The organism is Streptococcus cameli, assembly GCF_053207365.1.
In genome coordinates this window covers 57,672-115,342 of record NZ_JBRUIM010000004.1, presented here as the reverse complement: position 1 = coordinate 115,342, position 57,671 = coordinate 57,672, and the positions used below count along the sequence as shown (strand labels likewise).

Annotated in this window: 60 protein-coding genes (2 of these 60 cut by a window edge); 7 read left to right on the top strand and 53 right to left on the bottom strand. The window is 40.5% G+C overall.

The window, feature by feature from the left end; translation table 11 throughout:
- The 13 genes from ileS to typA form a co-directional block, all read right to left on the bottom strand.
- Positions 1–2,436, bottom strand: the 5' portion of a protein-coding gene (gene ileS / locus ACVR1I_RS08435; RefSeq protein WP_447443580.1) for an isoleucine--tRNA ligase. It extends 366 nt beyond the left edge of the window; the window shows 2,436 of its 2,802 coding nt (coding positions 1–2,436); the start codon lies at positions 2,434–2,436; the stop codon falls past the left edge of the window.
- Positions 2,437–2,723: 287 nt separating this feature from the next.
- Positions 2,724–3,437 carry a DivIVA domain-containing protein gene (locus tag ACVR1I_RS08430; RefSeq protein WP_447443579.1) on the bottom strand — a complete coding sequence of 238 codons (714 nt, stop codon included), beginning with the start codon at positions 3,435–3,437 and terminating at the stop codon, positions 2,724–2,726.
- Positions 3,438–3,445: 8 nt separating this feature from the next.
- Positions 3,446–4,237, bottom strand: coding sequence for a YlmH family RNA-binding protein (locus ACVR1I_RS08425; protein WP_447443578.1), 792 nt, complete (start codon positions 4,235–4,237; stop codon positions 3,446–3,448).
- Between the two features lie 8 nt (positions 4,238–4,245).
- On the bottom strand, positions 4,246–4,506 hold the full coding sequence (locus ACVR1I_RS08420) for a YggT family protein (protein ID WP_447443577.1): 261 nt from the start codon (positions 4,504–4,506) through the stop codon (positions 4,246–4,248).
- Position 4,507: 1 nt separating this feature from the next.
- The gene (locus ACVR1I_RS08415; RefSeq protein WP_447443576.1) at positions 4,508–5,092 is read right to left on the bottom strand and encodes a cell division protein SepF; all 585 of its coding nucleotides are present in this window, start codon (positions 5,090–5,092) and stop codon (positions 4,508–4,510) included.
- A gap of 10 nt (positions 5,093–5,102) precedes the next feature.
- Positions 5,103–5,774: a YggS family pyridoxal phosphate-dependent enzyme gene (locus ACVR1I_RS08410; protein WP_447443575.1), complete on the bottom strand. Its 672-nt coding sequence runs from the start codon at positions 5,772–5,774 to the stop codon at positions 5,103–5,105.
- A gap of 1 nt (position 5,775) precedes the next feature.
- On the bottom strand, positions 5,776–6,999 hold the full coding sequence (ftsZ, locus tag ACVR1I_RS08405) for a cell division protein FtsZ (RefSeq protein WP_447443574.1): 1,224 nt from the start codon (positions 6,997–6,999) through the stop codon (positions 5,776–5,778).
- A gap of 23 nt (positions 7,000–7,022) precedes the next feature.
- A complete protein-coding gene (ftsA, locus tag ACVR1I_RS08400; protein ID WP_447443573.1) occupies positions 7,023–8,408 on the bottom strand; it encodes a cell division protein FtsA in 1,386 nt (461 codons plus the stop codon).
- Positions 8,409–8,539: 131 nt separating this feature from the next.
- Positions 8,540–9,595, bottom strand: coding sequence for a cell division protein FtsQ/DivIB (locus tag ACVR1I_RS08395; protein WP_447443572.1), 1,056 nt, complete (start codon positions 9,593–9,595; stop codon positions 8,540–8,542).
- A gap of 1 nt (position 9,596) precedes the next feature.
- Entirely contained in the window at positions 9,597–10,664 is a 1,068-nt protein-coding gene (locus tag ACVR1I_RS08390) for a UDP-N-acetylglucosamine--N-acetylmuramyl-(pentapeptide) pyrophosphoryl-undecaprenol N-acetylglucosamine transferase (RefSeq protein ID WP_447443571.1), read from the bottom strand.
- Positions 10,661–12,019, bottom strand: a complete 1,359-nt coding sequence (murD, locus tag ACVR1I_RS08385) for a UDP-N-acetylmuramoyl-L-alanine--D-glutamate ligase (protein ID WP_447443570.1) — start codon at positions 12,017–12,019, stop codon at positions 10,661–10,663. Before murD ends, ACVR1I_RS08390 begins: the two co-directional genes overlap by 4 nt.
- Before the next feature lie 130 nt (positions 12,020–12,149).
- Positions 12,150–12,407, bottom strand: a complete 258-nt coding sequence (locus tag ACVR1I_RS08380; protein WP_447443569.1) for a DUF3165 family protein — start codon at positions 12,405–12,407, stop codon at positions 12,150–12,152.
- A 31-nt stretch (positions 12,408–12,438) separates the two neighbouring features.
- The gene (gene typA, locus ACVR1I_RS08375; protein ID WP_447443568.1) at positions 12,439–14,283 is read right to left on the bottom strand and encodes a translational GTPase TypA; all 1,845 of its coding nucleotides are present in this window, start codon (positions 14,281–14,283) and stop codon (positions 12,439–12,441) included.
- Between the two features lie 249 nt (positions 14,284–14,532).
- Here typA and ACVR1I_RS08370 point away from each other — a divergent pair, with 249 nt between their 5' ends.
- Positions 14,533–15,348, top strand: a complete 816-nt coding sequence (locus ACVR1I_RS08370; protein ID WP_447443655.1) for a MurR/RpiR family transcriptional regulator — start codon at positions 14,533–14,535, stop codon at positions 15,346–15,348.
- 42 nt (positions 15,349–15,390) lie between these two features.
- On the opposite strand, the gene ACVR1I_RS08365 is transcribed toward ACVR1I_RS08370, so the two are convergent.
- The 17 genes from ACVR1I_RS08365 to ACVR1I_RS08285 all read right to left on the bottom strand — a co-directional run bounded on the left by ACVR1I_RS08365 (position 15,391) and on the right by ACVR1I_RS08285 (position 34,022).
- A complete protein-coding gene (locus ACVR1I_RS08365) occupies positions 15,391–16,359 on the bottom strand; it encodes an alpha/beta fold hydrolase (protein WP_447443567.1) in 969 nt (322 codons plus the stop codon).
- Positions 16,360–16,378: 19 nt separating this feature from the next.
- Positions 16,379–17,278: an ROK family protein gene (locus ACVR1I_RS08360; RefSeq protein WP_447443566.1), complete on the bottom strand. Its 900-nt coding sequence runs from the start codon at positions 17,276–17,278 to the stop codon at positions 16,379–16,381.
- A 77-nt stretch (positions 17,279–17,355) separates the two neighbouring features.
- On the bottom strand, positions 17,356–18,273 hold the full coding sequence (locus ACVR1I_RS08355) for a dihydrodipicolinate synthase family protein (protein ID WP_447443565.1): 918 nt from the start codon (positions 18,271–18,273) through the stop codon (positions 17,356–17,358).
- Positions 18,274–18,338: 65 nt separating this feature from the next.
- Positions 18,339–19,442, bottom strand: coding sequence for a Gfo/Idh/MocA family protein (locus ACVR1I_RS08350; RefSeq protein ID WP_447443564.1), 1,104 nt, complete (start codon positions 19,440–19,442; stop codon positions 18,339–18,341).
- A 17-nt stretch (positions 19,443–19,459) separates the two neighbouring features.
- Positions 19,460–21,553, bottom strand: coding sequence for a sialidase domain-containing protein (locus ACVR1I_RS08345; protein WP_447443563.1), 2,094 nt, complete (start codon positions 21,551–21,553; stop codon positions 19,460–19,462).
- Between the two features lie 23 nt (positions 21,554–21,576).
- Positions 21,577–22,410 (bottom strand): carbohydrate ABC transporter permease, encoded by an 834-nt coding sequence (locus tag ACVR1I_RS08340; RefSeq protein ID WP_447443562.1) that lies wholly within the window; start codon positions 22,408–22,410, stop codon positions 21,577–21,579.
- Positions 22,410–23,291 carry a carbohydrate ABC transporter permease gene (locus ACVR1I_RS08335; protein ID WP_447443561.1) on the bottom strand — a complete coding sequence of 294 codons (882 nt, stop codon included), beginning with the start codon at positions 23,289–23,291 and terminating at the stop codon, positions 22,410–22,412. Before ACVR1I_RS08335 ends, ACVR1I_RS08340 begins: the two co-directional genes overlap by 1 nt.
- Positions 23,292–23,352: 61 nt before the next feature.
- Entirely contained in the window at positions 23,353–24,705 is a 1,353-nt protein-coding gene (locus ACVR1I_RS08330) for an ABC transporter substrate-binding protein (protein WP_447443560.1), read from the bottom strand.
- Positions 24,706–24,727: 22 nt separating this feature from the next.
- On the bottom strand, positions 24,728–25,183 hold the full coding sequence (locus ACVR1I_RS08325) for a YhcH/YjgK/YiaL family protein (protein WP_447443559.1): 456 nt from the start codon (positions 25,181–25,183) through the stop codon (positions 24,728–24,730).
- A gap of 18 nt (positions 25,184–25,201) precedes the next feature.
- Positions 25,202–25,903, bottom strand: a complete 702-nt coding sequence (locus ACVR1I_RS08320) for an N-acetylmannosamine-6-phosphate 2-epimerase (protein ID WP_447443558.1) — start codon at positions 25,901–25,903, stop codon at positions 25,202–25,204.
- A gap of 184 nt (positions 25,904–26,087) precedes the next feature.
- A complete protein-coding gene (locus tag ACVR1I_RS08315; protein WP_447443557.1) occupies positions 26,088–26,741 on the bottom strand; it encodes a DUF624 domain-containing protein in 654 nt (217 codons plus the stop codon).
- A gap of 20 nt (positions 26,742–26,761) precedes the next feature.
- Positions 26,762–27,214, bottom strand: coding sequence for a NanQ anomerase/TabA/YiaL family protein (locus ACVR1I_RS08310; RefSeq protein ID WP_447443556.1), 453 nt, complete (start codon positions 27,212–27,214; stop codon positions 26,762–26,764).
- 32 nt (positions 27,215–27,246) lie between these two features.
- The gene (locus ACVR1I_RS08305; protein WP_447443555.1) at positions 27,247–28,083 is read right to left on the bottom strand and encodes a carbohydrate ABC transporter permease; all 837 of its coding nucleotides are present in this window, start codon (positions 28,081–28,083) and stop codon (positions 27,247–27,249) included.
- A gap of 10 nt (positions 28,084–28,093) precedes the next feature.
- Positions 28,094–28,981: a carbohydrate ABC transporter permease gene (locus ACVR1I_RS08300; protein ID WP_447443554.1), complete on the bottom strand. Its 888-nt coding sequence runs from the start codon at positions 28,979–28,981 to the stop codon at positions 28,094–28,096.
- 216 nt (positions 28,982–29,197) lie between these two features.
- The gene (locus ACVR1I_RS08295) at positions 29,198–30,520 is read right to left on the bottom strand and encodes an ABC transporter substrate-binding protein (RefSeq protein WP_447443553.1); all 1,323 of its coding nucleotides are present in this window, start codon (positions 30,518–30,520) and stop codon (positions 29,198–29,200) included.
- A gap of 136 nt (positions 30,521–30,656) precedes the next feature.
- Complete coding sequence (locus ACVR1I_RS08290; protein WP_447443552.1) at positions 30,657–31,361, bottom strand: N-acetylmannosamine-6-phosphate 2-epimerase; 705 nt, start codon at positions 31,359–31,361, stop codon at positions 30,657–30,659.
- Positions 31,362–31,565: 204 nt separating this feature from the next.
- Positions 31,566–34,022, bottom strand: a complete 2,457-nt coding sequence (locus ACVR1I_RS08285) for a YhgE/Pip family protein (protein ID WP_447443551.1) — start codon at positions 34,020–34,022, stop codon at positions 31,566–31,568.
- Between the two features lie 126 nt (positions 34,023–34,148).
- On the opposite strand from ACVR1I_RS08285, the gene ACVR1I_RS08280 reads away from it, so the two are divergent.
- On the top strand, positions 34,149–34,688 hold the full coding sequence (locus ACVR1I_RS08280; RefSeq protein WP_447443550.1) for a TetR-like C-terminal domain-containing protein: 540 nt from the start codon (positions 34,149–34,151) through the stop codon (positions 34,686–34,688).
- Positions 34,689–34,724: 36 nt separating this feature from the next.
- Here the strand turns inward: ACVR1I_RS08280 and asnA are convergent, their stop codons facing one another.
- The 20 genes from asnA to ACVR1I_RS08180 all read right to left on the bottom strand — a co-directional run bounded on the left by asnA (position 34,725) and on the right by ACVR1I_RS08180 (position 50,468).
- On the bottom strand, positions 34,725–35,717 hold the full coding sequence (asnA, locus tag ACVR1I_RS08275; protein ID WP_447443549.1) for an aspartate--ammonia ligase: 993 nt from the start codon (positions 35,715–35,717) through the stop codon (positions 34,725–34,727).
- Positions 35,718–35,832: 115 nt separating this feature from the next.
- Positions 35,833–37,074 (bottom strand): carbohydrate-binding domain-containing protein, encoded by a 1,242-nt coding sequence (locus tag ACVR1I_RS08270; RefSeq protein ID WP_447443548.1) that lies wholly within the window; start codon positions 37,072–37,074, stop codon positions 35,833–35,835.
- 108 nt (positions 37,075–37,182) lie between these two features.
- Positions 37,183–37,566, bottom strand: coding sequence for a rhodanese-like domain-containing protein (locus ACVR1I_RS08265; protein WP_447443547.1), 384 nt, complete (start codon positions 37,564–37,566; stop codon positions 37,183–37,185).
- Positions 37,563–37,784, bottom strand: a complete 222-nt coding sequence (locus tag ACVR1I_RS08260) for a YqgQ family protein (protein ID WP_447443546.1) — start codon at positions 37,782–37,784, stop codon at positions 37,563–37,565. The genes ACVR1I_RS08265 and ACVR1I_RS08260 overlap by 4 nt, the downstream gene beginning before the upstream one ends.
- Before the next feature lie 112 nt (positions 37,785–37,896).
- On the bottom strand, positions 37,897–38,415 hold the full coding sequence (locus ACVR1I_RS08255; protein ID WP_447443545.1) for a Dps family protein: 519 nt from the start codon (positions 38,413–38,415) through the stop codon (positions 37,897–37,899).
- Positions 38,416–38,551: 136 nt separating this feature from the next.
- On the bottom strand, positions 38,552–39,235 hold the full coding sequence (locus tag ACVR1I_RS08250; RefSeq protein ID WP_447443544.1) for a 5'-methylthioadenosine/adenosylhomocysteine nucleosidase: 684 nt from the start codon (positions 39,233–39,235) through the stop codon (positions 38,552–38,554).
- 13 nt (positions 39,236–39,248) lie between these two features.
- A complete protein-coding gene (macP, locus tag ACVR1I_RS08245) occupies positions 39,249–39,623 on the bottom strand; it encodes a cell wall synthase accessory phosphoprotein MacP (protein ID WP_447443543.1) in 375 nt (124 codons plus the stop codon).
- A gap of 9 nt (positions 39,624–39,632) precedes the next feature.
- Positions 39,633–40,181 carry an NUDIX hydrolase gene (locus ACVR1I_RS08240; protein WP_447443542.1) on the bottom strand — a complete coding sequence of 183 codons (549 nt, stop codon included), beginning with the start codon at positions 40,179–40,181 and terminating at the stop codon, positions 39,633–39,635.
- A 133-nt stretch (positions 40,182–40,314) separates the two neighbouring features.
- Positions 40,315–41,697 (bottom strand): bifunctional UDP-N-acetylglucosamine diphosphorylase/glucosamine-1-phosphate N-acetyltransferase GlmU, encoded by a 1,383-nt coding sequence (glmU, locus tag ACVR1I_RS08235; protein WP_447443541.1) that lies wholly within the window; start codon positions 41,695–41,697, stop codon positions 40,315–40,317.
- Between the two features lie 88 nt (positions 41,698–41,785).
- Positions 41,786–42,751 carry a Gfo/Idh/MocA family protein gene (locus ACVR1I_RS08230; RefSeq protein WP_447443540.1) on the bottom strand — a complete coding sequence of 322 codons (966 nt, stop codon included), beginning with the start codon at positions 42,749–42,751 and terminating at the stop codon, positions 41,786–41,788.
- A 57-nt stretch (positions 42,752–42,808) separates the two neighbouring features.
- Entirely contained in the window at positions 42,809–44,071 is a 1,263-nt protein-coding gene (locus ACVR1I_RS08225) for an HdeD family acid-resistance protein (RefSeq protein ID WP_447443539.1), read from the bottom strand.
- Positions 44,072–44,079: 8 nt separating this feature from the next.
- Positions 44,080–44,535, bottom strand: coding sequence for an ASCH domain-containing protein (locus tag ACVR1I_RS08220; RefSeq protein ID WP_447443538.1), 456 nt, complete (start codon positions 44,533–44,535; stop codon positions 44,080–44,082).
- 5 nt (positions 44,536–44,540) lie between these two features.
- The gene (locus tag ACVR1I_RS08215; RefSeq protein ID WP_447443537.1) at positions 44,541–44,696 is read right to left on the bottom strand and encodes a DUF3977 family protein; all 156 of its coding nucleotides are present in this window, start codon (positions 44,694–44,696) and stop codon (positions 44,541–44,543) included.
- Positions 44,693–45,391, bottom strand: coding sequence for a 3-oxoacyl-ACP reductase (locus ACVR1I_RS08210; protein WP_447443536.1), 699 nt, complete (start codon positions 45,389–45,391; stop codon positions 44,693–44,695). The genes ACVR1I_RS08215 and ACVR1I_RS08210 overlap by 4 nt, the downstream gene beginning before the upstream one ends.
- Positions 45,384–45,620: a DUF2829 domain-containing protein gene (locus tag ACVR1I_RS08205; protein ID WP_307120830.1), complete on the bottom strand. Its 237-nt coding sequence runs from the start codon at positions 45,618–45,620 to the stop codon at positions 45,384–45,386. Before ACVR1I_RS08205 ends, ACVR1I_RS08210 begins: the two co-directional genes overlap by 8 nt.
- Positions 45,610–45,780, bottom strand: a complete 171-nt coding sequence (locus ACVR1I_RS08200) for a hypothetical protein (RefSeq protein WP_447443535.1) — start codon at positions 45,778–45,780, stop codon at positions 45,610–45,612. The genes ACVR1I_RS08205 and ACVR1I_RS08200 overlap by 11 nt, the downstream gene beginning before the upstream one ends.
- Before the next feature lie 122 nt (positions 45,781–45,902).
- Positions 45,903–47,918 carry an ABC transporter permease gene (locus ACVR1I_RS08195; RefSeq protein ID WP_447443534.1) on the bottom strand — a complete coding sequence of 672 codons (2,016 nt, stop codon included), beginning with the start codon at positions 47,916–47,918 and terminating at the stop codon, positions 45,903–45,905.
- Position 47,919: 1 nt separating this feature from the next.
- Positions 47,920–48,675 (bottom strand): ABC transporter ATP-binding protein, encoded by a 756-nt coding sequence (locus ACVR1I_RS08190; protein ID WP_447443533.1) that lies wholly within the window; start codon positions 48,673–48,675, stop codon positions 47,920–47,922.
- Positions 48,676–48,805: 130 nt separating this feature from the next.
- The gene (locus ACVR1I_RS08185; RefSeq protein ID WP_447443532.1) at positions 48,806–49,777 is read right to left on the bottom strand and encodes a sensor histidine kinase; all 972 of its coding nucleotides are present in this window, start codon (positions 49,775–49,777) and stop codon (positions 48,806–48,808) included.
- A 1-nt stretch (position 49,778) separates the two neighbouring features.
- On the bottom strand, positions 49,779–50,468 hold the full coding sequence (locus tag ACVR1I_RS08180) for a response regulator transcription factor (protein ID WP_447443531.1): 690 nt from the start codon (positions 50,466–50,468) through the stop codon (positions 49,779–49,781).
- A 242-nt stretch (positions 50,469–50,710) separates the two neighbouring features.
- Here ACVR1I_RS08180 and ACVR1I_RS08175 point away from each other — a divergent pair, with 242 nt between their 5' ends.
- From ACVR1I_RS08175 to ACVR1I_RS08160, 4 genes are all read left to right on the top strand, one after another.
- On the top strand, positions 50,711–51,316 hold the full coding sequence (locus ACVR1I_RS08175; protein WP_447443530.1) for an NADPH-dependent FMN reductase: 606 nt from the start codon (positions 50,711–50,713) through the stop codon (positions 51,314–51,316).
- 79 nt (positions 51,317–51,395) lie between these two features.
- Positions 51,396–52,640 (top strand): NAD(P)H-dependent oxidoreductase, encoded by a 1,245-nt coding sequence (locus ACVR1I_RS08170; protein ID WP_447443529.1) that lies wholly within the window; start codon positions 51,396–51,398, stop codon positions 52,638–52,640.
- Between the two features lie 69 nt (positions 52,641–52,709).
- Positions 52,710–53,501, top strand: coding sequence for a formate/nitrite transporter family protein (locus tag ACVR1I_RS08165; protein WP_447443528.1), 792 nt, complete (start codon positions 52,710–52,712; stop codon positions 53,499–53,501).
- 86 nt (positions 53,502–53,587) lie between these two features.
- Entirely contained in the window at positions 53,588–54,841 is a 1,254-nt protein-coding gene (locus tag ACVR1I_RS08160; RefSeq protein WP_447443527.1) for a DUF2974 domain-containing protein, read from the top strand.
- Here ACVR1I_RS08160 and ACVR1I_RS08155 read toward each other — a convergent pair.
- The 3 genes from ACVR1I_RS08155 to ACVR1I_RS08145 form a co-directional block, all read right to left on the bottom strand.
- Complete coding sequence (locus ACVR1I_RS08155) at positions 54,838–55,497, bottom strand: DUF1803 domain-containing protein (RefSeq protein ID WP_447443526.1); 660 nt, start codon at positions 55,495–55,497, stop codon at positions 54,838–54,840. The genes ACVR1I_RS08160 and ACVR1I_RS08155 overlap by 4 nt on opposite strands.
- A gap of 122 nt (positions 55,498–55,619) precedes the next feature.
- The gene (locus ACVR1I_RS08150) at positions 55,620–56,069 is read right to left on the bottom strand and encodes a rhodanese-like domain-containing protein (RefSeq protein ID WP_447443525.1); all 450 of its coding nucleotides are present in this window, start codon (positions 56,067–56,069) and stop codon (positions 55,620–55,622) included.
- A 90-nt stretch (positions 56,070–56,159) separates the two neighbouring features.
- On the bottom strand, positions 56,160–57,107 hold the full coding sequence (locus ACVR1I_RS08145) for a manganese-dependent inorganic pyrophosphatase (RefSeq protein ID WP_447443524.1): 948 nt from the start codon (positions 57,105–57,107) through the stop codon (positions 56,160–56,162).
- Positions 57,108–57,260: 153 nt separating this feature from the next.
- On the opposite strand from ACVR1I_RS08145, the gene ACVR1I_RS08140 reads away from it, so the two are divergent.
- On the top strand, positions 57,261–57,671 hold the beginning of the coding sequence (locus ACVR1I_RS08140; protein ID WP_447443523.1) for a M3 family oligoendopeptidase. Its footprint extends 1,287 nt past the window's final position; only the first 411 of its 1,698 coding nucleotides appear in the window; its start codon is at positions 57,261–57,263; the stop codon falls past the right edge of the window.

Below are 57,671 nucleotides of genomic sequence, written 5' to 3'. Positions count from 1 at the left end.
CTTCTGTGCTTGGGTACGGATATCCATGAAAGCAGACCATTGTCCTAAAATCGCCTCTTGATTGGCAAATTCTTGAGCTACTGGCATCTCTGCTAATTGAACAAATTCTTCTTCTTCATGTTCCAAATAAGACCAGATTTCTTCTGCAGTATGTGGCAAGATTGGCGTCAATAATTTAGTCAATTTCACCAGCATATCGTAAAACACAGTCTGCATTTGGCGACGAGCTGGGCTATTTGCTGCTTCAATGTAAACAACATCTTTAGCAAAATCCAGATAGAAGGAAGACAAATCAACGGTTACAAAATTTACTACGGCCTTGTAGATGGCCATGAAATCAAAGGCTTCATAGGCTTTTGTAATCGTCTCTACCAATCCATTGAATTTAATCGTCATATACTTGTCAACAGCACTTAAGTTTTCGTAAGCAACTGCATCCGTAGCTGGATTGAAATCGCTCGTATTGGCAATTAAGAAACGAAGCGTGTTCCGAATCTTACGGTAGGTCTCAGAAACTTGACCTAAAATGTCCATTGATACACGTACATCGTTGTCTGTATCTACTGAGGCTACCCATAAACGAAGAATTTCTGCCCCGTATTGCTTGGCAACATCGTTTGGAGAGATAATGTTGCCTTTTGATTTAGACATCTTCTCACCCTTACCGTCCAAGACAAAACCTTGAGACAAGATTTGTTTGTAAGGAGCGTGTCCATTGACCGCCACAGAAGTAATCAAGGAGGAGTTAAACCAACCACGGTATTGGTCTGAACCTTCTAGGTAAAGATCAGCTGGATAAGAAAGATTTTCCCGCGCATTCATGACACCATTCCAAGAAGATCCCGAATCAAACCAAACATCCATGATGTCCGTTTCTTTTTTAAAGAGTCCATTTGGAGATCCTGGGTGAGTGAATCCTTCTGGTAGCAAATCCTTGGCCTTACGTTCCCACCAGATAACTGAGCCATGTTCTTCAAACAAAGCAGCAACATGATCGGTCACTTCCTTAGACATAATGGCTGTACCATCTTCTGCATAGAAAATTGGTAGTGGAACCCCCCAGACACGCTGACGGGAAATCACCCAATCTCCACGGTCACGAATCATATTGTAGAGACGCGTATGTCCCCATGCTGGATAGAATGTGGTTTTGTCAATTTCACTTAAAATATCCTCACGGAATTTTGAAACGGATGCAAACCACTGTGGGACAGCCCGCCAAATAATTGGTTTTTTAGTCCGCCAATCAAATGGGTAAGAGTGATTGATGACTTCAGATGCAAGGAGCAACTCACCTAACTTTTCCTTAACGGTTGGCAGAACCTTATCATAGAATTGACCTTCAAAGTCAGGCCCTGCTAGTTCATTCATCATACCACGGCCATCAACAGTAACATATACTTCCAGACCATATTTCATACCAACATTGTAATCATCCTCACCAAAAGATGGTGCCGTATGGACAATCCCTGTACCCGAATCTGTTGTGACATGATCTCCAAGAATGACCAATTCATCAACGCCTTCGTCCCACGGGTGTTCTGTCACGATATGTTCTAAAGCAGCCCCTTTAAAGGTTGAAACAATTTCAAATTGCTCCCAGCCAAATTTGGCAGCCAAACTATCCACCAAAGCTTCTGCCAATAGATACTTATTAGCATTGCCAGCAGGTTGCACCAACACATAATCCATATCTGGTCCAACAGTCAAACCACGTGAAGCCGTAATGGTAAATGGTGTTGTGGTCCAAACAACAATATAACTATCTGTGTCCAAAACTCCCTTGCCATCTTTTACCTTATTGGCATAATAAAGAGAGGTAGAGTCAATATCGTGGTACTCAATTTCTGCTTCAGCAAGAGCTGATTCAGATGACCAAGACCAGTAGACTGGTTTTGCCCCACGGTAGATATAGCCTTTATCCGCCATCGCTCCAAAGACACGAATTTGCGCTGCTTCAAAGTCTGGCGTTAGGGTAATGTATGGATTTTCCCAGTCAGCAGAAATCCCTAATCGTTTGAAATCATCACGCTGTTTATCAACTTGAGAAAGTGCATAATCACGACACATTTTTAAATAAGTTGCCCGGTCGATCTCTTTTCGTTTCACACCTTGTTTTGCTAAAACCTGCTCGATTGGCAAGCCGTGTGTATCCCAACCAGGTACAAATGGTGCACGAAAGCCCATCATGGATTTTGACCGAACAATAATATCTTTTGAAATTTTATTTAAGGCATGTCCTACGTGGATATTTCCATTGGCATAGGGAGGGCCGTCATGAAGATGAAAGGCTGGTTTTCCTGCATTTAATGCTTGGCGTTTTTTGTAAATTTCTGCTTCATCCCATGCTTGTTGCCATTGTGGCTCCTTGTTTGGAAGACCTGCTCGCATTGGAAAATCTGTTTTTCCTAGATTCAAGGTATCTTTTAATTTCATCATAGCTCCTTATTTGTTCTTAACTATTAATCTGCTTCAATTATGATATAGAGGATACAAAAAAACTCCCGTCAAAAAGGACGAAAGTTCGTGGTACCACCTTAATTTAGATAGGGTTGCCCCTATCCCTCAATTGTCCGTAACGTAGACAAGCCGTCTTTCCTTACTAGATTTCAGGAAAAATCAGATAAAATGATACCAACAACATGAAATATGACAGGGCTCCCACCATCTCCTGCTCGCTAAACAGCTCATTATTGTGATGTGTTTTTATCGTTTGATTGTGTTTATTCAGTTACTTCTTCCAGCGCATCAATTTCTACTTGATCAACTGTACTTTTCGCGTCTAATTCTGCTGTGTGGCGTTGTAATTCTTCCAGCTCTTCTGCTGTCAATTGACGTGTCATGTCTAAATCATCTTCCACTTCAATTGCTACATTTGAATCCAACGTTTTCTCCAAAACCTCTCGTAAAGCTTCATCTGATGTTTGCAAGTAAGAGGCTGTTGGACGAAGAATATCCTCCCATTCAGGTGAATCAATCAGTGACAATTGGCTTTCAACTGTTGATTTCAATTTTTGATGGAAAATCCGTGTCTTGTTTTTCAATTCTTCCGTCTCAACTGCTAGACGTTTTGCATTATCAGTTGCTGAACGAAGAATCGCATTTGCTTTTTCTTTAGCTTCATTTAAGACATTTTGTGCATCGTATTCAGCTTGTTTGACAATATTGGTTGCTTGGTCACTAGCAGCAATTTTTACCTTATCGGCTGTATCTTGTGCCAATAAAACAGACTGACTTAATGATTCTTTCATTTCGTCAAAATAAGCTAATCGGTCTCTCAATGATTTAATCTCAGATTCTTGCTCATGATTTTTGCGAACCAAATCTTCATAATCACGTGTTACAATATCCAAAAAATCATCGACTTCCTCGGCGTCATAACCTCTAAATTTATAACCAAATGTTTTATCTTTTAATTCTAATGATGTAAGTGCCATACTCTCTCCTAATTCTTTATGATTTCAATTTCTACTTTTAATTTCCCTTGTTTTGAGTAGCCAATTAACTCATTCATTTTTGCTCGACCAAATCCTCTCACACTAATCAATTGTGACAGCCCTACTTGGTAACCAGTTTGCTTTACTTCAGAGTAATCGACTTTTACATTGCCAGACTCAATCAGCTTTACAGCTTGTGAACGGGACAATCGGAATATGGCAGAAATGACTTTATCTAATCGACAACTGGACAATAAAAGTTGATTGGCTGTTGAACGATCTTGTTTTATTCCTTGTAAAATAGAAAAATCTTGTTCTTTCCATGTTACAGGGACACGCGCAATTTTGGTTATAGTTGATTGGATTAACGTAGTGAATTTTTGATCAACAACAATAAAAATCCTATCACCATCCATTACAATGTCACCTAGTAATTCCCGACGAATACCCAATTGGTTTAACAATGTGCCCAAAATCTGTGGATGTGTCAGACGATGAAACTTTGTTGGATAAGAAATTTCTAAAATATCAATTTCAAAATCTTCTTGTTCCAATGAATAATAATCAGGTGCAATAATGACACGATTGTATTCTGTTTTTAAAAATGCTGAGCTTGAAAAGAATTGCAAATGAAAATGATGTGCAAGTGTCTGAAGTATTTCTATCTGTCTGGGATTTAGAAATGCTGTCAATTCAAAAGCATAGGTACTATCTACTCTTTTACAAATATCCAACATTTTCTCAACGAAAATGTGCTCATCTTTTGCAAAATGCTGTAATATATGTTGTTCGTTTGTCATTTACTTGATTATATCAGATAGAGAAGCTGCCATAAAAAGCGACTGAGGAGATTCAAGGCAATCATAACCACAAATACTGTCCAATCTAACCCTGCAAATTGTAGGTTTAACTTGCGAAGGGGATCAATGACAGGTCGGACTAAGGAAATAATAAAACGACCAACAACTGTATCGTATAAACTCGGTACCCATGACAAAAAAACATAGGCTAAGAGAATATAGGAATAAATCTCCAAAGCTTTTAAAAAAATAATGATAATCAACTGCATCTTAATACCGCTTCAAGTCATAACTATCTGATTCAAACTGCAAATCAGAATGCTTATTAGCTGAACGCAATTCCTCAATATTCACCGTAACATTAACAGGGGTCAATAACCACATAGTATTTGATACTTTTTTTAGATTACCAGATAAAACCGAACGAGCCCCATCTAAATAATCCAAACACCGACGAGCTTGTGTTTCGGACATATACTGAAAATCAATCAAGACAGTTGCATTCTCCAAAAGAAGATTTACAATTTCTGGTGCCTCTTCATATTTCTTGGGAAACTTTATGTCAATTGTTGTTTTTGGCATATCGTTTACCGATGACAATTCTTGTTGTCTTGCAGTCAATTTTTCCATTCCACTAATCTGACTGTCTTCTTTCACCAAGATAGGAGCCGATCCTTGTGAACGTTTGTATTCCACTTTACCTGTATTCTCTGATGCAGGACTTGAGCTCGTAGCAACTCTCATTTTGGGCTCTTTATTCTCTAGACGATAAGCTTCTACTTGCTCATCATATTCTGAAGATGGTTCTACTTCAAAATAATTGAAAAAGTTCTTAAAACTATCTTTAAATGCCATATTCTACACCTCACTTAAAAAATGCTGTTCCGATTCGTACATAGGTTGCACCATTGGCAATGGCTTCCTCATAGTCACCGCTCATTCCCATACTCAGTTCAGTAAATGGCATATTAGGAATTTTCTTTTCAGAAAGGTTTTTTCGTATACTTTCTGTTTTTGAAAAGATCTCTTGCAACTCTATTTCACTAGCTTCAAAAGGTGCCATTGTCATTAAACCAACTAAGATTATCTTATCAAATTGCTGCATATCATTGATGACTTGTGGCAATTCCTCAAGTAAGAAGCCATGCTTTGTCTCTTCTTTAGAAATGTTTACTTGAAGAAAACATTTGATAGGCTTCTCTGCTCGTTTTTGAATTTCAGCAGCTAATTTTACTGAATCTAATGCATGAAAGTAATCAACATAGGAAATCACATCTTTTACTTTTCTTCTTTGTAGACTTCCAATTAAGTGCCATGTTACGTCTTCTTGTGCTAAAGCATGGTATTTCTCAAGGAATTTATCAACTCTATTTTCACCGATATGATGGATTCCATTTTTTATGAGGCCTTTAGCAATAGAGCTGTCAACATACTTGGTGACAGCTATAACATTTACTGAATTGGAAGGACGATGAGCATCCCGACAAGCCTCTGAAATGGCTGTCAAAACCTCATCAGTATTCTTCTTTAGATCCATATTAACGATTTCTAAAGAATGGAGGAGTGTCTAATTCATCTTCATCATCTTCTGCTGAAAATTTTTCAACATGAATATTTGAAGTTGTTTCTTTTTCAACTGGACGCAAGATATTTTCTCTACGAAGATCCCACTCTCCAAATGCAGATGCTTTTGGAGTCTCTACTGTAGTATTTGTTGAAGATACAGGAGCAGGTGCATCGTAACGTGCTGGGCGACCAGAAACTGCAACGGCTTCTGAACGATGGCGTACAGACTTGTCATTGCCATCTTGGCGAACACCCGTAGCAACAACTGTCACACGGATTTCATCCTTCATGCTATCATCAATGGAAGTTCCCAACCAGATATTTACACCTTGTCCAGCTGCTTGATGTACAATTTCAGATGCTTCTTCAGCTTCTGTCAAGGTCATATCATAACCACCAGTTACGTTTACGATGACATCATTCGCACCATCAATCGTTGTTTCAAGAAGTGGAGAATAGATTGCTTTACGAGCTGCTTCCAGAACACGGTCTTCCCCTGTTCCGATACCAATTCCCATAAGAGCATTTCCTTTGTTTTCCATAACTGATTTGACGTCTGCAAAGTCCAAGTTGATCAATCCAGGATTTGTAATCAAATCTGTAATCCCTTGAACACCTTGACGAAGAACGTTATCAGCTTCACTCAATGCTTCAATCAACGGTGTCTTTTTATCAACAATTTCAAGAAGGTTATTGTTTGAGATAATCAAGAGAGTGTCTACTTGTTCACGAAGACCTTCAATCCCTTCAACAGCAAAACCACCGCGTTTGTTTCCTTCAAATCCAAATGGACGGGTCACAACGGCAACCGTCAAAGCTCCTAAGCTTTTTGCAATGCGTGCAATGACAGGTGCTGCACCTGTACCAGATCCGCCTCCCATACCAGCTGTGATGAAGACCATATCTGCACCAGTTAAAACATTGGTAAGAGCTTCTTCACTTTCTTCAGCTGCCTTACGACCAACTTCTGGATTACCACCAGCACCAAGGCCTCGTGTCAACTTTGGGCCTAATTGAATAACGGTTTCTGCTTTTGAGCTACTAAGAGCTTGAACATCTGTATTGGCTGCAATAAATTCTACACCAGATACACCTTCTTCAATCATTCGGTTAATGGCATTTCCACCACCGCCTCCAACACCGATAACTTTAATGACAGCGCCTTGGGCAGCTGCTGCTTCAAATGAAAATGTCATATTTTTAATCACCTTTTCTTTTTTTATTCAAACATACTTCCAAATAAACCACGTAGTTTATCACCTAATCCACTCACTGGAGTTTCTTCTTCGCGAACTTCTTGAACAGGTGGATGAACTGGATAATCATCTTCTGGCTCTGTCGCTTCTGGAACAATTGGTTTTGGAACTGGAGTTGGCGACAATGGACGTTTAAAATCTGATGAAGTAGTCGGAATATCAACAGGTTTTTGTCTCAATGTTGCTTCCCCACGAACAGCGCTTTGGGCAATAATCTCAACATCGTCAAGACCGCCTACGTACTCTACAATACTAATCACAGAAGCAAAGGCTGGATTACGGATACCAATTTGATTTGGTACATATAATTTAGTATTGACACCAAAGACTTCCTCAGCTAATTCTGCCACGCCTGGTAAAATTGCACCGCCACCGACTAGAACAATACCACCTGGCAAATCAAGGGCACGAGTGCGTTCAAGGTCCTGTTTAGCTTTTGTAAAGATTTGACGCAAACGAGCGGCAATAACTTCTGATAAGTACCGTTCTGTTACTTCGACAGGGCTGTTTTCGCCAATGACTTCAACAGAGAACTTTTCTTTTTCAGTTGCCTGTTGTGGGTAAGCCACTCCATAGTTGTACTTCAAATTCTCTGCAATGCTTTGTGAAGTTGTTAAGACTTTTGAAATATCTTTTGTAACGTAGTCTCCACCTTCTTGGTAAATATTCGTATATTGCAGTTCTTGATTGCGCATTACTGCGACAGTTGTTTGACCACCACCAAGATCGATGACAATCGCTCCAAATTCACGCTCACCTTCGTTTAAAATTGAACGTGTCAAAGCTAACGGTGAAATAACAACATTCTCAACTTGTACACCAGCACGTTCAACTGTCTTATGAAGGTTATGAAGAATCGTACGAGGTCCTGTGTACAAGAGTCCACGCATTTCCAAGCGAATCCCCATCATTCCACGAGGATCTTTGATACCCTGGAAACCATCTACAACAAATTCTTCCGGCACAAAAGAAATGACTTCACGTTCTGGTGTCATGCTCTTTGTTAAGGCAGACTTCACAACGTTTTCTACATCAATATCCGTAATTTCTTGTGAGTTCGTTGTAACCGGAATCATACCTTGCGTTGGCTCGATTTGCAATAAGTTAGCTGGTAAACCAACACTGACTTTCTCGATACGAATTCCTGCTTTTTCTTCGGCTTGTGCAAGCGCTGTTTTAATCGCATTCGCTGCCACATCAATATTAATAATAATACCGTCTTTTACACCAGCACTTTTTACATTACTGACGCCAATGACGTTCATTTGTCCATCTATAAATTCCGCAACCAGTACCTTAATGGAGCTTGTCCCGATATCTAATCCCGTAAAAAAGCCATTTCTAGCCATTCTATCAGTCCTCTCTTACTTCCGACTTTAACAATTATTCTCTATTTTTCGATATTTAGAGTTTTTCACCCTTCATTATAACATAATAATTTAGAAAATGGTGATAATTACAGACTTTTTCTCTATTTTTTCTAACCATTTACCCGTGCATAGCTATATATTCCAACTTCCATATCAATAACACTGGTTGTCATTAAATCACTTGCTATTTTCTTATAGTACGGCAATTTAAACTCAACTTCATTCAGTGGTACCAAAACGAGATTCCCATTTCGCATCTCAATGCTCAACAAATCATTTGTCGCCTTACTCGGTGTCAATTGAATATCTTGAATTGAGGATAAAATACCCGGATCAATGGAGGCCAAATGCAATACCAATTCTTTAATTAGCTCTTTATCTGATAACTGAATTGTTGTATACTTTTCCGGCAAAGAGTCAGCTGAGGTTGGTGTATCTGAAACCTCTCCATTGGATAAGACCGAATAATATTCCTCACCTTGTTTGACATAACCAATTTGTGTATATTCTTCAACTGTTATGAGAAAATGATTTGGAAAACGAGCTCTTATTTTTGCCGACTTAATCCACGGGCTGCTCGATTTTATGTTTTCTTCAAATTGCTGGTGATGCAGTAGTGTTGTCAGGGCATAGTCATTTGACGAAATCAAACTTTTTTTTATGATCGTGTCTGACGAAAGTTCCTGATTGCCTTCAACACTAAATTGTTTCCACTTACCTAACGGGGTTACAAAATAAAGGGATATCAACAAAATGAGGGTTGATAAGACATACACTGGTATCGTTCGCCAAACAATCGTTTTTGGTATGGGGTCCTTTTTAGGAGATAATGTGGGTTTCTGTGGATGCGAGGAAAGTATTGTTTGTTTAAGTTTTCCCCGATCAACGATAGTTTCCAGAGCAGTCACTTTCTCTATTTCTTCATCTGAAAGTTCTACTTCTTGCTGCGTTTGTTTCGCCAGATGCGCTTCATGGCGCTTCTTCCATTGCTGTAAAAATGCACTTTCTTCCGTCACTTCATCAGTTTCAAGGTTTGATTCTTCAACTATTTGCGAGGCTTCTACTTCCACATTAGTTTCTACATCTGAGACGTCGACAAGTGCCACCTCTTGTTCTTCAGATTCGGATAAGGCTAGGCTTTCTTGGTTGATCTGTTCTTCTTCCATATTAGCCCTCCTTTTCTATATCTGATTTGAGGATAGTATAAAAACTCTCTATGGACTGCAATTCCTTCGTTTGTGCCATTTTTTTCTCAAAGGATTTCTCAGCAGAAAGCAAATCTTGTATTTTAGCAAGTAGATTGTCAACTGTCAGATCCTTTTCCTGCAACTGAAGCGCATAACCTTTTTCTTCAAAATACTGAGCATTTTCTAGCTGGTCTCCACGGCTTGCTTCTTTACCAAGTGGTACAATCAGGTGTAATTTTTTGAGAGCCAATAATTCAAAAATCGTATTGGAACCACCTCTGGTAACCACCAAATCAGCCGTTTCCATCAAGGGTTGATACAGTTCTGTCACATAATCAATCCGATACAGATTTTTACTTAGGCTATTTAGCTGACTGTCTCCTGTCAAATTGACAATGTTAAAACGTTTGGTTAATTCATCCTTGTGTTGGCTAATAAAATCATTGAAAACTTTTGCTCCTCCGGATCCTCCGACGAACAAGATGGTTTTTAATTTGGCGTCAAAATGGGATAAAATTTCTGGCATTTGAATGGGCAAGACATTGCTCTTTTGACCGACCTTTGTCACTGCTCCAACATGTTTGACTTTCGTTAAGGAATGAGCTTGCTCAAAGGTTGAATACATGGTTGTTGCAAACTTATAGGCAATCTTGTTGGCCAACCCCATGGATAGGTCTGATTCATGTATAAAAACTGGAATGCCTAGCGTTTTAGCGGCGACAACAGGAGGTACTGAAACAAACCCACCTTTTGAAAAGAGAGCTTGTGGTCTAATTCTAAATAGAATAAAGAGGGATTGGAGTACACCAAAAGCCACCTTAAACACATCTAATAGATTTTGCCACGAAAAATACCTCCGTAATTTCCCTGTCGCAATCGAGTGAAAGGTCACATCCAATCCACTATTGGTAATTTGTTCCTTTTCAATCCCCTTTTCGTCTCCGATATAATGCACTTCCCAGCCTTCTTCGAGAAAGCGAGGAATCAGTAGGAGATTCAAGGTGACATGGCCAACTGTACCACCACCGGTAAACACTATCTTCTTCATTTGTTTTCCTTTAATTCTTCAACCGTTCTTAAAAAAAGGTCGCCTCGGACTTCAAAATTGGCATACATATCCCAGCTAGCATTGGCTGGACTGAGAAGCACGACATCGCCTTCTTGAGCCAACTCAAACGCTTTTCGGGTCGCATCCGCAATATCGGCCGCATCCATCGTTGGAACGCCAGCTACCACTGCCGCTTTTTTAACACGAGGGGCAGACTGCCCTAGTAGAACCATTTGTTTTAAGCCAATAATATCTGGTACCAATTCATCAAATTCATTACCACGATCAAGGCCTCCAGCAATTAAAATAACCGTAGCATTGTCAAAACCAGATAATGCTTTTTGGGTCGCTAAAATATTGGTCGATTTGCTATCATTGTAAAAACGAACACCGGAAATGGTATCCACATACTGCAAACGGTGTTTGACACCTCCAAAGCTAGAGAGTGCTTCTTTGATGGCCTGGTTGTCCACTCCAGATAATTTTGCTACTGCAATGGTCGCAAGGGCATTTTCAATGTTGTGACTTCCTGGCACGCCAATCTCATCCGCCGCCATGATACACTCTTCTTTAAAGTACAAATCCCCATCTAAAAGATAGGCACCATCCACTTTTTCAAGAGTCGAAAATGGTATTACATTAGCCTTGGTTTTCTGAGCCAAGTCCTTTGCTAATTCTTGATTAAAATTCAGCACTAAATAGTCTGCTGATGTCATCTGGTCTTGAATATGCCATTTGGCCGCTACATATTCGTCAAATGAGCCATGGTAATCCAGATGGCTGGCAATCAAATTTGTCACAACAGCAATCTGTGGTCTAAAGGCATCAATCCCCATCAATTGAAAAGAAGACAACTCCATCACCAAAGTGTCTGACTCTGTGGCTTCCTGGGCAACGCTGGATGCTGGAAAACCGATGTTACCACATAATTTGGCAGATTCATTGCCCGTATTTAGGACTTCTGCGATCATACTGGTCGTCGTAGTTTTGCCATTTGAGCCCGTAATCCCTACAATTGGAGCTTCAGAAATCAAGTAAGCCAATTCCACCTCTGTCCAGACTGGAATCCCTTTTGTCAATGCTTTTTCAACCATTGCATTACTATACGGAATCCCTGGGTTTTTGACTAAGAGGGCAAAGTCTTCGTCCAATAACTCAAGTGGGTGACTACCGCAAATGACACGAATCCCATCTTCCAAGAGGTTTTGAGCGGTTGGATTGTCTTCAAAAGGTTTACCATCATTAACCGTCACAATGGCTCCCAGTTTATCTAAAAGACGCGCCGCTGCTTCTCCAGACTTGGCCAACCCTAATACCAATACCTTTTTATTTTTAAAATCTTGTCTATTTTTCATACTATCAAACCATACTTTCTAACCTATCTATTTTACCGTGATTTTAGCTCTTTTTCAAGCAAGAGGAAGAAAAAGTCACCAACCAGTCTGTAAAAAAAACAGCTTGAAGTCTTTTCAAGCTGTTTTTGAGTTAGTTTCTTTTCCGTTTTGTCTTTTTCGGCATAAAGTACAAGTCCCGCATTGTCCATAATCCCAGAGTAATCATTCCTAGACTAACCCAAATTTCTGGTGGCGATTGGATGACTTTCATAACTCCTAGTAGCAACACAACAACAAGAGCTACTAGCAAAAAGACTAAAGCCACTAGATTCAGTGTCCCTTTAATGGTACTTGGAGCCGCAAAAATATAATACAAAATCAACATAATGCCGATAATTAAATAAAACATTGGGCTCCTTTCTAGCAGTTAAATTATCTTCTTAGTTTTCTGCAGATTTTTTCTTTTTGTTGGCTTTTTCCCGCTCTGCCTTGTTCAAGATTTGCTTGCGCAAACGAATAGACAACGGCGTTACTTCCATGTATTCATCATCATCTAAGAATTCCAGGGACTCTTCCAAGGTCAAGATGCGTGGTGTTTTAATCACAGATGTTTGGTCTTTGGTTGCTGAACGGACGTTGGTCATTTGTTTAGCAGTCGTGATGTTTACACCAAGATCGTTTTCACGGGCATTTTCTCCGATGATCATTCCTTCGTAAACTTCGGTTCCTGGATTAACAAAGATGGTACCGCGTTCTTCAATCCGCATGATAGAGTATGTCGTTGCTTTACCTGTATCAATCGATACCAAGGCACCACGGTGACGGCCACCAATTTCCGCTGGGATATATGGCAAGTATTGGTCAAAGGTATGGTTCATGATTCCATAACCGCGGGTCATAGATAAGAACTCAGTTGAGTAACCAATCAAACCACGGGCAGGCACAAGGAAAATCAAACGGGTTTGACCATTTCCAACCATTTGCATATCCAACATATCCCCTTTGCGCTCAGAAAGAGACTGGATAATGGCACCTTGGTACTCTTCTGGTGTATCGATTTGCACACGCTCAAATGGCTCACATTTCACACCGTCGATGTCCTTGATGATTACCTCTGGACGTGATACTTGCAATTCGTAGCCTTCACGACGCATGGTTTCAATCAAGATTGACAAGTGCAACTCACCACGACCAGAAACAGTCCATTTATCTGGTGAATCGGTTGCTTCAACACGAAGCGATACGTCTGTTTGCAATTCGGCCAACAAGCGCTCTTCTACTTTACGAGAGGTAACGTGTTTTCCTTCACGACCAGCAAATGGAGAATTGTTGGCAAGGAAGGTCATTTGGAGGGTTGGCTCATCAATTCGCAAGACTGGTAGTGGCTCAACCACATCAGTCGGCGTCACTGTTTCACCAACAAAGATGTCTTCCATACCAGATACAGCAATCAAGTCCCCTGCTTTAGCTTCTTTGATTTCTTTTCTTTCCAAACCGAAGAAACCAAACAATTTAGTAACACGGAAGTTTTTTGTCGTACCGTCTAACTTAGACAAGGTTACTTGGTCACCGACTTTAACTTGTCCACGGAAGATACGGCCAATACCGATACGGCCCACAAAGTCGTTGTAGTCCAAAAGGGAAACTTGGAATTGAAGTGGCTCATCAGAATTGTCGACTGGAGCTGGAATGTGTTCAATAATGGTGTCAAAGATTGGTGACATGGTCGCTTCTTGGTCAGCTGGATTATCTGACAGAGAAGACGTTCCATTGATGGCTGAGGCATAGACAACTGGAAAGTCCAATTGCTCATCGTCTGCTCCAAGCTCAATAAAGAGTTCCAATACTTCATCAACAACTTCAGCTGGACGTGCAGATGGTTTGTCAATTTTGTTGACAACCACGATTGGAATCAAGTCTTGTTCCAAGGCTTTTTTCAACACAAAGCGAGTCTGTGGCATGGTTCCTTCGTAAGCGTCAACGACAAGTACAACACCATCGACCATTTTCATGATCCGCTCTACTTCACCACCGAAGTCCGCGTGTCCTGGTGTGTCCATGATGTTGATACGGGTACCGTTATAAGATACGGCCGTGTTTTTTGCCAAGATGGTAATCCCACGTTCTTTTTCGATATCGTTTGAGTCCATGGCACGCTCTGACAATTCTGTCCGCTCATCAAGGGTTTGGGATTGCTTGAGCAACTCATCTACTAGGGTTGTTTTTCCGTGGTCAACGTGGGCAATAATGGCAACGTTACGGATATCATTTCTATATTCAGTCATATGCTTGTAGAACCCTTTGGGCATAGGTCCTATTCCTTCCTCATTAAAAATTTGCTTTAACTAAGGAATTATAACATATTTCAAAAGAAATAGCTGAGATTTCGATGGTGTAAATGTTTTCAAGCGACTCTTCTTACTTTTCATTGCTTTCAAGAAAGCGAATGATTCAAATGTGGCGGGATATTGTGATAGCGCTTTAGAAAAAGTATGATATAATATATGTACTATTTTATCAAGGAAGTTGTTATGATTAAATCGACCAATATTTTTGCAACAATCGAAAAATGCCTGCCCACAATGACAGAGGTCGAATTGCAAATCGCAGACTTTTTTACCAAAAAAGCCCTGAACGAGACAGATCTTTCTTCACAAAAAGTAGCTGATGAGTTGCATGTATCCCTTGCTGCACTCACACGTTTTTCTAAAAAATGCGGATTTACCGGCTATCGAGAGTTTATCTTTGAATACCTGCATTCGAGAGAATCAGTGAATCAAAGCTTCAATAGCGTATATAGCCCCTTAACTAAGCGTGTCTTACTCGATTACGAAGATATCCGCAATCAAACACACCAATTAATCGATGAAACTCAGCTACAACGCATCGCCCAACTCATCGAGGAAGCGGACCGGGTTTACTTCTTCGGCAAAGGGAGCTCTGGCCTGGTTGCAAGAGAAATGAAATTGCGGCTCATGCGACTCGGTGTCATCTGTGAAGCCCTGACAGAACAAGAAAGTTTTGCTTGGACAATTAGCATCTTGGACCCCAAATGTTTAGTGATTGCCTTTAGTTTGTCTGGACAGACCGAGGTCGTCCTAAACAGTTTACAAGCTGCACAAGAAAAAGGCGCCAAGACCGTCCTGTTTAGCAGTCGTTCTTCTCAAGAGAACAAGGTGTTTACTGAAATGGTCGAACTGGCTTCTGTACGGGATTTAGATTACGGCAATCGAATCTCCCCACAATTCCCTATGCTCATGTTGTTGGATATTCTGTATGCTTACTTCTTCGATATCAATCGTGAAAAAAAAGAAGCCATTTTCCATGCTTATCATTTCCCACCAAAATAACCTTTCACACAAACCAAAAAGGCCAGTTTAAAACTGGTCTTTTTAGTTACGTAATACACTGCTTCCAAACAACTTATCAAAGACATAGTCGTTGACTTTCACATTTAAGGCGTCATGACCATAGTCTGGCAAGAGTTTGATGTCCTTCTCACAGGTTAAGCGGTTATAAATAGCAAATTGAGTAGATGGTGGACAAATAATATCATCTAGACCAGTCACCATATGCACTGGACAGGTGATGCGGTGCGCAAGGTTTTTCACATCAATATAACTCAAGGTATGAAGGAAAATCTCTTCTGTCTCATGAAATGGGTCTGAGAAACGGAAATAACGGAAGAGCTCATTATACGGCTCATTGACATCATTTAGCTCCATCACCCTTTTGAAATCTGATAAGAATGGGTAAATGGATACTACCCGCTGAATACGAGGATTCAATGCTCCAGCCACTAAGGCAAGAGCCCCTCCTTGCGATGCACCATAGCTGTACAGTGCTGTCTCATCTACAAAGTCAAAGCTCGCTACAATCTCAACAAGTTGGTAGACATCCAAATATACATCCTTGTAAAACAGATGTTCTGGACCTTGTACAGCTCCACGAATGACTTGGCCTTTGACCGTCATCCCTTCAAACTGCCCCATATCCGTCGAGCGCCCTGCTTGTCCACGTACGTCCATGCAAACAACGCCGTAACCAGCTGCAACAAATTTGAGACTCTCTGTCCAGTCTGGGCTTTGTCCTTGGTAACCATGGAAGTAGAAAATAACAGGTACCGGCTTATCCGATTTCGGGAACACACATTTTGAAAAAATGGTGGACCCATTTTCTGCTTGGAAGGTTAAGGCATAAAAATTCGCTGTTGGAATCTGAAAAGCTTGCTCTACTAATTCATATTCTGGCAGTTTTTGGTGTTTTGCAATCTGATGATCCCAAAATTGATCAAAATCTTCTGGTACTTCATGGCGACCACGATAGGTCTTCATGGCCTCCAGAGACATGGTATCAAACATAATATCTTCCTTTCACTTGTTAGGCTTTCGTCCGTTTTTCTTGTTGAATTTTAAAGTTGTAATAAGCCCCAAACATGCCTGCAGTATTTTTGTGCTTAGCAAAAACCAATTCGGTCTTCTCTGCAATACTTGCTACTAAATAGCTAGCCAAGGCTGCTTGTAACTTGGGTTTTAGAATCGCTTCTTGCGCCATGATACCACCACCTAGCACTACTTTTTGTGGATTGACCACATAGCAGATGTTGGCAATTCCTTGCGCTAGATAATCCACCATTCGCTCAATACCAGCCATCGAATGGGCATCTCCTTCTGTCGCCTTGTTAAAGACTCGAAGGCCATTCCATTGGCTAAACCCATCTCCATGTTGATCTGCTACATACTGAACAAGGGCAGTCGTTGAAGCCAAGTCTTGAAAAGCGCCATCTTTCAGATGCATGTAGCCCACTTCACAGGCTGAATTGCTAAATCCATGAAAGACCTCTCCATCTACAACCAAACAACCACCAATCCCTGTTCCAATCGTCAAGCAAATGGCGATTTGGCTGTCTTTTGCGCTTCCTGACTTCACTTCTGCTAGGCCCGCACAATTGACGTCATTTTCAATTTCACACGGAATCGCAAATGTAGCTTCCAACTCTTTTTTAAACTGTGTGCCAGCATAGTTTGGAATCTGAGGTCCAGCATAAAAAATTTCGCCCTTATCTGGATCTACCATACCTGCTGAAGAAAGGCAAATCCCTGCAAGTTCTTGATTGGTCAGATATCCAGAAACAATCGCTTTGACTTTTTCCATAATACCTGGGCCACCCAAATGTGCTTCCGTAGGCATTTCGTGACCTTCAATAAGCTGTTCACTGTCATCAATTAAGCCATATTTGATACTGGTTCCGCCAATATCAATGGCAACATAGTTTCCCATACACTTTCCTCCTAAAGAGATGGTCTTTGAAACAAAGGGTGGGAGGCCGCCGATCGGCCCCTCCCACTCGTTTTATTTTATAAAAAACGCTCTTTTGCTTCGCGGATCAAACGAGCAGCTTCTTCAATAATGCTTGCATCTTCTTCGCAGACTGGCATCAATGGCTCACGAACCGAACCCAATTCCAATCCTTCATTGATTTTAAGCGTCGCTTTGATCACCCCGTACATATTGCCACGCGCTACCACCAAGTGTCCGATGATAGTGTTAATGGCATACTGCAATTCACGTGCTGTATCCAGCTCTTTTTCCGCAATCAATTGATCCAACTTGAGGAAGAGCTCTGGCATGGCGCCATAAGTGCCACCAATCCCGCCTGCTGCTCCCATGAGGCGTCCGCCAAGGAATTGCTCATCTGGACCATTGAAGACCACATGGTCCTCACCGCCAAGTGAACGGAAGATTTCAATATCTTGTACCGGCATAGATGAATTTTTAACCCCGATCACACGTTCGTTTTTTAGCATTTCACGGTAAAGGGTTGGTGTCAAGGCTACACCTGCCAATTGAGGAATGTTATAGATAATGAAATCCGTATTTGGTGCAGCTTCACTAATATCATTCCAATATTTGGCAATGGCATGTTCTGGCAAACGGAAATAGATTGGAGGAATTGCTGCGATGGCATCCACTCCAAGGCTCTCAGAATGTTTTGCCAGCTCGATACTCTCACGTGTGCTATTGCAGGCCACATGGTTGATGATGGTCAATTTCCCCTTGGCCACCTTCATGACATTCTCAAGAACCAATTTCCGATCGGCGACACTTTGGTAAATACACTCACCAGATGAACCATTGACATAAAGGCCTTTTACCCCTTTGTCAATAAAGAATTGTGTCAAGGCCTGAACACGCTCAGGGCTAATATTTCCTGCTTCATCATAGCAGGCATAAAAGGCTGGAATAATACCGTGGTATTTTGTTAAATCTTTCATTTTTTTCTCCGTTTATTCAGTTGGAATTCATTTTTATTTAGAAAATCACATAGATTTTTCTTACTTTATTTCATCACTTCTGACAATTTTACTTTTCGATCTTCGTTAATTGAAATTGTACATGCGTCTGCAGTAGCAATAGCTTCTAATGCAGCTTCTCCTGTTAATAATTTTTTAAATTCATCTGTAACAGGTTCTCCCTGCATAATGTCATGCAAGAAACGCATTTCTTTATCAATTATTGAAGCTAACCACATTGGTGTACGTTTTCCAGGTTTACCATAAGCAATCGCTCCATCCATTTCTGTACTGTGGTAAATCCTTGTACGATCATCATCTTCTTCTTGTGATTCATGGACTAAGAAGTATGTCTCCTTGCCATCAACCTTAAGCGTTCCTTTACAGTTAAACATATCAATTTTAATTGCACCTTTGGTACCTTGAATTAACACGTAATGCTCACCCCAACGATACGCTGAACCCCATTCAAGTAACGCAAATTTCTTTCCAGGAAATTCCATGTTTACAAAAATCATGTCATCTTCATCGCCAAAATTTTCGCCCTCATGAGCAACGTTACCACCTGTCATAGTAACCGTTTCAGGTATTCCACCCATCAAGAATTGAACACAATCTAATTCATGAATATGATGGTATAAGTGGCCTCCAGATTTTTCACGAATTTTTTTCCAAGAAACTGTCGGTTGCATTTCTTCCCAACCATTTCTAGCTGTATGACAGAATAGAACATCTCCAATCACGCCATCATTTATCAATTCTTTAGCATGATGAACACCGTTAAAGAAATTCATAATATGGCCTGCCATAAATGTTACACCATGCTCTTTACAGGCATTCACCATTTCTCTGCAATCTTCATAAGATAATGCAATCGGTTTTTCACAAAATACATGTTTTCCATTTTGAGCAGCCTTAATGACTGGTTCTTTATGTAAGTAGTTAGGAGAAGCAACAATAACACAATCTACTTCTTCACTAGAAACTAATTCATCAATAGAGGAGGCTACTTTTGCTCCGAGTTCTTCAGCTACTGCTTCCGCATTCTCTGGATCGTATACAATTGTAATATCCGCCCCATCATTTTTTTGCATATATCGAGCTAATTCTGCTCCAAAATAACCTGTTCCTACTACACCATATTTAATCATGAGTAACTCCTTTTATTTTATTTGATTATATCTGTAATATCTAACTCTATATATTGAACGACATTCGTCAAATGCAGTTCACTTCGTGACCAAGAATCATATTTTTCAAACAATAGACCGATTTTATTATTAGATAACTCTGTAATTGCTGAGTATGCATAGCCATATTTAGGTAAATCAACATTATAATGGTATTTCCAATCAATAGTATCATCGTTTGGATTAATTAAGCCTACCCAAATCTGACCATTTTTTCTTCCCCCCGTCGAACTTGGTGTGCTTAACAACACAGCCTCCTTACCATCGATAGGTTGTGAATACTTTATAACTGAAACTTGAGTACCGTATTTGGTTTGATGAATCATATCCAAATAAGATACATCCGACCATGTATCACCAGAATCATAGCTTGTCATATAAGCAATTTTGCCTGTCGTAGTCCTAAAGAATGTTCTAATCACTCCATCTTTGAGCTCAACCATTTGTGCTTCTGCCGTAGCATTCTTAAAAGGTATTTTCGCAGAAGATTTTTTCCATGTTTTTCCTGCATTTTCTGTTATAAGGTATGTGAGTTCTCCACTTGTATAAGTAGCAAAAATCAACCTATTACTGTTTTTTAATGCAAGACCTTGACCAGGGCTCAAATAAGTTGCATTGTGATTTACACCTAAAAACGGAGGCAACAATGTAAAGTCAGACCAAGATTGCCCACTATCAGAACTAGTCGAGACTCCAATATAATTAGTTGGAGCAACTTTAAACAAAGAATCTTTATAGAAAATATTCATTGGAACATAATTACCATTCTGAAATTCATGTAATTTTTCTCCAACAAATTCAACGGAATACTGCTCAACTGTTAAAGGTTTCTGATTTTCAAAAATTTCATACTTTGTATTTACAGAATAAGATGTTGGTCGACCTAGAGTATCATCATAAATTTTCCCATCTTCTCTAATGCTGTAATTATAACTGGAATCACCATCTTTTTTTAATTTAACATAGTACTGACCATTTATTTCCTTATACCCTGAATCGGTTTTAAGTGCATTCGTATTTCCGATTCCAGCTGGCATAACATCAGCTAACATTACAACTTGACCAGTATTTTTATCTTCCACTAAAGCAGAGTCAATAAATGAAGCACTCCCATTTATTTGGATATTTTTTGCATTTCCATTTCTAGGCCAATTAACAAGTTGTTCTGCATAATCATTAAACTTCATTGCAAAGGTTGGATTACTCCACGTTTCTCCGTTATTATCACTGAATGAAGTAGCAATATTAATTTTACTTCTAGAATCATGTGTCCCACCATAACGCGCGTCTATACTAGCCAAAACCCTTCCATTTTGTAAGGTGTACAATGCAGGAATTCTAAAATAGTTTGCTTGAGTAGCATCACCAGATTGGAAAATAAGTTTGAAAGGCGACTTTGAATTAAAGCTTTGAACCTCTGATTGCGTAAAGGCTTTATTGAAAAACGAAGCACTTTCTATACGCCCTGTCATTCCATAGTCCAGCTTCCCTTCTCTATTTACTCCACCTAAAGTAACATTATTTTGTCCTTCAATATTTGAAATCGGTAAAAAGTTATCGACTTTCTCTTTAAACACTTCAATACCATTTACAAACATTGTATAGGTTTTTTCTGAAGCATCACTTACAAATACAACCGTATTTTCTACAAGCATTCCCTTATGTTCTCCCCAAAGAGAAGCAGGTCTAGCAAATAAGTAATTAATTCCTTTTTTTGAATCTCTAATTTCTACACCTATTTCGCCATTATCACGTGTAAAAATTGAGAAATAATTATTTCTGAATCCAGATGAAGAATTAGAAATCCCAACTAGCGCTTGCAAAGGATTCTGATGATTTGACGAAAATTTAATTACAATACTTTGTTTATCAGACTTAAATTTCTCTAGAACATTAGATGTTATTTCATTACCTTGATTATTTAGATCAATACCTTTACTTTGATAAATAGGATAACTATCCAACTCTGTTGCAGTAAGTTCAGTAGCTATTACTGATGTAGGGACATTAGAAATTACTGCTCCAGCTAGCAAAAGTAACCCTAAAGAAGAGTATATTTTTTTATGTTTCATGCAATATCCTCCGATAAAATAAATTATTTTACAGATCCTTCTGAAAGGCCACCTGCTATTTTATTTTGAATGATTGAGAAGAAGATAATAGATGGTAAAACAACTATTACAGAGGCCGCCATCATGTCTCCCCAATCTAAAATTTCGGAACCATTTAACGAACGCAAGGCAACAGCCACAGTCATCTTACTTGTATCATTGATCAGAATTAACGCATACAAAAACTCATTCCATGCATTAATAAATGTATAAATTGCAGTAGCTACAATACCAGGAGCAACAATTGGAAGTACTACTTTATAAAACGTAGTAAATTTATTTGCTCCATCAATCCTAGCAGCTTCTTCAATACCAATCGGAACTGTTTGAAAGAAACCAACCAAAATCCAAACAGCATACGGTACACTAAATGACAAATAGATAATCATCAAACCAAATAAATTATTTGACAAACCAACTTTCGCAATTGCTAATGAATACGGAATTGCTAGTAGTATTGGTGGAAAAATATATGTTGTCACTAATAATTTAGACATAATTGCCCCTAATTTAGGGAAGAAACGAACAATACCATAAGCAGCCATTGCAGATACAATTGTTGCAATAACAGTTGCAGATAGTGAGACCAACAAACTATTTTTAATATTTGTAATAAAATTCAAATCATTGATAACATGTTCGAAATATTCTAATGTAAATGTCTGTGGCCAAAAGCGAGTTGGAAATTGTGTCAACTCTCCTTTTCCTTTTACTGAAGATATTATAATCCAGACAAGAGGAAAAACTGCGATGATTGTTGCGACAATTAGTATTGCATGAGACAGAACATCTAAATACCACTGTGATTTTTTCTTCATTATTTAGACTCCTTTTCCCATTTATTGATTACTTTAAAGTAAATAAAACAAATTGCCAATAAGAACAAGAATAATAATACCGTTACAGCCGATGCTCGACCAATTAACTTAGTACCCCATCCTAAATTATACGCAAATATAGGAACCGTCATTGTAGCATTTGATGGACCACCACCAGTAATCAGGTAGATAATATCAAAGTTATTAAAAATCCAAATTGTTCGAAGTACTGTGAGTAATCCAACAACTACTTTAATATGTGGCAATGTAACATACTTAAATACTTGCCAGTTCGATGCGCCATCAATCTTTGCAGCTTCAAATTGTTCTGCTGGAACCGTTTGAAGAGCAGAAAGAATATTAACCATAATCATAGGCGCACCAAACCAGATATTGATACCGACCAAGCAAATAAAAGCCCATGTTTTATCTGTAAGGAAAGCTGGAGCCATGTCCATCAGACCAAGCTTAACAATCATATTTGGTAGGTACCCATAAACTCCATTTAGAATCCATTGCCAAGAAAAAGCGATGACGATTGTTGGAAAAGCCCAAGGAACAATCAACAATGTTCGATAAATTTTCTTAAAACGACGAACTCTATGAAGTGCCAGTGCTAGAACAAAACCAACTAACACTTGTCCTACTAAAGAAAAAATTGTCCATTTTAAAGAATTAAAAAATGCTATAAAAAAGTTCTTGTCCGTCAAAACATCGATATAATTATCTAAACCAACAAAACGATAATTCGGCATAATTAGATGCTTGTTTGTAAAACTATAAAATATACTTGAAAAAAATGGATAAACAAAGAGCAAGCCTACGATGATCATTGCGGGAAGCACGAAGATCCATCGTGTTAAATTTCGTTCTTTGACCATTATGACTCCTTTCTAAACTAAAGGCTACAGTAGCATTGCCACTGTAGCCATTTTCACCTGACTAATCTACTTCAACAGCGACTGTCTCAAATAAATCATTCAATTTCTTTTCAGCTTCTTTAGCTGCTTTTTTCGGATCTGTTCCATTACTAATAATATCTTGGAACATCTCTTCGATAATGTGTTGGTTCAACATTAAACCAGCTTGTACACTTGGCTCATTTTCAAAACCAATTGCAGTTCCTTTTTCAACTGCTTCAAGAATAACTTCTTCAGCATGCTGGAATTTTTGACGAGTTTCATTTTCTTTATATGCTGGTAAGTCTGTAATCCCCTTAATCGCTGGAAGCATTCCTACCGGTGTAGAATCTAAGAATTCAAGATAGTTATCTTCCTCATACAAATATTCAATAAATGCTTTGGCAACTTCAGGATGTTTTGAATTTTTCCAAACAACCATAGGAATATTTGAAGTCTCAATACCGCTATCTTTGTCATCAGCATTCACTTTAGGAATAGGATAGGCATCAATATGATCTAATAATTGTGGACTATTTGCTTCAACACCGCCTACATGGAAACCAGAGTTAAAGTCAAATGCAGTTTTTCCTTGATAGAACAAGGTCGCTTGTTGTAAAACATTAAAGTTCAATGAATCTTTTGGCGAAATTTCTTTATACATTTTCACCCAATATTCAATACCTTCTTGAGCAAGATCACTAGTCAAATCTGCTTTCAAATCTTTTGTTAAAAGACTGCCACCTGCACTTCTAACATAGAAGTTAAGAAAACGAGTTGCCATTAAATCATTTGTTCCAAGCGGCACAGATAAACCATAAACACCATCTCCTGTTAACTTTTTACTTGCTTCATACAATTCATCCCAAGTTTTTGGAACTTCTATATTATGTTTTTCTAATAAATCTGTACGAACCCACATAACTTGAGCATGGGAATAAAGTGGAACTGAATAATAGTCTCCATTGACTTTAGCTTCGTTTAACGCAGCTTCATTAAATTTATCTTTTCCAATAGAATCAATTGTGTCATTTAATGGAACAACTGCATCAGAATTAATCATTTCCATTACTTGATTAGGTAAAGCTGTACTAACATCTGGAACATTTCCATTAGCAATACCAGTTGTCCATTTTGTATAAAAGTCATTCCAAGAGAATGTCTCAATTTTTATTTTAACTTTTGGATTCTTTTCCATGAATTCATCAGCAGACTTCTGGATACTTTCAAGACGTGGCCCCTGTGTGAATGAATGCCACATTACAATCTCACCAGATAATTCTCCTGAATTTGAAGTTGATTTTTTTTCTTCATTTCCACCCGTTGAACAACCAATAACGGCTAATGAAGTTAAGGCAATGCCAAATGCACACATCAGTTTTTTAATTTTTTTCATTGTTTTCCTCTTTTCTTTAAGATCAATGAGCCAATGCTACTTTAAAAACAACTTTTTTTACCAACTTATCATTTACATGGATTTTAGGTTGGTGTAAATCCTGAGGAAATGTAATCAAACAATCCCCCTTATGTAAATGAATTAACTGTTCTATTTTTCCACTATAAAATTCTATGTCATTTTCTTCATCATACTCCTTTGTTATTTTTGTATTATTTTTAGAAGATATAGCCATATCTTCTGTGTTACTGACAACTAAATGTATATCTAAATACTTCCTATGTGTCTCAAAAAAATCGCCAGCCCGACCATCCGCTACATATTTAAAACAATTACCAAACAAGACTTCGTCTTTAATATCAATTCTTCCCTCTTCACAATCATAGATATTATTATGATTTAGGTACGAAACTAAGTCTTTGAAATATGGATTTACACTTTCATAAAGATGTAGATTTTCAATCTTGGTTATTATCATAATTTCGTTATTGCTCCTTCACCTCTTTGTTGCAGCTACAAATCGCTGAGTGATTTCTTTTGGTCGCGTAATAGCCCCGCCAACAACGATTCCTTTGACACCTAGTGCTTGTATCTCTTGAACTTGTTCTGGCGTGTGAATTTTTCCCTCTGCGATAACATCAACACCGGCTTGACAAAGTGCCTCAATTAATGCAATGTCTGGACCATCACCTTGTCTACTATAAGCAGTATAACCAGATAAAGTTGTCCCGACAAAATCAACACCAGCCTGATAAGCCGCCAAACCTTCTTCTAAATCACTAATATCTGCCATTAATAACTGGTTGGGATATTTTTCTTTCACATCTCGGATAAAATCTCTAATTGTTGCACCATCAAAACGTTCCCGTTTTGTACAATCAAGGGCAATGACTGCAATACCTAAGGCTGCCAACTCATCAACTTCCCTCATGGTTGCTGTAATAAAAGGTTCTTGAGGTGGATAATCTTTTTTGATAATACCGATAATTGGTAAATCCGTAACAGCCTGTATTTCTTGTATATCCCTTACACTGTTAGCCCGAATTCCAACTGCTCCACCTTCTTGTGCAGCTTTAGCTAGAAGAGGCATGATGCCACCTTCTTCAGTATATAAGGGCTCTCCTGGTAAGGCTTGACAGGAAACAATGATTCCGCCCTGAATGCAAGCAAGCAATTGTTCCTTGTTCATGTTGCTCATGAATAACCTCCTTTTTTAGATTGAACATGATAGCGTTTACATTTATAATTGTAACTACTTTCAGAGATTTTGGCAATACTAAATCAAGATTTAGAATTTACTATCAAAAATTACTTAAAATATTTCATTTTCTAAAAGTACTTTCAAATTTTCGCACTAAAAAATACCCCAAAAAGGGTATCTCTTAGTCATTTAAAGCATACTTTGCAAAAATTTTCTTCAAAATCAAAACCTGTCCATAGGCGAGACCAGAAATCCCAATCACTAAAAGGAGGCTAAGACCCAGTAAGAAGGTTAAGGTTGTTGTATAGAGTAGGGTTGTTAATAAAAGAATCACGCCAACCATCAAGAAAGTCCATGGAAAATGAAGACCTGCAAGTAGAAAGCTGGTTTTTAAGACTTCTTTTATCGACATATCATAGTAACTAGCCATCGGGAAAACGTATAAGAAGACGGCCGTCACCAATATCAAAAGAGCAATCGCAACCAATTGTACCAGTTGTCCACCTGGTAAATCAAATTGCGTGACAAGAAAAATTTCTAAAGCACAAAATCCGACTAATCCTAATTCCAAGAGCCCCAGTTGTAGCCCTTGTTTCCATTGCATCTTAAAGGTTGCAATATAGGAAGGGATAATAGGCAATCGTTTTTTTGTGTGTAAGACAAAGAGCACTTTGTATAGCGTCATCTTTGCTACACCAATCGTCACGATTGGTAAGCAAGAAAGGAGGAACAATAGATTTAAGACAACAAGGTCTAAAATTCTCTCACAGGTGCGCACAATTGCATTATCAACACCAAATATTGTTCTAATTGCATTGTTTGTTTTGTCACCCATTCGAGTTGCTTCCTTTCTCATTAATCAATCAATACTTTTACAACACATTTTTTCACCGTTTCACCCTCGCCTGCATAAACATTGGGACGATGGGCTTCGCCAGGAAAATAAATGACAAAGTGTTCTTGATCAATCACCACATCCATTTCCTGTTCGCACGTTTCAAGACCAAAATCGTTTTGTCTATCATAACCTTTACTTTCTATTCGATCACCAAAACCGTATCTAGTTATTTCCTGACCAGCTAACAAAAAGTGAAGATCTAAGTACTCTCGATGGTATTCAAAATCTGAGCCAACTTCTTTATCCAAAGTATTCTCTTGCAACATAAAGAAGACAGCATCACCATCGATATCATGGCGTCCCAAGGGTAGTTGAGACAGCTCTTGTTTTTGAATGCCTATCAAAGCTGTATCTAAATTTGGGTGCAAGCCCATATAGGTATTTAATTCAGATAATTGATCGTAAATCATAAATTGCCTCACAAATAAAATCGTTGTTCAATTTATCCTTTAACAGCACCCATTGTGATACCTTGTGTAAAGGATTTTTGGAAAACCAAGAAAACTGCTACAATCGGAACCGCAGCAAGAGCCGCTCCTGCCATAATCAGACCATAGTTGGTTGCCATTTCTGCCTGCATGGTAGCCACACCAAGCGAAATAGTCAAATTTTGACGAGATGTCAACATGACCAACTGCATGAAGTAATCATTCCATGAATTGATAAAGGTGAAAATCGCAAGGGCTGCAAATCCTGGTTTGACAATTGGAAAGGCAACGCTCCAGAAAGTTCGAAGTTCGCCACATCCATCAATTTTAGCCGATTCTAGTAGCTCTGTCGGGATATTTTCTGAGAATTGCTTCATCAAGAAAACCCCAAATGGCCAACCGACCAGTGGTAAAATGACCGCAGCAAGCGTATCATGGATTCCCATAAAGTTAATAATGCGCACTAGCGGTACCAAGATAACTTGTTTTGGCAAAGCCATGGCAACAATAAAGATTGAAAAGAGAATCTTTTGTCCGTAGAAACGTTTTTTAGCCAAGACATACCCTGCCAGTGAGGACGTCGCACAAACCAAGAACATGGTCGCTAAGGAAATAAAAATCGAATTCCACAACCATTGAAGGGCTGGGTTTTGAATAATCAAGCTTTCAAAATTTTCAAGAGTGGGCTCTGCCGGCCACCACTGTGGTGGAATCACAATGGTTGCAGGCTGAGATTTGAAGGCTCCTGTTAAAATCCAATAAAATGGAAAGACAAACAATACTGTCAATAATAACAAGATGATGTTACTGACGACTCCAAAAGCCGTAATCGGTTTCTTTTTCGTATGCATCTTTCTCCTCCTAGTACTCAACATCTTCGCCCAAAATCTTGAACTGAGCAAAACTAATCAATCCAATTAAGACGGCCAAGAAGACACCCATGGTGTTGGCATAACCATACTCAGATAATTTGAAGGCTTTTTCATAGAGATAGTACATCAAAGTGGAGGTTGAATAGTTTGGACCACCTGATGTTAAGAGCTGAATCAGGGCAAAAATCTGGAATGAATTGATTGTTGTAATAACTACAATATAGAGTGTTGTTGGCAAGAGTGCTGGCCATTTTACATTCCAGAAAATTTGATTTTCCTTGGCACCATCTACTCGTGCTGCTTCCACCAATGAATTGTCAATATTTCCAAGCGCTGCAATATAAAGGATAATCGGTTGGCCGACAGAAGTCGTCAATAAAATCACAACGATTGCCCAAAGTGCCCATTGCTTGTCGCCTAACCAGCTGATATTTTGTTCAATAACTCCTCCATTTTTTAAGACAAAGTTCAAAATACCAGATAGAGGATCGTAGATCCATTTCCAGACAACCGTCACCGCCACACTACCTGTTACCACAGGAAGGAAGAAGACAAAACGGTAGAAGGAACGGGTAATGACATTTTTGTCGTAGGTACTGGCTGCCACAAACAAAGAGAAGAAAACAACAACTGGAACAGAGCCAACAACAATGATGATGGTGTTGATCAATGATTTAATAAAAATATCATCGTTAAACATGCGAATGTAATTGTCCAAACCGATAAAGGTGAACTCATTCATCGTGTATTTAAAGAAACTGGTCACAAATCCCATAATCATCGGGGCCAATACAAAGACTGAAAAGAAAATCAATATTGGCGCCAAGAAAGCATAGGAAATGATGGTTTCGCGCATTCTAATCTTATTAATTCGCACGGTAATTACCTCTCTAACATTTTTCCTGTTTTCAATAACTATTTTCCTGTATTGAAAGGTTTTCCCTGTCTCTCAACACAGGAAAACAAAGAATAGGTAGAGATTTGCCAAGAGAAGGAAAGGGTATTTTTTCCTTTCTCTCGTCAAACTCCATTTACAAAACCCCCTCTTCCAGCACGGTTAGACTCAGTGGGAAAAGGGGGCTAGTCTAGGCTATTATTTAGCTGGTTTGATTGTTTCGTTTGCTTTTTCTGTAAATGTCTTCAAAGCAGCTTCTGCTTTTTCGTCACCGTTAGATACAGCTTGAAGGGTTGGGAACCAGAGTGTACGCATTTCTGCAAATCCATCGATTGTATTGTAATATGGAGAGTAGTACTGAGTCCATCCGCTGATGGTTTCCATACGCTCATCATCATACAATTTACCAAATGATGTACGAACTGGGAATGCTCCTGTACGAACAACGTTTTTAGGACCCCATTCTTTGTCATCTGCGATGAATTGAAGGAATTTCTTAGATGCTGCAACTTTAGCTTCGTCACCATTGTTGAAGACTGCAAAACCATTTACCAAGTATTCAAGAGCTGGTTTGCCATCTTCTGATGGGAATGGTACTTCAACAACTTCCACACCACTCGCCTCAAGCAACTTGCCTTGGATGCCATTTTGTGCTGGTGCCCAAAGGATAGTGTAAGAAGTTTGACCGTTCGCAAAGTTTTGGATATCTGCTCCACCATCGTATTGTGAACCGTTCATGATCAAGCCTTTGTCCATCCAACCTTTTACAGTTTCAAGGGCTTTGACCATCTTAGGATCATCAGTCGTATACTTAGTTACTGCTTCATCTGTGATGCTTCCGCTATAAAGGTTAGCGAGGAAAGCACGGTTACCTTGGTCACCACCTTGACCATTTGCAAAGAGGGAACCTGGGTTGTAACCTTTGTCTTTCAATGCCTTCAGCACTTTTTCAAAGTCTTCTGTTGTCCAACCTTCTTTAACAAGGTCCAGAACACCTGCATCTTTTAGCATAGCTTTGTTCAATGCCATGTAGAATGGTGCTGAACTGATTGGATACATGTAAGCTGTATCACCTGCTTTACTTGCTTGAATGATGTTGTCATTGTTAACATCTTTTACAAATTCATCTGTGAAGAGGTCATTCAAGTCTGCTAATTTACCGCTTTTTCCATAAGTAATGATCCGACCTGGTGCATCAAATAGAACATCTGGTGCTGTACCTGCTTCAATAGCAGTTGTAATTTTTTCAGGGCCAGCTGTGAAGTCAATGGTTTCCAATTTGACTGTAATGTCTGGGTTTGCTTTTTCAAATGCTGCAATAATAGATTTTTCATAGGTACCTACTGCATCACTTGTATTTTCTTGTGTGAAAACTGGGAATGCCCACCATGTAATTTCTGTTTTTCCTGAACCAGAATCTTTTGCTTCTGATGATCCAGTGGATTTACCACCTGAGTTACCACACGCTGCAAGAGCGACAAGTGCCGCACCTGTTAATAAGGTCCGTGCAAATTTTTTCATTTGAAGACTCCTTTTATTGATTATTTTTGATTTACACGCTACATCCTCTCTGAGGACAATACAAATTGGTTTATTTCAACACTCTAAGACATTGACCACTCCATTCTTTTTTCAGATTTTTCGTTTGAAAACACTATTAGGCTTCCTTTGTCGCTGCGACAAAGCGTTGGGTGATTTCTTTTGGTCGTGTAATCGCTCCACCGACAACAATCCCTTTGACTCCAAGAGCTTGGATTTCTTTTACCTGCTCTGGTGTATGGATCTTACCTTCGGCAATCACATCGACTCCTGCTTCGCATAAAGCGCGTAAAAGCTCAATATCTGGGCCAGCTTCTTGGCGACTATACGAAGTGTAGCCTGAGAGGGTTGTTCCCACAAAATCCACTCCTGCTTCGTAGGCTGCTAAGCCCTCTTCTAAATCACTTGTATCTGCCATCAATAACTGGTCTGGATATTTTTCTTTCACTTTCCGAATGAAGGTCCCGATTTCTTCCCCATCAAACCGTTCCCGTTTCGTACAATCAAGAGCAATAACTGCAATATCTAAAGCTGCTAATTCATCTACCTCTTTCATCGTTGCTGTGATAAAAGGTTCTTGTGGCGGATAATCTTTTTTAATAATACCGATGATTGGCAAATCGGTTACAGCCTGAATTTCCTGAATGTCTCGGACACTATTAGCTCGAATACCTACGGCTCCACCTTCTTCTGCTGCCTTTGCAAGAAGAGGCATAACCCCACCTTTCTCTGTATAGAGAGGCTCCCCTGGTAAAGCTTGACAGGAAACAATGATACCGCCTTGAATCTGACCAATCAATTCTTCTTTACTTGGTTTGGTCATTCAAAACCTCCTTTTTAATTTTAATATTAATATATGATAGCGTTTACATTTATTATTCTAACTACTTTTTTATCATTTGGCAATAGGCAGATCAAATTTAGAATTTACTATCAAAAAAATTAAAAAACACCCATTTTTTGAAAGTACTTTCAAAAAAACACCTCAGAAAGATTATACTGAGGTGTTCACTACTATTAGAAAAATCTAGGCATTATTAGTTTGTTTTTTATTAGGAGAATATGAAAGCCAGCCAAATAGTAAAAATAAGAAGAAAAATCCTGCCAGACAAACCAGCGGTAATAGGATATCTCCACTCATAGCCATTGTTTGCCGTAATCCCATCACCGAATAAGTCATCGGTAAAAATGGTTGAATCAGTTTAAAAAACCGTGGTGCCAATTCTATTGGGTAAGTCCCTGCTGATGCCCCTAATTGCAACAGCAAGAGGATTAGAGCAACAAACGAGCCATAGCGTTCATTCCATGACACTAGACTTGTAACCAAAGCCATCAATGTCCAAGAGGCAACAATTGAAATTAGCACAGTCCGTATCGGATAGGTCATTGACAAGCCCATCAGGCGTAACGAAAGAACTAAAACAATCGCTGAAATGGTAGCAATGCTGCCATTCAACTTGATCTTCCGGCGGAGTCTATCAGATTTGCTTTGAAACTCTCCTACTGATAAACTGTTTGCAAAAATAACATTTGTAGAAATGGCTACAACCATCAAGGAAACTGACATCATATATGGGGCCATAGCACTTCCGTTATTTGCAACCCGATCTTTATCTGAATGATGTGCTAAGATAGGAGCTGCAAGGTAATCAGCATTTTTTTCTTTCACAACTACTAAAGATAAGGATTGAGAGGCCGTACCCAATGAATTAGTCAACTCTTGGGTTCCTTGGGTTAACTGTCCAATATGATTGGTTAGACTATTTCCTCCGCTCGCTAATTGTTGACTTCCTGTTTCCAAACGCTCCATTCCTTGGTCTACTTGTTGTGCCCCAGAAATGAGAGCTGACGAGTGATTCGTTAATTCTGTGCCCCCATGACTTAATTGATTGATGCCATTCAACAAACTTGGATTAACCTGCATCAAACTATTGGTAGCATCGGATAATGTCTTAACCCCGTTTGTATAGTCTGTTAGTCCTGTTTGAAAACTTTGAATCCCCTGAGATAACTGGCTGCTCAATTCTGCAGTTCCCGCATAAATTTGATGGGAGGCTGGTAAAACCTGAGACTGCATGTTATCATGAACTTCAGACAGTCCATTTGAAAGATTTGACAATGCAGAGGCAGATGCCGGCAGGACTTGATTTGCAACTCCTGCCATCTGTGCGACAGATTCTTGGGTATATTGCAACGAAACAACCGCATCTTGAACACTCATCAGATTCGATTTTAGTTCTTGCATCTTAAAGAGTGTATTCTTCGCAATAGTATCTAATTCAGAAGGCGAATTTCGAATGGCCTGTATGATTTCAGTTTTTTGCTCTTGATTCATTTCTTGATAAGCTGCCGTAGATTGTACTGATAAAATCATATTTGCTTTATCTGTTTCATTTTTATCAATGATACTTTGAAGCATTTGCATTGTGTCTGAAAAAACACTTTCTATATTGACATCAATAATCGAAGAGGATTGACTCTGTTGATTCAAATTTTGAATAGCTTGGTTGAGTGTCGGTAGCGTATTAATCAGTTGAACAATTTGTTCTTTATTTTCTGGAGAAATCTCAGTTTTTTCGGATAGCTGTTGCAATCCATCATCCAGTTGTTTCACACCTTGAGACAATTCGGCCATTGCTCCTATCCCTTTTTCGAGAGAACCCACACCTGACAATAACGCCTCTGAATTCGACTGTAATTTCTGGCCCCCATCTGATATTTGGCCGACAGCATTCGTATAGGATAAAAAACCAGAAGATACCGTGGATAAACCATCTCCAAGTTGAGACACTCCTAAAGCATAGCCAATGATTCCGCTAGTTAGCTGAGAAGAACCAGTATGCAAGGTATTTGAAGCTTGCTCTAATATTTCTAGGTTTTCAGACAATTGCTGACTACCTAACTCTATTTGCTGACTACCAGTTACCAATTTTTCCCCGCCTTGGGCTGCTTGTATCAATCCATTTTGCAAATCTGACAATTTTGTAAAAACCGTAGTTATATAGGTTTTACTAATTTTTTCTGATACTTCTTGAGTAAGTTGTTGCATTGCTGTATCCGACATTTTAGATGCCACAAAGCTTCTACCTTTTGTTGTTTGGTAATCAATGGTTACTTTTTCTGGAGAGGCTGTTAATAAGGTCGTCGCTTTTTGGGACATATCCTTAGGAAGGGTAATGACCATGTAATAGCGTCCATTTTTCAAACCGTTATCTGCTTTTTCCTGAGTGACAAATTGAAAATCCAAGGAATTGTTTTTAGACAGAGTGTCTATCATGTCATCACCAATAGAAAATTCTTTTTCTTGGTAAATCTGTTTTTCATCTTTGTTTACAACTGCAACAGGAAGATTGGATACTGAACCATAAGGATCCCACATGGAGCTAAGAAAGATTATATTGTATAGGGTTGGAATAAAGATTAGTCCGATAATAGTGATAACGAGCATTGGTTGTTGAATATGCCGTATTTTTAATTTTTTCATTTTCAAACTTTTTTGTACATCCTGTCTTTTTATGATAAACTATATTATATATAAACATTCATTTTTTTCAAGAAAAAATGAACGTTTATAGACACTATGTCTAATTTTGTACAAAAGAGGTAACCAATGACACAAGATCCGCGAAAGCAACGAACCAGACAACAACTGCATCTAGCTCTAGTTGCATTGCTTGAGAAAAAACAATTTACTGAAATTACCACTCTTCAACTAACAAATACTGCTGGCATTAGCCGTTCATCATTTTATACACATTATCGCGATAAATATGAAATGATTGATGATTACCAACAATCACTATTTCATAAAATTGAATACATTTTTGAAAAGTCAACAAATTCTGCTCAAGAAACATTTTTAGAAATTTTTGAATTTCTGCATCGTGAAGAACTGTTTGCAGCACTACTGTCAGAAAATGGCACTAGCGAGATTCAACAATTCTTACGAAATAAAGTGAAACTCATGATTAGTGAAATGCCTTTTTCAAAAGCAAGTCATCCAAATTTTTCGCCTATCGAGCGAGAATACTGGAGCGTCTTTTTATCCCACGCATTTTTTGGTGTCTGTCAAACTTGGATTGCTAGAGGAAAAAAAGAGACTCCCAAACAAATCACAGATTTTCTAATCAAAATCCTATCTCCAATATAAAAAATAGTCTGAGATGCTTTCTCAGACTATTTTAGTTTATAAAATATGCTCAAATTGTTGACGGACATCTTCTGGCCAAACACTTGATTGCACTTCACCGATATGTTGTTTGCGAAGTAAGAACATCGCCAAACGAGATTGACCAATACCACCTCCAATAGAAAGCGGGAACTCCCCATTTAAGAGAGCTTTATGCCAATCAAACTCCAAACGATTTGTATCACCTGTCAATTCACATTGGCGTTTTAGGGCTTCTTGATCTACCCTAATCCCCATTGAGGACAATTCAAAAGCAGATTGCAATTGTTCATTCCAAACCAGAATATCTCCGTTGAGTCCCTTATAGCCTTTTTCAGATAGACTAGTCCAATCGTCATAGTCGGGTGCTCGACCGTCATGCGGTTGACCATCTGCTAATACCCCACCGATACCGATTAAGAAGACAGCACCAAATTCCTTGGTAATAGCATTTTCTCGCTCTTTTGGCGTCATATCTGGGTAACGTTCTACCAATTCTTCCGTATGGACAAAAGTAATCTTCTTTGGCAAGACAGAATCCATATCGTAACGGGCTTCTACTGCCAACTCTGTCAGACGGATAGCTTTATAGATTTGTTCAACGGTTTCTTTCAAATAGGCAAGGTTGCGTTGGCCTGCTGGGATTACCTTTTCCCAATCCCACTGATCCACATAAACAGAGTGGGTCGGATCCAATGAATCCTCATCTGGACGCAAGGCTTTCATATGAACAAATAGCCCTTCTCCTTCATTAAAACCAAAACGGGCTAAGGTATGGCGTTTCCACTTGGCAAGCGAATGAACGACTTCGTAGACCGCATCTGGAATCAACTTGACATTGACAGTTACTGCATTTTCAACCCCCGAAAGATTGTCCTGCATCCCATCACCAACTCGGCTCAAAATCGGTCCTTGTACCTCAACAACTTCTAACTTATCTTTTAAATATTGGGTAAAGGTATTTTTGACAAATGAAATCTCTTCCTGTTGGTGTATAAAACTTTTTTCCATTTGTTTCCTCCTTCAAAGAATCTACTATTTATCCATTATACTCTTTTTTAAGAAGAAGTAAAGAAAAGTCATTAAATTTTCTGAAAATTTAATGACTTTATTGTCTTTAATCAACTTAGTAAGCTGAATAACTTTGCATACTGGCCGTTCCTTGAGCGTAATTTCCACTTGTTGTCGACAAGAAATAGGTCTCTCCTTCCGCCAATTCCGGAGAAGAAACCGTCACAGAGAAAAATCCTGCTGGCGCTTCATAGGTTGCTAGCGTATTGCCCGCACTATCTGCTAACGTAATGGTATCTCCTTGATTCCCCACTAACGATGTGATAACCAAAGCTTGCGTAGCACTAGATACATTGGTCGTGCCAAAACTCCATAAATAGCCACCACTAATAGTAGCTGATCCAGAATAATTTAAAACAGTCTGGGTATCTGATTGGCTTGATAGAACGGTTGTCCCATTTGACATTTCCAAATCACCATTCGCCAAAATAGCTGCTTCACCAGCTATTACTTTTGTCTTGCCACCAGCAATCGCGATTTTCCCTTGGCTTGTTGTGTCTGGATTCGATGAATCTTGCCGGGAAACAAGGCCGTTGCTGATAGTCGTTAGCTGGGCTGTCCCACCTTTAATGGCGATTTCTTTTGCAACATAGCCCTCAAATGCTTTACCAATCTGAATGGTGCCATCATTAATCGTCAAATGATTGGCCGCGTAAATCGCAGCTGTTCCTTCCTCAGCAGCTGTTTGGATCGTGAGACTTCCCCCATTTACCATGACATTTCCATGCGTCGGTTCTGCCTCATTTTTCCCATACAAGCCAAATTCACCAGCATCAATCTGAATTTCTCCTGCCTCAACAACAATATCTTCTGTGGCAAAAACACCATATTTTGAAATGGATTTTAAATCCAGTTGACCACTTCCCGTAATGGTTAAATTGGTCGCTTGAATAGCAATTTCTGAATCTGACAAGGTATTTTGAGATGATTTTTCCAGATGCAAGATGTTGGTCCCTTTTGATTGGAAATCTAAACTCGAAAAATGGGCATCCTGTAAATGGAGAGAGACATCTTCTTTAATATTTTTTGAAACCGTTACCTTAGCACCTGGGGCTTCTCCTGAAATGTCATATTGACCACCAGATAAAATTTCAACAGTCATGCCGTCTATTGTCACATCTTCACTAGTCGTTGTTATCTGATTCCCATCCAGTTGGATCCGAATACTCTTACTTTCTTTCTGAATTATTTTAGCTTCTAACTCTTTGAAATCTCCCTGCAAGTAAGAAACAATCCCCATTGAAACAGTTGTCAACAAGACAACTCCTATTGCTAAAAGATACAAACGCTTGTTCATCTTTTCCACCTTATACTCTTTGACTTTTCTAAACGATAGTAGTTACCATCTAGTATACCACAGGAAACTCTTTACTGGATAAAAAAAGAGGATTGTTAAACAATCTTCTTAATTTGTTTTCACTTTTCCGTCCCAGTCGTTCAGGCCAAAACTAAGAATATAAATATCTGTGTAGCCTTGTTTCTTTAAATAAAGAGCAGCTGGGGTCACGCGCTGACCTCGGTCATTTTCATATAAAAGCACTGGCTTTTCCTTACGAATCGCTCCCAAGCTTTGTTTCAACTGCTCGTAAGGAATGTTTCTGGCACCCATAATATGTTTTTTGCGGTATTCATTTGGGTCACGCAAGTCAATCAATTGCCCACCAGGAATTTTTTCAGCAAATTCTTTATTGTCTAAAATAGTTGCTGCACGTTTGAGGCGCCAATAATTAAATAATGCCCATGCTGATATGAGTACAATCATCAAGGCGATGATATAAATGAGGTTCATAACGATTCTCCCTTTTTCTTTTGGTAGTCTAACTCCATACGATGCTCTCTTCGAAGCACCATTTCTGCTTCCAAATAATCCCAACGTTCCAATACACCTAGTTGGTAAAGACGGCCAATCTCGATTTTCATCAGCTCAATCTCATAAAGACGATTGCCCATATACACAAAAATACCATAACGTTTGAGCAATTGTTGCACATCGTAAAGAGTTTTCATAAAAAAAGTGTAGCAGAATTTTCATGTTTTTTCAAGTCTGATTTCCAATCTCCAACACAAAAAGAAGTTAGAGCAAATCCTAACTTCTTTTTATGTTTCCTTAAACTTTTACTTACAAACCTGGTGCTTGTCCTAATTCAGCTTGTAAGATCCAAATGTGTTTTTCAAGACTAGCTTTTGCACCGTTGAATAGGTCATTGGTTACATCGTCTTCTTCTTTATCCGTCACATCCAAGCCTTTTTGGAACAAGACTGTCAAGTAACGGAATACTTCAACAACACGCGCCAACTGTTGTGCAAGTGTCAAGTTGTAATCACCTGTTACTTCGACTAATTGGCTGTTGTCGCTAAATTCTTTGAGAGTAGAAAATGGTGCTCCACCTAGGGTGATGAGTCGCTCACTCATTTCATCTAAATACCCGTCCAACTCTTCCATGTATTCATCCATTTTCGGATGCCATACCATGAAACCAGTCCCTCTCATATACCAGTGAACTTGGTGTAAGATCGAATGGGCAACGGATAAATCTGCTACTGCTTGATTTAAGACCGTTAAGGTAGATGCTTCGATTTGTGGTTGCTTTTTAGCAAAGCTGGCTAAGTCAGCAACTGATTGATATTGTTTGTTCATAATAAGACCTTCTTTCTCCTTATTTATAATCATTATAAATAAGATAATCATAAAATTCAAGCGTTTTACCTTAAAATGAGAAAAGTTGCACGATTCTTATCTAGAAAAAGCAGCCCATTCATTGGGCTGCTTTTTCTTATTTCAACAAGGCTAACAGTGTTTGGGCGGAGCGTTTTCCAGCGTCAATAATAAACTCATCAAAGGTGATGTTGGCATCCCCTTGAGCCGTATCGCTCATAGCCCGAATGACCAAAAAGGGTTTTCCAGTGGCATGAGCTGCTTGAGCAATGGCCGCTCCTTCCATCTCTACCGCTAATACTTCTGGAAAATGGGATTTAATACCATCAACCTTATCTTGACCAGCGATAAAGCTATCACCTGTTGCAATCAATCCTCTTTGATAAGGCAAGTCTTGCTGCTGTAAGACGGTTTCCAACTGTTCCATCAATTGGCGATCCGCTTCAAAATAAAGGGGTTGAGCCGACATTTGGCCATAATCGTATCCAAAAGCTGTCAAATCCACATCATGATATGCCAAGCGCTCTGCAATGACCACATCACCAATAGCCAATCCATCAGCCACTGCACCCGCTGATCCAGTATTGATCAAGGCGTCCACGGCAAATGTTTCTACTAAAATGGCAACAGACATGGCAGACATAACTTTTCCGACACCGGATTGGACTAAGACAACTTCATGACTCCCTATCCTACCACTGTAATAGGTATTGCCTAAAACAGTTGCTTTTTGAGTATCCTCGAGGTGTTCCACCAATGTTTTTAGTTCCTCTGCCATGGCAGCAATAATTCCAAATTTCATATTTTTCCTTTTCTTACATATAGATGACCGCTAGTATAAACAGAATCACGAGTACCACAACCCAAAACAATACCTTATTGACTTTTGAGCGAAAGGCTTCTCGTTTTACGGTTTCAATTCGACGGCTTTTGACAATAGACTTCTCAACTGGAATTCGAATGGTCTGACCTTCTTCGTAGCCTTGGTAATCTTCATCCCATTGCTCTTCAAATTCTCGAAATTCAGCCTCGTAGCGGGCTACTTCCTCTTCATAACGATCAAGAACATCTTCTTCCCAGTCCTCTTGTCCAGCGTATGGGGAATAATAGCCAAATTCCGCATGCTGTTGAGAAGGCTTTTTTCTCTTTGCTTTGGCAATGATGTCATCCGTTAACAAGGGTTTCCTCATTGTCTATTCCTACTTTCTCGTAATTTGAACATGCTGGATCGCCATGATGGTCTTGGCATCACAAATGTCTCCAGACGCAATCAAGTCAAGGGCTTCTGCTAAGGTCACTTCCAAAAGCTCAATCACTTCGTCTTCGTCTTGGGGCAGAGGATTGTCAACCTTAACTAAATCATCAGCCAAATATAGGCGGAGGCGTTCGTTGCAAAAACCAATAGCAGAATAAAAATCATGGAGAAGTGTCAAATTGTGACTGGTGTAGCCCGTTTCTTCTTCTAATTCGCGCAAGGCTGCCGCTTCTTCACTGCCTGCTTCACCAACTTCTAATTTTCCTGCTGGAATCTCGTAGCTGATCTTTTCAATGGCCTTGCGGTATTGCTTGACCAGAATGATTTTTCCTTCTGGGGTTAGGGCTAGTACACAAACGGCCCCCTTATGAAAAATCAATTCCCGCTTGGCTTGGCCGAGTCCATTTGGCAACTCTACATCGTCTACTACGACATCAAAGATATGCCCCTTAAAAATTTCTTTTCGGGCAATCGTTTTTTCTTCAAATTCCATTTCACAACCTCCTCTGTCCTTTGTTTTTTAAATCTACTAAGTTACTAAATTGTACTACAAATCCTTTGAAAATGCCATTTTGGATACCAAAAGGCCATAGAAAAACTGACTAGTCCTCTAGTCAGTTACTGATTTAGTTCTTTTGATTTGGGTGGTGAGGGAAGCGCCCAGCATAGCCTTCCTTGTTTTCCTGACGGCCCCGCCCAATGGCGATGGTATCACTTGGAACATCTTTTGTAATGGTGGAGCCACCTGCCGTTAAGGCACCATCTCCAATCGTAATCGGAGCCACAATCGTCGAATTGCTGCCGATAAAGACATTGTTCCCAATCGTGGTCTCAAACTTATTTTTGCCATCATAATTTGCTAAAATCGTTCCAGCCCCAAAATTCACCTGACTACCCACAGTCGCATTGCCAATATAGGTCAAATGCCCAGCCTTGGTATTTTCACCAAGGATTGCTGATTTAACTTCTACAAAGTTTCCAATGTGAACGTCTTTTTTCAAGGTGCTTCCAGGACGAATATGGGCATATGGACCAACCGTCACACCAGTTTCGATCACAGAGTCTTCAATATCTGAGTTGGAAATCACGACATCCGCCGCAATTTTACTATCTCGCACGCGTGTTCCATTTGTCAAAACAGTTCGCTCGCCAACGACCGTCTCACCTTTTAAGACAACATTGGCTTCCAAGACCGCTTCGGCACCAATTTCAACATCAATATCAATATAGGTTGCTTCTGGATTGGTAAAGGTAACACCGTTCACCATGTGCTTTTCGTTAATGCGTTTGCGCATAACGGCTTCTGCTGTGGCCAAAGCAATCCGGTCATTGACACCCAAACTTTCATCGAAGTCCCGCAAGATGTAAGCTCCAACCTTCTCACCAGCCTGGCGGAAGATGGAAATCACATCTGTCAAGTAGTACTCTCCTTGGGCATTATCCGTATTGATTTCTTTGAGGGCCTCAAAAAGACGCTTATTTTCAAAGAGGTAGGTCCCAGTATTGATTTCTTTGATTTGTTTTTCAAAATCATTGGCATCTTTTTGCTCGACAATCTTAATCACTTCCCCATCTGCATTGCGAATAATCCGACCATAGCCAAATGGATTGTCAGCTTGAGCCGTCAAAATGGTCGCAACGTTTTTGTGGCTCACATGGAAATTGATCAAGTTGCGAAGACTCTCTCCAGTAATCAATGGAGTGTCTCCAGCAATAACCAGAGTGTGGCCTTCCAAGCCAGCAAGAGCAGGCTCTGCCATCATCACGGCATGACCTGTCCCCAATTGTTCTGATTGAAGGGCAAATTCCGATTGCCCCTTTAAAACAGCTTCGACCATTTCTGCCTTATGGCCCACGATGGTTTGGATTTTTGCTGGTTCAATAGCAGATACCGCACGGTAAACATGCTCCAACATGGAAATGCCTGCGACCTTGTGCAAGACCTTCGGCAAGTCTGATTTCATACGGGTCCCTTTACCCGCTGCTAAAATAATTGCGTAATTTGACATTGTTTTCTTCCTTATACATTAAAAGAGTGAAATTCATTCGCTCTCCATTATACCATAAATTGACAAATCAAAGTATATTTTCTTGAACTTAAGCCATGTTTAAAACCGCTTCTTCCAAAACCGTCATGACGCGGTGGCTATGCGCCAACATTTCCTGAGAGCGAGCTAAATCTTGCTGTGAGATGATGTCTTCAAATAGGATAAACTCATCATGCATCCGGTGTTTCGGTGTGTTAAGATCGACAACCTCTGCTTCTTGACCATTTAGGGTCAGGCTGACTTGGGGCATACTATTGGTTGGTCCCAAAATAGCCAAGGAACCCTTATCCCCTTGGATGGTCGAACGAATTTCAGCACTGCAATCTTTTGCGCCAATACAAACAGCCTTAAAAGAGCCATAATCCATCACCACCATACCAGAAGTGTCAATGTTTCTCTCCATATTGGCCAGGTATTGGACCTGCTTGGGCTGACCAAAAAGTCCCACTACCAAGTGTAGGTTGTAGATGTTCAAGTCACGCAAGGCACCACCTCCCATTTCAGGGTTAAAAGCTGGCGCAATTTCTCCACGTTTAAAGGCATCGTAACGGGAACTGTATTGGGAATAATTGCAGTTGACGATTTTGACATCGCCGATTTGATCCAAGTGGTCTTTCAAGTACACAAAATTACCTAAGAATTGGTTGGTAATGGCTTCCACCAAAATTAGATTTTTTTCTTTCGCCAAAGCCATCAACTCTTCTAATTCGGCCAAACGAAGGGTAAACGGTTTTTCACAGATGACATGCTTACCAGCTAAAAGAGCTTGCTTGGCATAGTCAAAATGGGTGTGATTGGGCGTCCCAATGTAAATCGTATCCACAGCTGGGTTTGTTAACACATCCTCGTAATCGCTTGTTGCTTGGGCCAGTTGGTACTGATCCGCAAGTGCCTTAGCCTTGTCAATTGAGCGGGGCGTTGATAAGATCGAGACCAATTCAATCCCGTCAATCTCTTGTAAGACAGGCAACACTTCTGTTACGATCATACCGGTTCCTAATAATGCTAGCTTCATCTTTTTCACCTCTGGTTTTTTCTAGTATAGCAAAATCTCGTTCAAATAGCGATGGTTTCAGGTTTCCTGTTTGCCTTGGACAAACTTTGAACAAATCCGTGAGTTGGGCTTCTGGTATTCTCGCTCAAAATATTCCTGGTAAATACCTGGTGTGAGAATACCGTGATTGGCTACATTATCTGTTCCAATGGCTTCTAATATGGTATCGGCCAACAAGACACAATTGGTTGTCATGACAAAATAGGTTTTGAATTTAGACTGAGTAAACTTATAACTTTCAACGCCGTATTGTTCATGCAAATGTCCCAAATAAGACAATTTTTGAGACTCTGATGTCAACTCAAACGGAACAGTCAAGGTCATCAATTCCTCAATTTTCCTTTCAACCGCTTCTTTTTGCGCATCTGTTAACACCATACCATAGCCAACAACTGCCCGCCAGTCATCACGTGCCAGGGAATCCAAATAATCCTCACTATCGATTCGGTACAAAACACCGTCTCCTATCATGCCCAATAAATACTGCCGATCCACATCATATTGACCATAACCATAGGTTTTCCCCTTGTAGGAAATGTCAACATGCCCCATCATTTCAAAACCTTTTCTTGCCGTATGAATCCACACTTCCAAGTCAGGTGTCTCTGTATTTACGCTTTCACCCTCTAAAAACACAGGCCGGCTTTCATCGGGACTCAGGAGATCATTGATAGCCCGCAAAGCGCCAACAGGCACAAGAGCAGACAAGAAGATCGGCAACCCCAAGCGCTTTCTTCTACCCCTGGAGTTTTTGAGTATAGGTCTATCCTTGGCATTCGATCTGTGGTCTATCAAATAGACAATACCACGCCACATTAGTGAAAATCCGAGAAACAGATAGATAAAATCCAAGGCTTTCTTGAGATGAAACAGCATAGTTAGACCGACCGCCAAATGAACCAAACCGTCCACATAAACCGTCCTCGATATCGTGTAGTGATTTCTTTTTTGCAAAAAGATATCCGTCAATAAAATCAGACCAATCATGATGAATTCAAAGGCCACAAAAATAGCCAAAAGCCCCGTTGGCAGAAGGGCATTGTTCAAGAAAAAGAGCGACAAAATAAGATGAAAAACTATGGTCACCCATCTTTCCTGAACCTCTCCCTCTTGCTGTTTCCAGCGACGGTAGAGACGATAGCAAGTATTGATAAAAAAGACAAAAGCCAACATCCAGAATAGGAAAATCGCAAACCGAGCTTGAAAAAGGCAAAAAAGCCCACCAAATACGATGAGCAAGATTCCCCATAAGGTTGCTGTTGCCTGATTGACTTTTTTCAATTTTTCTCCTATCCTTTTTCGACTTCCTTGGGATAAACCACCTGAAATTCTTCCAACACAATCTTGGACTCTTCTGTAAAGTTCAAATCTTCTTCTGCCAGCCATTCGGTGAAAAGTTCCTCATGGACCTGACGCCAGTATGCCAAACTGCGATCTCCTTCACCTTCTTTAAAGGCGTGGTCAGCAGACACTTGGTTAAAGGGGACGATGGAAATGTTAGTGGTTTCGATGATACAAACGGCATTATCCTGACCGTCTAAGATGACACTAAGATCTCCGACTTCACCAACAGGTTCCTTATAGTGCAAGTGTTCATCGTAGGATGATGCGGTAGCCGTCTTTGTTCCTGCTAGAACCAGGCCTGCCAACTCATCTGGCAAGGCTCCAAAGGCCCAGGCATCCATTTCCTGTGTGATGTCTGGGTGGAGTTGGCAGTAGGCCGCCCACATTTCTTGTGCTGTCATGTTTCTCATTCTCCTTGCCAGTCGGACACAAGTCCGACAATTATCTTGTAAGCTTTGCGGTCTTTGATTTGGCGTTTCAAGCCAGATTTGCTATCCAGGATAGAAACCGTCTGCCCTAGCCAAAGCCTTAAATAGATGGATTGTAAATATACTTTTTTCATTTCAAACTCCAACCGCCATCGATTTTGACAATTTCGCCCTGCATGGAACTGGCTTTTCCTGAAGCCAAAAAGAGGGTTAGTTCGGCAATCTCTTCTGGCTGTGTCCAGCGTTTAATCGGTGTTTCCGAAGCCACCCAGTCAGCCAGGCCACCTGGCTCAAAATCAGCTTTGGTCATATTGGTCTCTACAGCTCCTGGTGCGATACCAAATACCTGGATGCCAGACGACGCATAGTCCAGCGCCAGCTGGCGGGTAAAGCCTGCTAAGGCGTGTTTTGAAGCTGTGTAAGCCGCTCCGCCACCACCTGCTAGAAAAGAAGCAATCGAGCACATATTAATGATGATGCCTGATTTTCGGGACACCATGTCAACCAAGTAGTGGCGAGTCAGCTTGACTGTGGCCAAAAAATTAGTCTGAAAGACCTGCTCAAATCGGTCTTCTGGCATGTCTAAAAGTGGTAGGTAATCGTCTAAGATTCCTGCTGTATTGCAGAGAATATCAACTTTTGGCAACCAGTCAAACACAGCTGACAAATCTCCTGTCAGATCCAACTGCAGAAACTCAAATGAACCGGAGAGAGCAGGTTTTTCAGCCAGATCTATCCCGTAAACCGCGTAGCCTTTTTCCAAAAAAAGCCTTGCCTGAGCAAGACCAATGCCGGATGAAGCACCTGTCACCAGCACCCGCTTAGTCATGGACTTCCACCCAATCTGTCGCCAGCACATCACAAGGTGTCGGGCTCCACATGGAGAAGCCTTCCCCTTCACCGGTTACATTGATGAGGAAGTAGGGCGTCGCCTCAAGCTTGGTACCATTGACCTCAATCGTGTCAAAGAGCTGGACATAGTTTTCTGCCCCTCCCCAGCCAGTGCGCACATATTTTTTCTTGGCCTTAAGACCTGGTAAAATCTCCTCAAATGTCATGGTTTTTGTTTTCCTTATCTTTTTCGTCTGTCAGAGCTTTGGTCACAAAGTAGAGTCCACTCACCAAAAAAGGCAATCCTAGATACCATGGTTTCACCACAAAGGCTATAATAACGGCAAACAGTAGAAAAACAAGACCAACTGTTAAGTCATTAGACATCATAAAACTCCTTTTCTCTTGTTATACTTATACCTTATTATATCAAAATTTAAGGAAAAAGGTAAGGGACGGATAGCCAGCAAAAAATCCTCCAAATTCTTATTTGGAGGAGAGTTGGCCTGTTAACGACTAACAATCTTGCGGTAACTACGTGAGGTGATGGCAAAGACAGCTAGATAGACAAGGAGAAAGGCTCCGCATACCCCTAGGGTCACTTGGAGGATTTGACCAGTCGACATCGGCACAAAGAGGTGCAAAATCTTGTCCAACATTTTGAATGCTGCAGCAAGGTGAACAAAGGCACAGATGAGTGGCAAGAGAAAGACCACCAAAACTTGTTTGCGAATGGTTTGTCTGGTCTGGTCTTCGTCCAACCCGACCTGTTGGAGAATCACAAAGTTTTCTCGGTCCTCATAGCCTTCAGATACCTGCTTGTAGTAAATGACCAGAACCGTTCCCAACATAAAGATGACCGTCAGTAGCATCCCAATAAAGAAGAGGGAGCCAAAAAGCGTTGTAATTTCTTTAACCGTTCTCGCCTTGCCAGAATAGGTGATATTGCCTGATTGATTCAAGCGATGATTGGTAACGAAATGTTCAAAAGGACCATCCAAGGCCAGCTGATCTTCTTGGCTTAGTTTAGTATCAAATCCGACATAGTAGTATTGGGCTAGACTAGTAAGCTGGTCACTGGTTGGGTCATAGCTGGCAAAGCCTTGCATCGCTACTTCCAAGTCATCAACCACCACATAAAGGGACTCGCTAAATATCCCACCAAGGTTGTCAGACACATTTGCCTTGATAAAGTTTTTAGCGGATTGCTCAACGACTGCAAACGATTGACCATCAATAACGAGCGGTTGTTGTTTGTCAAGAACAGCCCCCTCTGACAAGACCATGGCCTGACCCGAATCCAAATCAAGAGTCTCGCCGGTCATTTTCGCATAATCCTTTTCCCCTACAATGTAGATGACCCCTGCTGGCATGCCAACCGTTTCACGGTCATAGAGCTTAGCTTCATTGTTGGCAAAGGCTGCCAAAGACCCCATGGCATAATCAAAAGCTACTTCCTTAGTCGGTTTCACATTTTCTGACTCTTGAAACTCACCGGCCAAAGTTGCCATTTCAGACAAGGTCGTTGAATCCGTTGGAACCTTGATAAAATTTAAAGCAAAGTCATGGGGGTTGCTTCTGGCGACAAAGCTATTGGTTCCCATATAAATACTGGACCCACCCGCCAAAGTCACCAGGACCATAGTAGACAAGATGGCAATGGTCGCAAGACCCATGGCATTTTTCTTCATCCTGAAGATGAGGTTCGAGGTTGAAATAAAGTTTTTCGGTTGATAATAATACCCCTCACGCTTTTTCAAAAAACGAAGGAAGACCGTAATCCCAGCGTTAAAGAGGAGGTAGGTTGCAGCCATGACCAAAAGAACAGCGATAAAAAAGATTGACATTGCCACAACCGGATCCTTCACCGTATTAGCCAGGTAATACCCTGCCGCAAGAAGGGCCAAACCGATTATCGTTTGCAAGCCTAAAAAACGTCCCTTCTTCTCCCCTTTTTTGCTGTCACGGTTGAGCTCTAAGGCATTGAGCCGAAGCAATTTGACCGTATTGAGCATAAAGGTTAGGGTAAAAATTCCAATAAATATCGCAATGGTCAGAAACACACTGATCCACTGGAAGGTGGAGGCCAAGACGACTTCCCAATCCATGAGTTTGAGAAGAATGGCATAAATCAGCTGGTCTAAAAGCAGGCCCAAGCCTAAACCAAGCCCGATACTCATGATAGCAAACATAAAGAGTTCCAGACCTGCCATCTGAATGAGGTGACCCTTGTTTAGCCCAAGAATCTCATAGAGCCCCATCTCTTTGGTTCTGTTTTTCATAACAAAGCTATTGGCATAGGTAACAATAGCCACCGAAGCAAGAGCGACAATAAAGAGGCCTAACCCCAACATCGTTATCACTTGTGCCCCGCCGTAGACCGACCGCAAGCCTGGATTCAGTGTCAGCGATACAAAGATGTAAAAGATGGCAACAGTCAGGCTGGTCGCTAGAGCAAAGGGATAATAGAGTGAGCGGTTTTTGACAAGGTTACTAACAGCTAGTTGGCGGATAAGTCCAAACATCTTACTCACCTCCTGCCATAACGGTTAAGGTATCTGAAATCTGCTGGAACATTTGGCGTTCCGTCTTGTTACCACGGAAAATTTGATTGTAAAGTCTGCCGTCCTTGATAAAGAGGACACGGTTAGCCCGGCTGGCTGCACTGGTCGAGTGGGTCACCATGAGAATGGTCTGCCCTGTCTGGTTGATGGCTTCAAAGACATCTAAAAGTGTCGCGGATGACTTGGAATCAAGGGCCCCAGTTGGCTCATCAGCCAGTAGAATCTCAGGCTTGCTGATGATAGCACGTGCCACCGCTACCCGCTGTTTCTGTCCACCGGATAACTCATAAGGCATCTTATCCTTAAGACTAGCAATCCCCAGTTGGTTGAGGACTTCTAGCATGCGTTTGTTCATCTCACCGACCGGTCGGCGGGATAAAACCAGGGGCAACACTACATTGTCCTTGACAGAAAGGGTGTCTAGCAAGTTAAAGTCCTGGAACACAAATCCCAACTTTTCCCGACGAAAAGCTGACGCATCCTTGGTCTTGATGGACTGCGTGTCTGTGCCATTGAGCAAGACCTGACCAGCTGTTGGCGTGTCCAGCATGGCTAGGATATTGAGCAGGGTCGATTTCCCTGAGCCCGATTCCCCCATGATAGCGACGTATTCGCCCTCGTCAACTGTGAAATGAATGTCTTTTAAGGCTTCCACCTGATTGCTGGAAAAACGGGTTTTATATATTTTTTGGATATGTTGCACATCTAAGAGTGGCATAAGGTAATCTCTTTTCGTTTGATTTTAGGGAACGTCCCCTGATTTGATTCTAGTTTACCGTAATCAAAAGCCTGCTACCTTAGATTTACCTTTCATTTGAGGGGGTTAACCTTACAGGTTTGTAAGGTTGTTAATCCTGAGCCAGGGTCGTTTTTGGAAAACGCAGACTCACTTGCGTTCCCTCACCCACCTGAGAGGTCAATGCAATCTGGTGTCCCAACTTTTCCATAATGGTCTTGGACAGATAGAGTCCAAGACCCGACGACTGCCGGTTCACACGGCCATTAAAACCTGAAAATCCTCGCTCAAAAACTCTGTTCAAATCACTTTGTTGAATCCCCATACCTGTATCAGCCACGATCAACCTGTCATCTTCCAAATAAATCGCAATGGTTCCTGACCTCGTGTACTTGACGGCGTTTGACAGGATTTGTTCCAAGACTACGGCTAACCACTTGGCGTCTGTCGTCACTGTCTTATCAAAGGGCTGCAAGTCCAGCTGGATCGACTGCTGGATAAAAAAGAGGGCATACTTTTTGACCACTTCTCTGACCAAGTCGTAAAGATCCACCTCCGTCAAGACCAAGTCCTCGTGGAAACTTTCCAATCGCAGATAGGTCATGGCCATATCAGCATACTGAGCGACCCGAAAAAGTTCCTGCGACAAGTCTTTCTTGGTCTGGTTGTCGGGCAATTCCTTTAGGAGCAATTGACTAGCTGTCAGAGGTGTCTTAATCTGATGGGCCCAAAGGGTAAAATAGTCCAAGGTCTCTTCTTGCTTGCTTCTAGCTGCGACTTGCTGGGCCTTGATGTGTTCTTTTTGCCTGTCGATGTGATCCTGTAAAACCATCTCAAGAGAGCTGAGTACACTTTCTGCCACTGCTCGCTCCTGCAAGCCATTCTGGTACTTGCGCCATTCACGGACCAAGTCCCAAAGACCACAGACTAGGATAAAAACAGCTAGCAATGATACCTGGTAGAGCAAGACTGGCTGAAGGTCCTCAAAAACCAGTGCAAACTCAAGAAGTAGGCCTAAGACCAAGCCCAGTAACACCAACCAAGCCAGTCTAGACCGCAGCCACTGTGTTAAAAATTGCTTCATCTTAGCCCTCCAATGCTGCCAAGCAGTAGCCCAGCCCTTTCTTGGTCACAATCAACTGGTCCAATCCCACATCTCCTAGTTTTTTACGGAGCCTGGTCACATTGACCGTCAGGGTATTGTCATCGATAAAGAGATCGCTCTGCCACAAGGCCTGCATGAGGTCTTCTCGACTCACGACCTGATGACCATGCCGCATCAGGACTTGTAAAATTTGAAATTCATTCTTAGTCAAGTCCAAGGTCTGGCCCTGATAATGAAGCTGGGTTGTCTTGAGGTCCAGCACCAAGCCTTGGTAGTCCAAAAGGCTGCTGTCTACCTCACCACCAAATTCGTAAGAACGCCTTAAAATCCCTTGGATTTTAGCCAAGAGCACGGTCATTTCAAAAGGTTTAGTCACATAGTCATCCGCCCCCATATTGATGGCCATGACGATGTCCATCGCCTGATCATGGGAGGACAAAAAGACAATCGGAACTTTCGACACCTTGCGAATTTCCTGACACCAATAATAGCCATTGAAAAAGGGCAGGGTCAAGTCCAACAGTACCAAATGGGGCTCTGTCTGGGTGAAGACCTGCAAAACTTGGGTAAAATCGGCTATATCGGTCACCTCATAGCCCCATTGTTCTAAGTTTTTCTTGACCAAGTTGTTGATGGTCACATCGTCTTCGACCAGTAAAATCTTGTGCATACGCATATCTCTTTCTATACTTTGCTATTATTATAATCTATTTTTTCTCCCCTTTCCACACTTTAATAATGCCACATTTTTCTGATAATTTCGCCACTCTGAGAATTGTTTGAAAACTCACAAGCAAATTTGTTGACAACTTTCAATATTCATCCAATTCTACTTGACTTTTTTAGTAGAAAACGTTATCATGGAATTGTGAATTGTTTTACTTTTCGCCAAATAAATCTAAGGAGAATTAGATGAAACTGATCGGAATTGTGGGGACCAACTCCTCAAAATCTACAAACCGTAAACTCTTGCAACATATGGAAAACCATTTTGCTGACAAGGCTGAAATCGAACTAGTGGAGATTAAAGATTTACCAATTTTCGACAAACCTGCTGACCGCGTTTTGCCAGAAATTGTTCAAGACTTGGTTGCGAAAATCGAAGAAGCAGACGGCGTTATTATTGGTACCCCTGAATACGACCATTCTATCCCAGCTGTTTTGATGAATGCCCTTGCTTGGGTATCGTACGGTGTTTACCCAATGGCCAATAAACCTGTTATGATTACAGGTGCGTCATATGGTACACTTGGTTCTTCTCGTGCCCAATTGCAGTTGCGTCAAATTTTGAACGCTCCTGAATTAAAAGCGACTGTTCTTCCAGACGAGTTCCTCTTGTCTCATTCCTTGCAAGCATTTAGCCCAAATGGTGAACTCAACGACATCGAAACAAGTCAAAAGCTCGATGCCATCTTTGATGATTTCCGCCTTTTTGTCAAAATGACGGAAAAATTGTCTAACGCTAAGGAATTATTACGTAAAGAAGCTGAAAACTTTGACTGGGAAAACCTAGACTAAGATTAGCTGAATAGCAGGCCAAAACAAGAAACGAATCGTTACTTGTAGGCCACTCGTATTCGAGAAGGAGAAATTATAGATGAAATTTGTCGCAATCGTCGGCTCCAATGCCGAACAATCCTATAACCGCATGTTGCTCCAATTCATGCAACGTCAGTTCAAAATTAAGTGCGAGATTGAATTATTAGAAATTAAAGATGTCCCAATGTTCAACCAAGACGAGGACCAATCTGATTGTTTCGCAATCCGTTACCTTTACAACAAAATTACCCGTGCAGATGGTGTCATCATTTCGACCCCAGAACACAACCATACCATTACACCAGCCTTGAAGAGCACTTTGGAATGGTTATCCTACAAACTCCATCCACTTGAAAACAAACCAGTGATGATTGTTGGTGCTTCCTACTACGACCAAGGTACATCACGCGCTCAAGTGCATCTACGTAAAATCTTAGAAGCACCTGGTGTTAATGCCTATACACTTCCTGGTAATGAATTCTTGCTTGGTAAAGCCAAAGAAGCCTTCGATTTGAATGGTGACATCATCAATGAATCAACCGTTGCCTTCCTTGAAACTTGCCTCGATAACTTTATGAAATATGTAGACGTGGTATCTCAATTGAAAAAACCAAAACCAATCGCACCTGAAGATTTAGATTGTACACAACCAATCGCAACAACTGTCCGTGGTATTGACCCAGATGATCCAGAATGGTTAGAAAAAGCAGCCAAACAAGTCAATGCCGTAGAAGGCAATACCTATGTCAAATTAAGCAACGGTCTCCTTACAGTTGACCAATTGGACATGTTCCTAAATGCGATGCCATTTGAATTGACCTACGCAGATGACAACAACCAATTCTTGTACTACAATAACAAACACCAAGAAGCCTCTACCATGCTTGGTAAACGGGTCAAAGAACAAGTTGGTAGCCGGATGCGGACCATTCATGGCACACTTCCACCAGCTCGCATGAAAAACGTGGAATGGGTGATTGGTACACTTCGCAATGGTAACCAAGAATATGTGCGGACCATTGTTCCAGGAACACCACCTGAAATCATCAATACCCACAACTACCAAGCTATGTACTATCCAGATGGTTCCTACGCTGGTATCAATGAAATCATCTTCAACTTCAAACCATGGTTGGATTGGTACCTTGAAGCAACTGGTCAACGTTTGGTAGGTGGCAATCCTGCACCAGTTATTCCAAATTCGAAACCAGCTGCTCACGGAGCGGATGCGACATCAGGCGCTTCTGAAGAAGCCAATGACGCTGCTGTAACAGACGGTATCTCTGGTGCTTCTGAAAGCTAATTTACATACCAAAAGAGGTGAGCCATCTCTCATCTCTTTTCTATTGAAAAATATTAAAAGGAAAATTTTATGTCATTTTTTGAAGAAAAAATTACAGCTGCTTGCAGCAAAAAAGAGGCCCTTTTCGATGAAAGCCTTGGTCGTTATGCCCTTCGTTCTATGTTTGCAGGAGCTTACTTGACCATGTCAACAGCTGTTGGAATTATTGGAGCTGATGTCATTTCGAGTCAATTCCCAGCCCTGGCCCGTTTTGTCTTTACCTTTATCTTTGCTATTGGTCTCTGCTTTGTCTTGATTTTCAATGGTGAGTTGGCAACTTCCAACATGATGTATTTAACCGTTGGGGCTTATTACAAAAAAATGAGTTGGGGAAAAGCGACGAAGATTTTGCTCTACTGCACCTTCTTCAACTTTGTAGGCGCAGTTATCTTAGCTTATCTCTTTAATCAATCCTTCTCATTCCTAAACTTAAGCGATAAAAGTTTCGTTGTGACAGCCGTCAACATCAAACTCGGCAAATCAGACTGGTCAAACTTCATCGAAGGGATCACAGCCAATATGTTTGTTAACATTGCTATCTTGGGTTACATGGTACTGAAAGAAGAATCAGCTAAATTCTTTATCGCCGTATCTGCCATTTTCATGTTCGTTTTCTTAATCAACGAGCACTTGGTAGCCAACTTTGCATCCTTTATGCTGTTGGCCTTTAACCATGCTAAAGATCAAGTCGGAGCTTTCAACGTTATCAACGTTCTTCGCCAGTGGATTGTCGTCTTCTTTGGTAACTGGCTTGGCGCCGGTCTCTTTATCGGGATTGCCTATGCATGGCTCAACCAAACCAAGACAAAACATGTTGAATAAACAAAAAAAGACACCACAGGTGTCTTTTTATGTATTCTGAACTGACAATTTAGGGTATAATAAGTAAAAATCAGAAAGGATAGGGCATGCCAAATTTATTAGACTATCTCATAGAGACTCAATACGATAGCTTCTATGACATTGAACCGTCAGTTCTTGATATTCTTGCACTAACAGAACTGACCTATTTACCCTTTGACAATATGGTGCCCTTGGCTTCACAGCTTGAAAATACCATTCGGCTCCAAGAGCTGATTCAGGTATTTTTTACCACATTCCAAGGAAAATACCCTCCTCTTAGCATGGTCATCCCAGAACGCTTGCGTTTGTTAGAACAAATCAGCCAGTCCAAACGCTTTAAAATATGCAAGGCCTTGGCTTATGTCAACGAAACCAATATCGATTTGCAAAAACAATTTGCAGCGATGACCTTCCAATTGCGACCAAATGAGTACCTAGTTGTTTTTCGTGGGACAGATGACACCATTATTGGCTGGAAAGAAGATTTCCACATGACCTATCTGCCACAGGTTCCAGCCCAAGAAGCTGCAAGTAAATACCTAACCCACATCCTAGAACAACTTCCTGGAAACATCAAAGTAGCTGGTCATTCTAAGGGTGGGAACCTAGCCATGTACGCTAGCGCTTCACTTCCCACTCACTTACAAAATCGCATTGAAGCGGTCTACTCTTTCGATGCACCCGGTCTTCATAAAACTGTGATTGCATCCAAGGGCTTTCAAACCATCCAAGAACGCATCCAGTCTTATATCCCGCAGGATTCCATTGTCGGAATGATGCTCGAAAACCCGATTCCAGCAACCATTGTCAAGAGCAAAGCTAGAGGACTGATTCAACATCTGACCTTTACTTGGGAAACCCAAGGAAATTTATTTAAAACAGTGTCAACCGTCACCAATGATAGCCTCCAGATTGAACAAACCTTGAAAACATGGACAGCTAGCCTGCCACATGATGAATTGAAGGAGTTTTTCGATTTGTTTTTTGGACTTTTTCTAGAAGCAGGAATCACTAAGTTTAGCGACATCACCATTGATACCCCACAAAAATGGCAAAAATTAAAAGAAAACCGCCAAAATTTAACACCCAATCAAAAAGCAATGTTGGACAGGGCCTTTCATCTCTTAGTTGATACCCGTATTCAAATTTGGAAAGAGAACCTTGCCAATCAAACCAGTTCTATCCAACTACCAACCAAATCCGCTCTTTTACAAGAGCTATCGAAAAATTTTGACAACATCAATATGAAATTCCACCCCACCTCTTCTGAGAACTGGTCATCTATCATCGAAAGATTCAAAAAAACCAAGAAACCTTAAGATTTCTTGGTTTTTTTATATCGCAATGCTTCTTTATCTAACTCCATAGACAATTCATAGGCATGTTCTTCCACTTTTTGAACAAAACCCAAAACTTCCAAGGATCGGACAAAAATATCTGGTCGTTTTTGCAACACTCTGTTTTTACGGGTAAATTTCAACAGAAAGGTTGTCATGTACTTGAGCGCATATTCTGGATTGACATCCCCTAAAATCGCATAGAGTTCCGCTTGTGCTGGGCTGAGTTCTTCTTGAGTCTGCATCTTGTAAAAATAGGAATCCAGGGTCAAGTCTTCCCGTAAAAGATCCACCTCTTCTTCAATGATAACCGCATTTGAGGTATTGAGCGTCTGCCGCGTTTGGTAGCAGGTCTTGAGCTCTTTATAGATTGGCTGATTGGTATCCACAAATAGCTCCTTTCCCTCTTCAACTTCAGCTATTGAAGATAAAAGGGAGAAAGCATTTTGATAGCGGCGGTTTTCTCGAAGAATATAACCTGCCTGGATATATCTTTCCAATTGGCGGTCAACTGCAACATCTGGAAAGGCTGTTTTAATCTGCCGCAATGTCACGTCTTTATTCTCCGCTAAAAAGTGAATCAACTCTTTAAAAAAATCTTGCCTAGCCAGTTTGCTAGGATTGAGAATGATAATCATAGACCTATTATACCAAAAAATGAAAGATTCAATGAGTTATTTCATCGTAATTAGGGCCTACTTCTGTTTCTTTCTCTTAACAAATCAAAAAGGGAGCCATCGCTCCCTTTTTATCGCTTTTCTTATTCCAAAACACCACCAATGGCTTCAACGTGCTCAACTCCACCCAGATCATAGACCTCGGTAAAACCAGCCTCCCGTAAGATTTTGACAGCTTGAGCTGAACGGATTCCTTTTAGACAGTGAACATAGATTGTCGTATCCTTTGGCAAATCTGGAAATGTTCCATCCAGTAAATCTGAAATAGGGTAATTTTCAGTAATCCCAAAATTTGCAGTTTGGTATTCTTCTGCAGAGCGGACATCATAAAACTTGGCACCAGCTTCTACATCTGCCTTGACCATTTCAAATGAAATTTGGTTAGCTTTCGCATCAGGGCCAGCTTGGTCCCAATTAATCTCTACTTCTTTCACAACTTCTTGTGTCTTCACACTTTGCTCCTTCTCCATAGACTGACAAGCCGTCAATAGGCTTATCACCACAAGACTTAAAATCAGTACAATTTTCTTCATCTAACAAGTCCTCGGTCTTCTTTTATTTTTAGAAAATGGGTTACGTCAGTATCTCTTCCAAAAAAGCGAATGTTGCCATTCGCTCATTGCTTACGCTCCGAAGCTTTCTGTCAATTGTGGAACAACTTGTTTCTTACGCGAAACAGCTCCTGCTAAGAAAGCATGGTTGTTTTCTAGTTTAAAGTTAAAGGCCGCTTCAACCTTATCCATGTTGCTACCCAAGGCTAAAATTTCTGAGTTGGAATTGACGATGTCTGTAATCATCAAGACAAAATCAGAATAACCCTCTGCAACAATTGCAGCTGACATGGCCGCTTCAATTTCTTCTTGGCGTTCCAATACTTCCGCAATATCAACGGTGTTGACTTGCGCCACGCGAACATTGTTTCCATTTAACGGGAAAGTCTTGGCATCAATATCAATCAATTCTTCAGCAGTTTTGCTAGAAAGGTTGGTTCCAGCCTTCAACAAGGCCATACCATATTCTTCCAAGTTAACGCCTGCCAGTTCTGCCAATTCTGCTGCCACTTGTGGATCGGATTCGTGTGTGGTTGGTGATTTCAACAAGAGCGTATCTGAAATCAAACCAGACAAGAGCAATCCTGCCACCTCTTTTGGCAGTGTCAAGCCAGCTTCCTTAGAAGCACGGTAAACAATCGATGACGCAGAACCAACTGGCTCTAAACGCATGTAGAGCGGATTAGCCGTTTCAAAGTTTGCGACACGGTGATGGTCCACAACCGCCACTACTTCTACATCACGAATGTCTTCGATGGATTGTTGAAACTCATTGTGGTCTGTCAAAATCACGCGTTCAACGCCTTCTGCTTTAGCAGATGTCACCACACGCGGTGCTTCCACACCAAAATAGTCCAAAGCAAAGCTGGTTTCTTCATTTGGTGTTCCCAAGGCAACAGCTTCTGCATCACGCCCCCAAGCAGTGCGCTCCAAGTAAGCCCAACCATAAGATGACGCAATGGCATCTGTATCTGGATTTTGGTGTCCAAAAACGAATAATTTTGACGTTGATGTTGACATAGTATAAAAACCTCTTTTTCTGTAATCAGTTTATTTTACCATATTTTCAGAGACTTGTGAATGAACAAAATCCCAATTTGCAATCATTTCCCAAATAGAGTAATATAGATAGTAGACGACCTCTCTTACTGAGAGAAATACAAAGGAGACCCTATGAAATTCTCAGACTATACCTATACACGGCCGGATTATCCTGCTATTAAGGAAAAGATGACGGCCTTGACAAAAGAGTTGAAAGACGCCAAGTCGCCCCAAGAAGCCCTTGATACTGTCAAAGCTATTACAGAAATCAGCTCCCACATCGATACCCAGTCCAATCTTTGGAGTATTCGACATTCTGTGGACATGACGGATGCATTTTACAATGAAGAAACCAAATTCTGGAATGAATATGGCCCGCTTTTCAACGAGTTAACCACGGATTATTACCGGGTAGTGGTTGCCAGCCCTTTTCGTGATGCACTATCAGACATGTTGCCAGAAACCTTCTTTAAAATGGCCGAAAACCAACTTCAAACCTTTTCATCAGCCGCCATTCCGCTCTTTCAAAAAGAGAACCAGTTG

What these genes read in the sequence shown, in the direction of transcription:
- ACVR1I_RS08430 (WP_447443579.1), bottom strand. Translation starts at nt 3,437, where the DNA reads ATGGCACTTACATCATTAGAATTAAAAGATAAAACATTTGGTTATAAA.
- ACVR1I_RS08425 (WP_447443578.1), bottom strand. Translation starts at nt 4,237, where the DNA reads ATGACAAACGAACAACATATATTACAGCATTTTGCAAAAGATGAGCAC.
- ACVR1I_RS08420 (WP_447443577.1), bottom strand. Translation starts at nt 4,506, where the DNA reads ATGCAGTTGATTATCATTATTTTTTTAAAAGCTTTGGAGATTTATTCC.
- ACVR1I_RS08415 (WP_447443576.1), bottom strand. Translation starts at nt 5,092, where the DNA reads ATGGCATTTAAAGATAGTTTTAAGAACTTTTTCAATTATTTTGAAGTA.
- ACVR1I_RS08410 (WP_447443575.1), bottom strand. Translation starts at nt 5,774, where the DNA reads ATGGATCTAAAGAAGAATACTGATGAGGTTTTGACAGCCATTTCAGAG.
- ftsZ (WP_447443574.1), bottom strand. Translation starts at nt 6,999, where the DNA reads ATGACATTTTCATTTGAAGCAGCAGCTGCCCAAGGCGCTGTCATTAAA.
- ftsA (WP_447443573.1), bottom strand. Translation starts at nt 8,408, where the DNA reads ATGGCTAGAAATGGCTTTTTTACGGGATTAGATATCGGGACAAGCTCC.
- ACVR1I_RS08395 (WP_447443572.1), bottom strand. Translation starts at nt 9,595, where the DNA reads ATGGAAGAAGAACAGATCAACCAAGAAAGCCTAGCCTTATCCGAATCT.
- ACVR1I_RS08390 (WP_447443571.1), bottom strand. Translation starts at nt 10,664, where the DNA reads ATGAAGAAGATAGTGTTTACCGGTGGTGGTACAGTTGGCCATGTCACC.
- murD (WP_447443570.1), bottom strand. Translation starts at nt 12,019, where the DNA reads ATGAAAAATAGACAAGATTTTAAAAATAAAAAGGTATTGGTATTAGGG.
- ACVR1I_RS08380 (WP_447443569.1), bottom strand. Translation starts at nt 12,407, where the DNA reads ATGTTTTATTTAATTATCGGCATTATGTTGATTTTGTATTATATTTTT.
- typA (WP_447443568.1), bottom strand. Translation starts at nt 14,283, where the DNA reads ATGACTGAATATAGAAATGATATCCGTAACGTTGCCATTATTGCCCAC.
- ACVR1I_RS08365 (WP_447443567.1), bottom strand. Translation starts at nt 16,359, where the DNA reads ATGTTTGATACCATGTCTCTGGAGGCCATGAAGACCTATCGTGGTCGC.
- ACVR1I_RS08360 (WP_447443566.1), bottom strand. Translation starts at nt 17,278, where the DNA reads ATGGGAAACTATGTTGCCATTGATATTGGCGGAACCAGTATCAAATAT.
- ACVR1I_RS08355 (WP_447443565.1), bottom strand. Translation starts at nt 18,273, where the DNA reads ATGAAAGATTTAACAAAATACCACGGTATTATTCCAGCCTTTTATGCC.
- ACVR1I_RS08350 (WP_447443564.1), bottom strand. Translation starts at nt 19,442, where the DNA reads ATGATTAAATATGGTGTAGTAGGAACAGGTTATTTTGGAGCAGAATTA.
- ACVR1I_RS08345 (WP_447443563.1), bottom strand. Translation starts at nt 21,553, where the DNA reads ATGAAACATAAAAAAATATACTCTTCTTTAGGGTTACTTTTGCTAGCT.
- ACVR1I_RS08340 (WP_447443562.1), bottom strand. Translation starts at nt 22,410, where the DNA reads ATGAAGAAAAAATCACAGTGGTATTTAGATGTTCTGTCTCATGCAATA.
- ACVR1I_RS08335 (WP_447443561.1), bottom strand. Translation starts at nt 23,291, where the DNA reads ATGGTCAAAGAACGAAATTTAACACGATGGATCTTCGTGCTTCCCGCA.
- ACVR1I_RS08330 (WP_447443560.1), bottom strand. Translation starts at nt 24,705, where the DNA reads ATGAAAAAAATTAAAAAACTGATGTGTGCATTTGGCATTGCCTTAACT.
- ACVR1I_RS08325 (WP_447443559.1), bottom strand. Translation starts at nt 25,183, where the DNA reads ATGATAATAACCAAGATTGAAAATCTACATCTTTATGAAAGTGTAAAT.
- ACVR1I_RS08320 (WP_447443558.1), bottom strand. Translation starts at nt 25,903, where the DNA reads ATGAGCAACATGAACAAGGAACAATTGCTTGCTTGCATTCAGGGCGGA.
- ACVR1I_RS08315 (WP_447443557.1), bottom strand. Translation starts at nt 26,741, where the DNA reads ATGGGTGACAAAACAAACAATGCAATTAGAACAATATTTGGTGTTGAT.
- ACVR1I_RS08310 (WP_447443556.1), bottom strand. Translation starts at nt 27,214, where the DNA reads ATGATTTACGATCAATTATCTGAATTAAATACCTATATGGGCTTGCAC.
- ACVR1I_RS08305 (WP_447443555.1), bottom strand. Translation starts at nt 28,083, where the DNA reads ATGCATACGAAAAAGAAACCGATTACGGCTTTTGGAGTCGTCAGTAAC.
- ACVR1I_RS08295 (WP_447443553.1), bottom strand. Translation starts at nt 30,520, where the DNA reads ATGAAAAAATTTGCACGGACCTTATTAACAGGTGCGGCACTTGTCGCT.
- ACVR1I_RS08290 (WP_447443552.1), bottom strand. Translation starts at nt 31,361, where the DNA reads ATGACCAAACCAAGTAAAGAAGAATTGATTGGTCAGATTCAAGGCGGT.
- ACVR1I_RS08285 (WP_447443551.1), bottom strand. Translation starts at nt 34,022, where the DNA reads ATGAAAAAATTAAAAATACGGCATATTCAACAACCAATGCTCGTTATC.
- ACVR1I_RS08280 (WP_447443550.1), top strand. Translation starts at nt 34,149, where the DNA reads ATGACACAAGATCCGCGAAAGCAACGAACCAGACAACAACTGCATCTA.
- asnA (WP_447443549.1), bottom strand. Translation starts at nt 35,717, where the DNA reads ATGGAAAAAAGTTTTATACACCAACAGGAAGAGATTTCATTTGTCAAA.
- ACVR1I_RS08270 (WP_447443548.1), bottom strand. Translation starts at nt 37,074, where the DNA reads ATGAACAAGCGTTTGTATCTTTTAGCAATAGGAGTTGTCTTGTTGACA.
- ACVR1I_RS08265 (WP_447443547.1), bottom strand. Translation starts at nt 37,566, where the DNA reads ATGAACCTCATTTATATCATCGCCTTGATGATTGTACTCATATCAGCA.
- ACVR1I_RS08260 (WP_447443546.1), bottom strand. Translation starts at nt 37,784, where the DNA reads ATGAAAACTCTTTACGATGTGCAACAATTGCTCAAACGTTATGGTATT.
- ACVR1I_RS08255 (WP_447443545.1), bottom strand. Translation starts at nt 38,415, where the DNA reads ATGAACAAACAATATCAATCAGTTGCTGACTTAGCCAGCTTTGCTAAA.
- ACVR1I_RS08250 (WP_447443544.1), bottom strand. Translation starts at nt 39,235, where the DNA reads ATGAAATTTGGAATTATTGCTGCCATGGCAGAGGAACTAAAAACATTG.
- macP (WP_447443543.1), bottom strand. Translation starts at nt 39,623, where the DNA reads ATGAGGAAACCCTTGTTAACGGATGACATCATTGCCAAAGCAAAGAGA.
- ACVR1I_RS08240 (WP_447443542.1), bottom strand. Translation starts at nt 40,181, where the DNA reads ATGGAATTTGAAGAAAAAACGATTGCCCGAAAAGAAATTTTTAAGGGG.
- glmU (WP_447443541.1), bottom strand. Translation starts at nt 41,697, where the DNA reads ATGTCAAATTACGCAATTATTTTAGCAGCGGGTAAAGGGACCCGTATG.
- ACVR1I_RS08230 (WP_447443540.1), bottom strand. Translation starts at nt 42,751, where the DNA reads ATGAAGCTAGCATTATTAGGAACCGGTATGATCGTAACAGAAGTGTTG.
- ACVR1I_RS08220 (WP_447443538.1), bottom strand. Translation starts at nt 44,535, where the DNA reads ATGACAGCACAAGAAATGTGGGCGGCCTACTGCCAACTCCACCCAGAC.
- ACVR1I_RS08215 (WP_447443537.1), bottom strand. Translation starts at nt 44,696, where the DNA reads ATGAAAAAAGTATATTTACAATCCATCTATTTAAGGCTTTGGCTAGGG.
- ACVR1I_RS08210 (WP_447443536.1), bottom strand. Translation starts at nt 45,391, where the DNA reads ATGACTAAGCGGGTGCTGGTGACAGGTGCTTCATCCGGCATTGGTCTT.
- ACVR1I_RS08205 (WP_307120830.1), bottom strand. Translation starts at nt 45,620, where the DNA reads ATGACATTTGAGGAGATTTTACCAGGTCTTAAGGCCAAGAAAAAATAT.
- ACVR1I_RS08200 (WP_447443535.1), bottom strand. Translation starts at nt 45,780, where the DNA reads ATGTCTAATGACTTAACAGTTGGTCTTGTTTTTCTACTGTTTGCCGTT.
- ACVR1I_RS08195 (WP_447443534.1), bottom strand. Translation starts at nt 47,918, where the DNA reads ATGTTTGGACTTATCCGCCAACTAGCTGTTAGTAACCTTGTCAAAAAC.
- ACVR1I_RS08190 (WP_447443533.1), bottom strand. Translation starts at nt 48,675, where the DNA reads ATGCCACTCTTAGATGTGCAACATATCCAAAAAATATATAAAACCCGT.
- ACVR1I_RS08185 (WP_447443532.1), bottom strand. Translation starts at nt 49,777, where the DNA reads ATGAAGCAATTTTTAACACAGTGGCTGCGGTCTAGACTGGCTTGGTTG.
- ACVR1I_RS08180 (WP_447443531.1), bottom strand. Translation starts at nt 50,468, where the DNA reads ATGCACAAGATTTTACTGGTCGAAGACGATGTGACCATCAACAACTTG.
- ACVR1I_RS08175 (WP_447443530.1), top strand. Translation starts at nt 50,711, where the DNA reads ATGAAACTGATCGGAATTGTGGGGACCAACTCCTCAAAATCTACAAAC.
- ACVR1I_RS08170 (WP_447443529.1), top strand. Translation starts at nt 51,396, where the DNA reads ATGAAATTTGTCGCAATCGTCGGCTCCAATGCCGAACAATCCTATAAC.
- ACVR1I_RS08165 (WP_447443528.1), top strand. Translation starts at nt 52,710, where the DNA reads ATGTCATTTTTTGAAGAAAAAATTACAGCTGCTTGCAGCAAAAAAGAG.
- ACVR1I_RS08160 (WP_447443527.1), top strand. Translation starts at nt 53,588, where the DNA reads ATGCCAAATTTATTAGACTATCTCATAGAGACTCAATACGATAGCTTC.
- ACVR1I_RS08155 (WP_447443526.1), bottom strand. Translation starts at nt 55,497, where the DNA reads ATGATTATCATTCTCAATCCTAGCAAACTGGCTAGGCAAGATTTTTTT.
- ACVR1I_RS08150 (WP_447443525.1), bottom strand. Translation starts at nt 56,069, where the DNA reads ATGAAGAAAATTGTACTGATTTTAAGTCTTGTGGTGATAAGCCTATTG.
- ACVR1I_RS08145 (WP_447443524.1), bottom strand. Translation starts at nt 57,107, where the DNA reads ATGTCAACATCAACGTCAAAATTATTCGTTTTTGGACACCAAAATCCA.